This window comes from Paenibacillus pabuli NBRC 13638 (assembly GCF_001514495.1).
In the GTDB taxonomy this organism is placed as follows: domain Bacteria; phylum Bacillota; class Bacilli; order Paenibacillales; family Paenibacillaceae; genus Paenibacillus; species Paenibacillus pabuli.
The window spans coordinates 57,672-114,987 of sequence record NZ_BCNM01000021.1; the positions used below are offsets into that span (position 1 = coordinate 57,672).

Here is a 57,316-nt window from a genome sequence, read left to right on the forward strand (position 1 = left end):
CAGGAGCTGTTCCGGTTAATGCACACATCACTGCAGCACTTGCAGTCGTATTACCGATCCCCATCTCTCCGGTGACAAACAACTGTGTTCCCTTCTCTACCTCAGCCGAGACCACTTCAACTCCTGCAAGAATGGCCTGAATTGCTTCGTCACGGCTCATCGCAGCCCCCTTCGCCATGTTGGCTGTGCCTTTGCGGACTTTGCGCGAGACCAGATCCGGATGATCCAGATCGGCATTCACGCCGATATCCACACAGATTACATTCGCTTCAGCGTGGCGCGCAAGGACATTGACAGCGGCTCCTCCAGCGAGGAAATTCAGCACCATCTGCGGAGTTACCTCAGCAGGAAAAGCACTAATTCCTTCTTCAACCACCCCATGATCCGCAGCCATAACGATGACAGCTCTTCGATCAAAGCACGGCCGAGCCTTACCGGTGATCCCCGCAAGGCGAATAACCAGCTGTTCCAGCTTGCCCAGACTGCCGGGTGGCTTCGTCAAGGCGTCCACATGCGCAGAGGCTTCTGCCGCGACTTCTTGATTAGGACCCACGATCCGATCCATTAACTGCTTCAACACCTGTTCATTATTCATACAGCCAGCACTTCCTTCATCAAAATATGGGTTCGCCCCCATTTCACTCACTTCTTCTCCCGCCTCAGCAACAGCTGCGGCAGTCCATTGTCAGGATGACTCACCATGGCTGGGCTCACATGGAATATCCGGTGAATGTTCTCTTCCGTCATCAACGAATGGGGTGTACCCTTCCCTACGCATGTTCCGTCACGGAGTGCCAGAATATGATCGCAAAATTGCGCGGCCAGGTTTAGATCATGCAGCACCGCCACAATCGTGATATGATTTTTTTGCCGCCACGCTGATAATAACTCCATGAATTGCAATTGATATTTGATATCGAGAAAGGTGGTTGGCTCGTCAAGCAGCAACAATCTGGGCTCCTGAGCCATGACTTTGGCAAGAGCAACACGCTGCCGCTGCCCACCACTAAGTTCATCCAAAGGCCGTTCGGCCATGTCACTCAAGCCCAATTCTTCGAGTACCCGGTCGACCACTGCCGCTCCATCCGCCGGTTCCTTTCCGAACCAGTTCTGGTAAGGATATCGTCCCATCTCGACAACATCCCTTACAGGATAAGAGATGGCCGGCAGACCATCCTGCTGCAATACCGCTATCATACGTGACAAGTCTTTACGAGTGTATGAGGAGATGTCCCTTCCATCAATCTGAATGCTGCCTGCGTTCGGATGTTCGGTTCCGGCAAGGAGTTGAAGCAGGGTTGATTTGCCACTGCCGTTTGGACCCACAACGCCCCACCATTCACCCTCTGTGACTTGCCAGTCCACCGCGTGCAGCGCCCGATGATTGCCATACATTTTCCCTGCTCCCGTGACTTCAATGATTGGCCTGCTTTCGCTAAGGTCTGTTCTCATGCTCGTAGTCATGGCATCATCCCTTTCCGAAGCTTTTTGTTCCGGTGCAGCAGATACGCGAAGAATGGCGCTCCAACAAAGGCCGTGACCACACCCAGCGGAATTTCGGTCGGTGCCAGTAATGAGCGTGCAATTGTATCTGCCCAGACCATGAAGATGGCCCCACCAATCGCGGACAAAGGCACCAGCAAGCGATAATCGGGCCCAACGATCAACCGAAGAATATGCGGAATGACCAAACCGACGAAGCCAATTACGCCGGATACGGAGACTGCACCTGCCGTAAGCAGCGTACCCACTGCAAGCACGGACAGCTTCAATCCATCCACCTTAACCCCGATATGCGCAGCCTGACGTTCTCCCAGGGCAAGCACATTCAACGAACGCGCACGACTCCAGAGGAAAATCAGGCCCAACACAAAATACGGGAAAAGGATGGCCGTATACGACCACCCGCGCAGTGCCAGACTTCCCATCGTCCAGTATATAATTTCATTGATGGTCTGTTTAGACATGGTCGACAGGAAGGAGACTACGGCTCCCAGGAAACTTTGCATGACCACGCCAGCCAGAATCAGGCTGTGTGTCGGTATTTTACGTCCCTCCCGAGCGAGGGCTAGCACAAACCACAATGTGATAACTCCCGTCACAAACGCAACCAGCGGCAAGGTCCAGATCCCAATCAGCGCATATTGCAATCCGAAAAAAATCAGAAAAGCCGCACCCACTGATGCACCGGACGATACGCCCAAGGTAAACGGATCAGCCAGAGGGTTACGAAGAACCCCCTGGAATCCCGTTCCGGCTATCGCCAGTGATGCACCTACAAGTACGGCCAGCAGTACACGTGGGAACCTGACTTTCCATATAATCTGTTCTGCTGCTGTACTCCAATCAGGAACAATCCAGTCGCCCAGCCAGGGAATACGATGCAGCAGGATGCCTGCAATGTCCCGAACAGGCAGGGCAACCGAACCGATGCCCGTGCAGATGAGCACGGTTAACACAAGCAGCACAATTCCGGCCGTTCCGTACACTGCCAGCTTTTTACTCATTTGAACTGATCAGGATAGATCGCTTTGGCTACTTCTTTCAGACCTTGGGTTACCCGTGGTCCCGGACGGCTCAGCAGGTTGGCATCCAGGCCGATGACTGCATCGTTTTTCACAGCCGTGATTTGATCCCAGCCACTGCGGGCTTTGATGATTTGATCCAATGTTTTGGAATTTTCATCAATGACATCATTCGCATACAGAATCACATCCGGATTGGAAGCAATAACATTCTCTTCGTTAATTTCATACCAACCGTCTTTGTCGGAAGCTATGTTGGTGCCTCCGGCCAGTGTAATCAATTCATCCATGAATTCACCTTTACCTACTGTCCAGCCTGGGGAGAATTCCACATATACTTTTTTCTTTTCTTCCGGTTTAACCGCCTTCACAGCTTCAGTCACATCAGACACGTCCTGTTTCATCTGGGTGATGATCTCCTGTGCCTTTTCCTGATGATCCGTAATTTTACCAAAGGTTTCAATGTTGGTCATCACATCATCAACTGATTTGGGATTTGTTTTGAAAATGGTAATGCCCAAATCGCGCAGTTTCTTCACAGACTCTTCGCTCATCGAAATACCTGTAAATACGATGTCTGCTTCAGCTGCAATAATTGATTCTTCGTTAGGCTTCGTTATGCCGCCCATTTTTGGTTTTTTCGTTGCTGCTTCCGGATAATCGTCATAATCAGATACCCCTACGATCTGCTCGTCCAATCCCAGTGCGAACAGGGATTCCGTTTCAGCCGGAGATACGGATACGATTTTGGCTGGTGCTTTGTCAAAGGTAAACGATTCACCCGTAGCATCTGTAACCGTGATTGGATATTGTGTCTTGAGATCAGCGGTTTGCTCCTGCGCAGGCTGCTGTGGTGTAGTCCCTGTACCCTCGTTACTTGTGGTTGTGCCACATCCGGCCAAAGCCAGTGCCAGCATCGCTGCACTTAGCAGTGACGCCATGCCTTTCCATGTCTTGAAATTCATTGTGTTCATTCTCCCCTTCTCTATCCATTCTGTTGAGTAGTGCTCCTGTCCCAATATCGCTTGAATTTGTGTTCCTATATAAGTTGATCCAGTAAAACTTTACACTAGGCCACTACGATTGCAGTACCATCTTCCGATCGCTGTTATCCCCAGATTTTTTTGATCCCCTTTTTGAAAAGGGAAAATCCGGTGATAAGCGTATGCTTCCGATGCAGCTTTCTTTCAGAAAGCTTTTAGGCGAACACTTCGTTTCTTCAGATTGGTTCTGCACTCTTCGTTCTCTTGTAAATATTCGGTTCATCTTATATGAAAAAATAAAATCCCCAATCCTTAGGTCAGGATCAGGGATGACGTCTCGCATGTGGCGATCTGCGCATGGTCAGCTTGGCGCTGTATATGCACAGAGAACTGCCCGAAACGCTGTCCTTTCCTCGAAGGAACACCGGTTTATACGTCCAGGGCAGGTAACCTGACTTACAGGAATTCATCCTGATTTACAGTGGCGGGACCGTGCCGGATTTACACCGGCTTCCCTATTTCACCCGTTTGCCGTTCATGGCCTCATATAAGCCCATAAAACATTGCTGCATGCACGCGGGACCCTTGGTCGCTAATATTGTTCAACCATTCAAGTGAGCATCCTGCATCTTGGCAGGGCTTATCGCTCCTGTATCCGATGATGCATTTGCTAAGTCACACTTCTGTTGTGATTATAGGTTATATTGTACATCCTTACAACCCGATTTACGGAAAAGTCAATCTGGTTCCAACCCAGCTTTCCCCATAACCATCCAGCCGGATCTTTATCGCTTGTCCTGGTATCACCTGTGTATCCCAAAATTCTTGACCCGAAATGAGACGGGATACCAGATAACGAATGACACCGCCATGCGTAATCACGGCTATCTTCTGCACGTTCGTGTTGCGAGAGTATATCGTTGGTGAAAAGGACAACAGCCGCTCCTCCAGGAATAATTCAATTCGCGCAGAAAATGCCTTCCAGGACTCGCCCTTCAGGGGCGTCACCTCCTGCGGGGCATCAATCCAGTCTCGGTACGTTGGATTATCTTTGAGCTGTTCATAGGTCAGCCCCTCCCACTTACCAAAGTCGATCTCCCTTAGGCGGGGATCAAGCTTGGCTTGTCCCGCTTGAAACGGTGCAATGTGTGCGAGTGTCTGCTGACAACGCAGCAGATCACTGCAATACAGGGCGTCCCATGTGACGTTGCTGAGCTCTTCGCGCAGCAGAGATAGCTCCTGCCCTGCTTTGGGCAGCAGTCCAATGTCGGTATGCCCGAGATATCTTTTTTCCAAGTTCCACGCCGTTGTACCATGACGAATCAGAATAATCTCACGGCTTTGTATTGCACCCTGTCCAGCTTCTATCTCCATAGCAGTGCACCTCCAGCAGACCATATCCCTAAGGTGACCAACCAGCATAATAAAACAAAAGAACCTGCCGACCAGAACATAAGCCTTGTCGTTCGTACGATATCCTCTGCTTCCATCAGCCGTGTCTGCTCACCCATATAGGCGCGAAAAGAAGCCACACCATGGTAAACATTATGTCCGCCAAGTCTTATGCCCAGCGCTCCGGCCACCGCAGACTCGGGAAACCCGCTATTCGGGCTTGGATGCAGTCGTGCATCACGGGATACCATGCGCGCTGCACCTCTGGCATCCAGCTTCATGAACCAAGCCCCCATAATTAACAGCAAAGCGGTAAGCCGTGCAGGAATCCAGTTGGCCCAATCATCCAGACGGGCAGATGCCCAGCCGAGATGCAGATATTTTTCATTTTTATAACCCACCATGGAATCCAGTGTATTCACGGCCCGATAGGCCATGGCCAGCGGTGCACCACCAATCAGGGCATAGAACAGTGGTGAGACGATGGCATCCACGATATTCTCTGCAACCGTCTCCACCGTTCCCCGCACAATCTCCGGTTCATCCAGATGGGCCGTATCACGTCCCACAATCATACCCAGTGAACGTCTCGCCGCAGGCCAATCCTGTTGACTCAGATGGCGGTAGACTTCCATACCTGCGTCTTTCAAACCTTTGGAGGCAATGGTGGTTGCGATCAGCACGACTTCTGCCACAATCGCGACGACAGGATGAATGAGACCCAGCACATACACCAATGCCCAGGTTACCGCAAAAGCTCCCCCTGCAATCAAAACGGGAAATAACACGCCTGCCCTTCTGAGTGCCCGGTTTGAGACCACCCGCGATCTTATCGCCCGCTCCAGTGCAGAGATGGCCTTTCCCATGCCAATCACGGGATGAGGTATCCAGCGTGGATCTCCGATGCAACGATCCAGCAGATATGCCCCAATAATAATCCAGGCGCCTGCCATTCCCGTCCAGATCGGCCAGGAAGCCCATTGATGCAGCAGTGATGTCATGGCTTGTTATTCCTCTCTTTCCACTCCTGCGCGGCTTGCAGGCTTTCCGTTATCGTGTCATACACCAGCCGGCCGATGGCTGCCCCCATTGTCGTTGCTGTCCCGGCATAACGGATCAGCGGTTTGTTCTCGTCCGCCTGATTTACTGCAAGTACGATGGCATCTGTTGTTGTTCCGGTCGCGGTCAGACCATTTTCCGAATCTACCACACCGAAATCAACCAGCGCAGCGGCTTTTGCTTCTACCGCCGTCTGAATGGCATTCACCATTGCTCCAGCGGTCATATGTCCATTCATCCACAACATGATATTAATCGTACCGGGAGTGTAGCTTGAAACCGAACTCTCCCCACGTTTCTGAGACACAGCCTCATTCCCCATCTTCTTCCCCGCAGTATTAAACACGGTTCTTGCAGAACCTGCCCGCGCAGCGTTGGATACCCCTGCTGTCGTACAGCAGAGTAATCCGAACTCATCGCTTTCATATTCCTGGATGGCTGTGTGCTCCAAACGAACTGCAGTCAGAAGTCCGGCACATTGATCCTGCTGCTCTTGCCATTCACTCAACAGATCGGCAATATCTCGCGGGGGATCGTCACAGCGATAATGTCTGTCCACATAGATGTTGAATATACGGTCCAGTTCAATCATGCCACCCCCATACACGGCACTGGAAAGTGCTTTTACAACAGAGGGGCTTGACGCTTTAATATGCCGTTCATGTGCAGAGATGCTTAATCCCGGCCACACTGAGGATCTGTATTCACGTTGGTCTGCTTGATCACCGGTGTGTGGTTTATAGACGTTATAAAATGGCAGTGCCATCGCTCTTCCCCCCTTCCTCTAATTCTGTTATCTCATCAAGCCCAATTACATTTCTCAATGTTTCCAACAAACGTCCGTTAGCCTCCGCGTCCTTGACCGCAAAGCGTACATGTCGTTCCCCAAGTCTAGGATACATCGCGCAGCTTCGGATCAGTATACCGCGTTCACCGAGAGCAGCCTGCATGGATGTCGCTGTCCACGGCTCTGGCAGAGCGGCTAATATAAAGTTCGCTTCCCCTCGCGTCACATTACACCCATAGCCCTCCAGCCCTGCCGTTAATCTCTCCCGCTCGTGTGATACCAGTGTCAGTGTCTCCTGTTCAAAACTCTCCCCGCTGCGCAGACAGGCTTCACCTGCAATCAGCGCCAGCCCATTCACACTCCAGGTCACTTGTTTCTCTGTCATGGCAGTAATCAGTTCGGGTCGACCCATCGCATAACCCAGACGTAAGCCTGGAATCGCATAAAACTTGGTCATCGAGCGAATGATGATCACCTGCGGATACTCGTTCAGTCTGGGCGCAAGCGATTGCCGCTGGGATTCAGGAATAAAGTCGATGAACGCTTCATCAATCACCAGGATCGTGCCTGTGATTTCCGCTTTACGGGCAAGCTGTTGCAGGACTTCCAGCGGATACTGTACCCCATTGGGGTTGTTGGGCTGTCCAAGAAAAAGCAAGTCCACCCGTTCCATCAGATTTTCGATATCCTTCGGTTCTGCTCGCCAGTCCAGTTCTTCCCGCCCTCGAACATGATGGACTTCTGCTCCAAATTGTCTGGATAAGGCACTGTACTCCGAAAAACCGGGCTCTACCGTACCTACTCTACGCGGCGCAAGTCCAAGCAGGATTAGAGCCATGCTTTCCGCCGCCCCGTTGCCCACGGATATGTAATCTGGGGTTAAACCCAGTCGGTCACTGAGCAGCATTTTGAGCGCCCGATGGCCCGGATCGGGGTAACGAAGTACCGTATGTAATCCTTGCTCCAGAGCCTCCAGCACTTCCCGAGGTGGACCCAGCGGATTAATATTTGCGCTAAAATCGAGGAAATCAGCAGCATTCCCTCCAAAACGTGCTGCGGCAGTCTCCACATCACCGCCATGTCCGAAAACTTCAATTAAACCGGTCATCCTGTCCGTCATCCTTTCTGCATGTCTTTTTTATTATGGATGGCTTGGCGGGCAGGGGTCAATCCTGTTTTGGCTGTTCATGCCCTTTGTGGCTTCATATTCCTTTGTGTCCCATCGACAATTCGTTTACAATAGAGAAGGAATTTCGATTCCGTAACGTATTACTACATAAGGGATATGCATCCCTCACATACATTAATGGAGGAATGACCATGCTGTTTGTTGATAACCAGGGCATTACAGATCCTTCTGTAAACCTCGCCATTGAGGAATACATTCTGAAGCATCTGCCGATGGATGACAGCTATTTGCTGTTTTACATCAACCGCCCGTCCATTATTATCGGAAAACACCAGAACACCATTGAAGAAATCAACATGGAGTATGTTCAGGATAACGGTGTTCAAGTCGTACGTCGCCTTTCGGGAGGCGGAGCCGTTTATCACGATCTGGGCAACCTCAATTTCAGCTTTATTACCAAGGATGACGGGCAATCCTTCCATAACTTCCGCAAATTCACGCAGCCCGTGGTGGAGGCTCTGCAAGAGCTTGGTGTGAACGCTGAGTTGACGGGTCGCAATGATCTGCAAGTCGGAGAAAAGAAAATTTCGGGCAACGCCCAATTCTCAACACGCGGACGCATGTTCAGTCACGGTACGTTGATGTTCAACCTGAACCTGGATCATGTTCAGGCTTCGCTTAACGTGAACCCGGAGAAGTTCAAGTCCAAGAGTACCAAATCCGTGCGCAGTCGTGTTGCGAACATTCGGGATCTGATTGACAGCAATCTGACCATCGAACAATTCCGGGACGAGCTGCTGCGTCATATTTTCCGTATGGAGCCACAGGACGTTCCTCAATATGAACTCACGGAGACAGATTGGGACAAAATCAAGGAAATCTCCGCCGAGCGTTATAGCAACTGGGACTGGAACTACGGGCTTTCTCCGGAAAGCAATGTGAAGCATACCCGCAAATTCCCTGTCGGGATCATTGATCTGCGCATGAATATCAAAGATGGACACATTGAGGACATCAAGATCTTTGGTGACTTCTTCGGCGTAGGCGATGTAGCAGATATTGAAGACATGCTGCGTGGCAAGCGTTACGAGGAATCCGAGGTGCGTATTGCTCTTGAAGGTCTGGATGTAAAACATTACTTCGGCAACCTTGAGCTGGAAGACTTTATCGGCCTTGTTTTCCTGGAGGAGTAAGATTTAAATGTAAGCATAGTTTTAGAACGAAGTCTTTGTTTACACGTTAACGGAGAAGACAGAATTCATCGGGAGAAGCGAAGCGTTCGCCTTTATCAACGGATTTCTCCTTGGGGGAATGGAATCAAAAAAATCCGGGGATAACAGCGATCGAAAGATGAATCTGTATTCGGAGTGGCCTCGTGTAAAACTTATTTTTTCGTTCGTTATTATAGATACAGATAAAAAAGGAGAGAAACACAGATGACCTACAAATTAATCGCAATCGATATTGATGATACCCTGATCAACGACAACAAGGAAGTAACGCCTGCAACACAGACTGCCCTGGAACAAGCGGTAGCTCATGGTGTCGTTGTAACTTTGGCAACGGGACGTGCTTATGCTTCAGCCCAAGCGCTCGCTCGCCAAACAAAGCTGAACGTGCCAATCATTACATATCAAGGTGCTTTGGTGAAAAACTTGCTGGACGAAAAAGTACTCTACGAGCGCTACGTTCCACAGGATGCTTCCCGCAAATTGTACGACTACTGCCTGGAGCATAATTTGCACCTGCAAACGTATATTGACGACAAGCTGTATGCCCGTGAAGAAAACGACAAACTGCGTGACTACGCCAAGCTGAATGGAACGCAATATCACATCGAGCCTGACTTCATCAAAGTCATCGAGCAAAAAACACCGAAACTGCTCATCATCGATGAGCCGGATTACCTCGACGAGGTTGCGGTTGCCCTGCGTGAACTGCTCGGACCTGAAGTACACATTACCAAATCCAAGCCATACTTCCTTGAAATCATGCACCGCGAGGGAACGAAAGGCCATGCACTAACGTTCCTGGCAGATCACTTCGGTCACCAATTGAGCGAGTGCATTGCCATCGGGGATTCCTGGAATGACCATGAGATGCTGGAAGTTGCTGGTCTTGGTGTAGCGATGGGGAATGCCATCCCTGCTCTGAAAGAGCTGGCAGATTACATTACTGCGAGCAATAACGAAGACGGCGTGAAGCAGGTTATTGAGAAGTTTGTACTGAACGCGGAGTAATTGCCTCAGAAACAGAACAGCCCGGAACCACAATAGATTGTGGATTCCGGGTTGTTTTTCTATTCAGCGCTTCAGAACATGCGTTATTAAAATGTAGATCAACTACTTTTTGTTCGCCATTCGTTCCAAAGCACGAACCGCTCGTTCCCGCTGCTCTCGCTTTTCAGCTCGCCTCTGCCCACTATCCTCCATTTCCCCAGCCATGAAACCCCAAATATGACCAAAGATACTCCCGAGTATACTTGGAACAAATTGAGTCGCCAAATCGGTGTCCAAATCTAGTCTGATCCCTAGATAGAACAATCCTCCCCAAAGAAAAAACAGTACAAAAAAAGCTAAAAAACGATGATACATTGTGAAAACCAGAAAAATCAAAAAAGGTGCAATGCCCACCAAATATGAAATCATATGTATTTCTTCTTCCATAATGCCTCCAATTTAATTAAATCTCTCCTACTCTTTCTAAATGAATCTTAGAAAATCTATATTATTTCTAATCTGCTTCTATAACTACTGATAACTCTCAATAATACTCTCCTCTCCTAAGTTAAATCCATTTTACACTATAACATATCCTGGAGATCCCGATATATATTTTATTGAATACAAAGAAAATAACTCTTCGATTACGACATTATAAATGCGTAGCTGAAGAGTTTTTGACCTAAAGCATATTGGTCTGACCCAATGAAGTTGTACGTTTTCCCTTTTTAAGCCAGACCACCACCTTCTCATTCATCGCCAGCAAACCAGAAACGATCAACGCAACGCCAAACCATGTAATCCAGCTTACATGTTCATTGTAGAGTACCGCACCCAGGCCCACTGCAATCGGTGGCGAAATGTATAACCAGGTCGCCGGGAACAACGGATTAGTACGAGACATAATCCAATAAAACAAGCTGTGCCCGACCATCGAACCGATTACCGTCAGATAGATCAGGGAAGATACCGCTGGCATCCAATCCAGTCCAGTAGTGTTCCATGATTCCGTCACCCCCGAAAGACCGGATAACAGCAAACCTCCGTACATCATTTGCACTGCATTGATCGCTACAGGACTAGCCTCCTTAAACTGGTTAATGACCTTTTTGGAGTACAACGCACCTGCCGAATAACAGACTTCACCCACCAATACGGCAATACAGCCCCATAGCCACAAGGAATTACCACCAATAGATACACCTGGCAATACAACGAGGATAACCCCGGCAAAACCGATCAGGCATCCCGCAATCATGCGTGCAGACGTTTTTTGACGCAACAGCGCTGTCTGCATCACCATAATCATCAGTGGCCCTGTTGCGGACAGAATCGCACCAACACCCGAGCTCACATATTGTTCAGCCCAATATAAGGTCGCAAACGTACCAAATGTCAGTCCCGCCCCCGTCAAAAGCATCTCTTTCCGCCATAGTAAAGAAAGGTTCACTTTTCCTTTCATCCACATCCATGCAAACATTAGAGCACCTGCAATGATAAAGCGTAGTCCGGCCGATAGAAAAGGCGGCATGCCTGCCTCCACGCCAATTTTAATCGCTAGAAACGTTGTTCCAAAAATAAGACACATTACGGTAAATGCTACTGCAACCATGCTAGCCCCTCCTTCATCTGTTCTCCATCATATAGCACCGTCTACAGAACAGAATAAATAAAACAGAACAGTTAGTTCTCATTTGCTGTTACAATAGAGTTCAAAAGGAGCGTGAGCCGGGTGGGCAAAGCCGTGTTAATGACAGATAACAGCCTGAAACTATATGAGCAAGTAGTACATTATCTGGTTGTACGGATTGAGGCCGGAGAGTGGAAGGAACATGAGAAACTGCCGTCCGTACGAAGCCTGTCCGAGCTGCTCGGTGTACACCGTCTAACCGTTTTCAAAGCTTATCAGGAATTAAAGGAGCGCGGGAACGTTTACGTCAAGGACAAGTCAGGCTATTTCGTCAGTCCTGCCGACCCTTCTCCTGTAACCGATCAGGCCGATGACCCGGCTGTGTCCGCTTGGCTGCATTGGGATTCACTTGCCCGCGTGCAGTCCCTTGAAGCGGAATACCAATTTTCCAAATCATTGATCGACCCCGCCCTGCTGCCCAACCGATATTGGGGAGAACTGATGCGAGATTTACTGGATTTATATCCCCGTCTGCTGGGCACATATTCCACGATTCAGGGAGATCTGGAGCTGCGTACTGCTTTGGCAAGCCATCTGACGATGAGGGAACGCTTCTACCTCTCGGCCGATGAAGTGCTGATTACTTCCGGTGCACAGCAGGCCATTGATGTAATCTCCCGAAGCCTCGTCAGACCCGGTGACCGTGTGCTCATGGAGAGACCAACATATGGCCCTGCGATGGAAATTTTCCGTAAGCAGGGAGCAAGGCTGATTTTCACCGACATTCACCCGGAGGGTTATGATCTGGAACAGATCGAGCATCTGATGAAGACTGAGAAACCGCGTGTGTTCTACATGACACCTACCTTCCAGAATCCAACCGGGATTAATATTCCAGCAGAACAGCGCAAACACTTGCCTGAACTGGCGGAACAGTACGGATGTTTTCTGGTAGAGGATGACAGTACCTATGATATCTATTTCAAGGAAAAACCTCCTGCGCCGATCTTCACATACGACACGACAGGGCATACCCTCTACATTCGCAGTTATAGCAAATATGTCGTGCCCGGGCTGCGAATTGCAGCCATCATGTGTCGCCAGCGATTCATGCCGGGATTACAGGCCGTAAAAGCTCTGACAGATAACGGATCACCTCTGCTGAATCAGAAGCTTTTCCTCCGTTATTTCCAGTCTCCACGCATGCACCAGCACCTGTCCAAACTCCGGACAGCCATCCAACTGCGGATGGAAGTCATGGAACAGTGCCTGCAAGAAACAAACTGGATCTGGACCCGGCCTGAAGGCGGGCTCAATATTTGGGTGGAGCTTCCGGAAGGAGTAGATACGGGGCGCTTACTTCATCGATGCATGGAGCATTCTGTCGCTTTTGTGCCAGGAACGGTATTCGATCCTTCGGATGCAAACGCCAGTCGCAAGCTGCGTCTCTCCTTCTCCTATGCTCACGAGCAGCAAATCCGGGAAGGTATGAGCAGGCTGATTACGCTGGCTGAACATGGAAACTAATCCTTTTTCAAAAAATCCGTAATTGCAGATTAACGAATACCTTGTCTGGCAGGTTGCGAAGATACCACATCTTCCGTAACACAAAAAAGTCGCCACATGGCGACTTTTTTAGCTGCTGCTGTTCTCGACTGGGAGATTAGTTGATGTTTCTTATAGAACTCCTTATTCATGCCTCCTATAGGTCCTTCCTTGCAAACAGGCGAACCGTTACAAAATAGGAGGCAATGAACAACAGAAGAATGCAAACTGAAACAAAAACATAAACCGAAGCACGACCCATTCCGTTCTCTCCTGCCATACTCATGAGTGAGGCAACAGGTTGCGCTAGAATAATGAGAACGATCATAAATACCGCATTAATTATTCCGGCTCCCTTTTTACTAAGAGCGTAAAAAAGAGGCATATAGATCGAAATTAAAACCAGCACCATTCCAACCGAAATCAGGATGTCCAGTACCGAAAAGTCGGGCTTGTTCAGTTCGGGGAAAAGGAAGTTAACCAGCCAGTGAGCGCCAGACGAAGCGAAAACTCCAAAAAGCGTATAGAGAACGGCAGACAGATACTTCGCTTGCACAATATTTCTGCGGCTAAGCGGTAGCGTGACAAGAAATTTATGATTATGGTTTTTGATATCGTTCATGGTTGCAAGCATAATTGAACCGAAGGCGGTATAGATTCCTACAAAATATATCGACATTTCCACTGTCGGGATAAATGCGACACTGAATACAACAAAATAAAAAAGAATCACCCATAGCGAGCTTTTTAAAGCGATATAATCTTTGCGAAGCAAGTTAAGCATGATGCCGTTCCCCCTTGGCCGTAAAATAGATAAGGTCTTCAAGAGATGGTCTGTGTAAAAGAGCGTGACTACCGAATAAGCGCTCTGCCTCCGCCCTGTGATCTGCCAAGCCTTCAAAACCAACCACTGTCTCACGGATTCCCACAAATTGCCTTCGGGTGTCTGCATCAAGCAACTTCATGTCCCCCTTTACAATCGTATATCTCTCAAGCACATCATCTTTTGCTTCATTAAAGACAAGCTTTCCTTTATGGATAAATGCAATATAGTCTGCTATACGCTCCAAATCGGTCGTAATATGAGTGGAGAAAATAATGGATCTGGTTTCGTCCTGTATTACATCTGCAAGCAGGTCAAGCAGTTCTCTACGAAACACAGGATCAAGCCCGGATGTCGGCTCATCCATGATAAGCAGCTCAGCTTCATGAGATAAAGCAACAGCCAGTGAAAATTTTATTTTCATGCCTTTGGACAGTTCTTGAATCTTCTTTTTGGGAGACAATTCGAACTGCTCCAGGTAGCTGGTAAATTGCTGTTCGTCCCATTTCTTGTAAAAGGGGGCTATCATATTTTTCATTTCACGTATCGTAAGATGCTCATAATAGAAACATTCATCTGAAACAATGCCAATGCGTTCTTTAACGTTAACTTCCTGAGCAGGCATCTCTTTTCCCAATGTTTTGATGCTCCCGGAGTCCGGACGAATCAAACCGGTGATCAGGTTGATCAGTGTGCTTTTCCCCGCCCCATTCGGGCCGATAAGCCCGGTAATATAACCTTGTTTTACATCCAATGATATCTGATCCAGCTTGAATAAGGGGTACTTTTTCGATAGGTTGCGCAATTCAATTGCATTCATTATATGTGTTCCTCCTCCACTAACATCGTAAAATGCCGGATTACATCTTGGGCACTCATGCCCACTTCTTTGCCCTCACGAAGGATATCAAGCATTTTCTCTTCGATTCGTTTCAGTCGCTGTTCCCGAATAAACTCCTGATTAGCCCCAGAGACAAAACAACCTTTACCTATGACGGAATCAATCAGTTTTTCTTTCTCCAGCTCTTCATAAACACGTTTGGTTGTAATCACACTAACCTGCAGATCCTTCGCAAGTTGCCTTATTGAGGGAAGACTCTCTCCCGCAACCAGCTCCCCGCTTAAGATGCTCTGTCTAATCTGGGTCAGGATCTGTATGTAGATTGGATCGCTCGATGCATTGGATATTAGGATTCTAATGTTACCTCACCTCATAGTCATCATTCATCACAAATATAGTGTATATATACAATATACACACTATACATACATAAGGTCAATAATTATTTCACTCATCTCCATACGATTACACATATGCCCTAAAGAAACCTCGTTCTCCCGGCTCCCCGTTCTAAAAAGACATAAAAAAAGGTTAACCATTAATTACTGGTTAACCTGATTACACATAAGGATAGATACCATTTTTCATCCGACCGCTCCAAGCACTAACGAACCCTACGTACTGGATATAACCTTATCCACCAATCCATACTCCACAGCTTCTGCCGCAGTCAGGAAATAATCTCTGTCGGTATCCTTTTCAATTCGCTCCATCGGCTGTCCCGTATGATCGGCAAGCAGCTTGTTGAGGCGCTGACGGTGCTGGATAATCCGGTTGGCGTGAATTAACATATCCGAGGCCTGCCCCCGTGTTCCGCCAAGCGGCTGGTGAATCATGATTTCACTGTTTGGCAACGCCAGCCGTTTCCCTTTTGTTCCGCCAACCAGCAGGATCGTCCCAAAGCTGGCTGCCATACCAGTGCAGATCGTCGAAATGTCCGGTTTCACGAATTGCATCGTGTCATAGATGGAGAATCCAGCAGTCACGGAACCACCTGGACTGTTAATGTACATCTGGATATCCTTCTCCGGGTCCTCTGCGGTCAAAAATAACAACTGGGCCACAATGGCATTGGCCATCTGATCCTCAATCTCCCCGGATACCATAATAATCCGATCTTTCAGCAAACGGGAATAAATGTCATAGCTCCGCTCTCCGCGGGCTGTCTGTTCAACAACATAAGGTACTACGTTCATGCATTTTGCCTCCCCGGTTTACGCAACCATGCTGACCGTATATCCTCCCCCATACGACATGGAATTCGTACCGGAGCTTGAATAACTGTACATCACTGGCTGCATCGATTGAGACGGCAGAGTCTGCTGCAAAATCGTTCCCGCCACAGCCATCGGATCATCGGTCTGATTCAGGCATAGATCAATTAAACGGGCTGTATCCCCGCTGCGGAACGCCAGTAAATAACTGCGCAGTTCATCCCGATTTTGCTGATGTTCTTCCAATCGATTTGTCTGATCAGCATCCGTTTCGCTCAGTCTGTGCCTCAATTTGGCAAAGGTAGCACGGGCACGACTCAGGGCAGCTTTGACCGCGCCTTCCGTCGTGTCCAACAGTTCAGCAGTCTCTACCGTCGTGTATCCCATTAAATCGCGTAGTATATATATCGCTCGCTGCCACGGTGGCAGTTCATCCACAAGGATCTGTACAGCGGACTCGATTTCCTCGAATCGCCCTTCTTCCTCAAATTCTTGCATCAACGGCTTCATGCTTTCCAATTTGCTTGCCCATTTCTCACGCTTCCGTATGGCGTCAATCCAGGTGTTGCGAGCAACACGGATGAGATAGGCTTCCCAGTTCATGTCCTCTGTCATTCCCGTTCTTCGGGTAGAGGCAAAGGTTAGTGCTTTAACACATGTATCCTGAACCAGGTCCTCAGTCTCCCAGACTGAACCCGTCAATGACATGCAGTAGGCGTACAACGTACTCAGCAGGTTCGGCAGCACCGTTTCCATTGTTTGCTCTAACGTATATCCGGTTTGAACACCGAAATGGCTGTATGGTTCGACTTGTTTATCGTCATGTGGTCTGTTGATTCTGCAATCCACGGACTTCACAAAGGCCATGTTTGGGGCCCCCCTTTGTTGGTTCCTGATTGATCTTGCTTCAATTCACTTGTTATAATGGCCTTACACTATGTAAACGAAGAACCTCCGGCAAAGGATACGCTCTTCTGAATTTATTTTTAGCATTCCTGTCCTATTCTCCCAACTTCACCTTCAGACCGGTAAGTGCCAGCGTAATCTTCGGATCCAGGTCATAATTCTGGCGTACATCCACGTCGTGAGACATATGGGTAAAATAAGTCTGACCCGGCTTTAAATCCTGCAGCAGCTCCTGTGCCTCAATCATATCGTACACCGAGCGTGTGGAGAATTCCGCAAGCTCATGGACAAAGCTCGTGCCGAGTATCAGCAGATCCAGCCCGTATAGTGGCTGCTTCTCCGAAGCCTTCAGATCAATGGCATCGGAGCAATACGCCCAGCTATACTCTTCTCGTTCAAGCCGATACGCATAGGAATAACCGTTTTTGCCGTGGCAAACTTTCCAGGAGTGCACCTTCCATCCACCGAGCTCGATATCCGCATCCGTTTCCAGAAAATTCATATGATGACCGAGCCATGGAAATTGACTCTGGATGGTCGCGATCACCTCACGTGGTGCATACAACTTCCCTTTTACACCCAACCAGCGACACGCATCTGCCCATTCGGGCAAACCTCCAATATGATCAAAATGCGCATGAGTGATCAGCAGTGTCTGCACCATCCGCATCCCCTGGTCTTCCATCTGTGATCTCCAGTCTGGTCCGCAATCCATCATGAAAGGTTCATGATCGCCATCTCCATGGATCAAAACGGCAGAACGTCTGCGGCGGTTCATCCCGGTAAGCCGGGCTTCTGTGCAGACGGCGCAATCACAATACACCCGCGGGACACCCATCGCATCCCCTGTTCCCAGAAATGTTAGCTGATTCATTATGAAAGTCCCCTCTCCATCCCGGAAGCAATACACGCCAAATTCATGTTCCATCCGAATAATGATATGTAGATTGTAATCTCCCACCTCTGTTTTTGCAAAAAAAAGACCATCCCGCCGCAGCTATTCACTGCAAACGGGACAGCCTGTCATCTGACATTTCGCAGTCAGACTTCCTATATGTTGATTCGCTATGAACTAAACGAAAGCCCTCAGCTTCAATGTCAATTCCTGACCCTCAGGCACTTCCTTCGATTCGGTAATGACCCAATTCGAGGCAAGCCGTTTTGCCAGCATATCTGCCTGCTCCGGTTTTAATTTCAACCCGGTTACAATGCCTTCACCAACAGTAAAGTCTTTCTCCAGCTGTAATCCAAAGGCCTTCTCCAAATATATCCCCAGACCACCACGAGTGTTAAAGGTAATCCGGTAACCGTCTTTGACCGCACCTTCCAGATTCTCGCCATGCTCATCCGCATAGGAGAAAAAATCATCATATCTGTAGTGCTCCTCAGACACGGCATCAAAGGCAGCAACATCTTTGGCCTGTATTGCTTCTAACAAGGCTGCATCTGACATGCCTTTGCCACGGGCTTGCTCCAACCGAATAGCTGTATTTTGGGATAACTTCAACTCAGCACTCATCCAACTCACACCTTCCTGTCAACATATTCCTAATCCATTATATCCTGTCCCGATATCCGGATACAAAGTGTCCTGGCGAAACTTCCATCCACTCCGGTTCTTCATCCCGTCCCCTGGCGGAAGGATCCGTATCTCCGCTATAGATCGGCGGCGCCACGTTCCGAACGCTTGGATCAGGAACAGGAATTGCCGCAAGTAGTGCCTGGGTGTAAGGATGTACCGGATTACGGTACAGTTCTTCTGTTGGTGCAACTTCCACCAGTTTGCCGCGATACATCACACCGATCCGGTTCGAAATGTGGCGTACCATCGACAGATCATGGGCAATAAACAAATAAGTCAGCCCCATCTCTGCCTGCAAATCTTCAAGCATATTGACCACCTGTGCCTGTACAGATACATCCAGGGCGGACAAGGGCTCGTCACATAAAATAAACTCCGGGTTCACCGACAATGCACGTGCAATACTGATCCGTTGACGCTGCCCGCCACTGAATTCATGCGGATAACGCTCCGCGTGTTCTGGTTTCAGGCCAACACGGTTCATGAGGTCAAGCGCTCGTCCCTTCATTTCTGCCTTGGAAGCATAATTATGAATTTCCATCGGCTCACTAATAATCTGCAGGACATTCATTCCCGGATTCAGTGAAGAATAAGGGTCCTGGAATATCGTCTGCATTCGTTTGCGAAACGGCTTCAACTGGCGTTCATTCATCTTGGCAACATCCTGTCCGCCAAACATAATGCTTCCGTCCGTTACATCAAAGAGTCTCACAATGCTGCGTCCAGTCGTTGATTTACCACAGCCAGATTCTCCAACCAGCCCAAATGTCTCTCCCTTGTGAATATGAAAACTGACGTTATCCACGGCTTTCACGACGTCTTTGCTTTTGCCAGCACCACGGACCGGAAAGTGTTTTTTCAATCCACGCACGTCCAGCAGTACTTCACGCTGATCTATTCCTGAACTCATTTCTCCACCTCCTCTGACGCTGCATCTGCTTGTACTTGATGCTGTTCCCGACCCTGATCGTCCAGCAACCAGCATAGCGCTCTATGACCGGGCGCAGTCTCGGTGTACGCAGGCATCTGCTTGCATACCTCCATGGCGTGCGGGCAGCGTTCCATAAACGGGCACCCGGTTGGCGGATGAAGCAGATTGGGCGGTGTACCTTCAATGGTTGCCAGTCGCTGGCGTCCACCTTCCTCACCCGGTTTCGGAATGGAACGCAGCAACCCCTGCGTATACGGATGCTGCGGACGAGCGAAAATACGTTCCACAGGCCCTTCTTCCATAATGAGTCCGCCGTACATCACAATCACACGGGTACAGACCTGAGCAACGACACCAAGGTCATGCGTAATCATCAGAATGGATGTCTGCGTGGATTCTTTCAGTTCCTGCATCAGCTGCAAGATCTGTGCCTGAATGGTCACATCCAGGGCTGTCGTCGGTTCATCAGCGATCAATAACTCCGGTTTGCAGGACAAGGCCATGGCGATCATTACCCGCTGTCTCATGCCTCCGCTGAATTCATGTGGATATTGGTCAATCCGTTCTTCCGGAGATGGAATGCCCACTTGTCGCAGCAGTTCAATTGCTTCCTTGCGTGCAGCCGACTTGTCCATTTTTCGGTGGCGACGAATGACCTCTGTCATCTGTTTGCCTACGCGAACCACTGGATTAAGTGATGTCATTGGGTCCTGGAAAATCATCGAAATGCGGTTGCCCCGGATTTTGCGCAGTTCCTTGTCTGACTTGGTCAGCAAATCCTCTCCACGGAACAGAATCTGACCATCCGTAATGTGGCCCGGCGGCTGGATCAGTCGGATCAGCGAACGTGCGGTTACACTTTTGCCGCTGCCGGACTCGCCGACCAGTCCAACCACTTCGCCTTCATTTAACGTAAAACTCACACCCCGAACGGACTGTACCTCACCTTCCCGGGTTGCAAAAGACGTTTTCAGTTGTTTGACCGATAATAAATCTGTCATTGTTGTATTCACCCCGCTGTGTACATGATATGGGTTGTCATAAATCTATGTGTAAATGAAAACTCAACTTCTATATTTCAAAAACTGTTGGCAGTAAAAAATCCTCTATCGCTTGTTCGCTTTCGGCTCGAAGGCTACGCGGAACACGTCCCCGAGGAAGTTAAACGACAGCACCGTCAGCAAAATAAACAGTCCCGGGAAGATCGCCATATACGGCGCTTCACTAATAAAGCCCTGCGCATCGTTCAACATGCTGCCCCAAGAGGAGTTCGGCTGTTTGACACCCAGTCCGAGGAAGCTTAGCGACGATTCCATCAGAATCGCACTTGCGATGTTGATTGTGGCAGCCACAATAATGGTGGGCATAACGTTGGGAATGATGTGTTTCATAATAATCCGGCCCGGCTTCTGACCCGATACACGCGCATAAAGTACATATTCCCGCTGCTTGACCGACATCGCTTCTGCCCTGACAATCCGGGCAATGTTCATCCAGCTTAACACCCCGATAATGACAATAATCGTACCGATCCCCGGCTTCAGATAGGCGTTCAGGATTAACATCAGGAAGAAGGATGGAATCGACATGAGCACATCAACAATACGCATCAACGTGTTATCCACCCAGCCGCCAAAATAACCACTAACCGTACCTACAAGTGTACCTACAATAACCGCGATTGCCATCGACAGGAAACCTACGGCGAGAGACACCCGTCCCCCGTACAACGCCCGGGCCAAATAATCCCGTCCGTAATCATCCGTACCAAACCAGTGATCTGCACTCGGCTGTTGAAGCCGCTCCATGACCACAATTTCATTCGGATCATGTGGAGACAGAAATGCAAACAGGGATGCGAGCACAAAGATGCCCAATATGATGACAGCCGCAAGGCCCAGTTTCTGCTGCCGGAACTGCGTCCGTAAATTACGCCAGCGCATTGAATTCATTCTTGTCTCACCCCGTTGTCTTGATTCGTGGATCTACCACGCCATATAAAATATCAGCTACCAGGTTTCCGACAACCAGCAGCACAGAGGACATCATCGTAATGCCCATAATAATTGGGTAATCCAGGCCGTGAACGGCTGAAATCCCGAGAGATCCCATTCCCGGCCACGAGAAAACGGACTCCGTAATAAATGCTCCCGCAATCAGCTCCGGCAAAGACATGCCCAGAATGGTGATTACGGGCAGCAGTACATTTTTCAGCACATGACGAAGCAGTACCGTTCCCTTGGTTGCACCATATGCATACTGAATCTGAACATAGTCCTCTTCCAATTGACTGATCGTATTCGAACGAATATAGCGCATGTATACAGACACGTTCATGAAGGTCAACACAGTGCATGGCAGAATGCCGTGTTTGATAATATCCCATGCCGAGTCCATACCTACCGTTCGCATACCCATGCTGGGCAACCAGTGCAGTTCTACGGCAAAGAAATAGATGAGCATCATGCCGAACCAGAAGCTTGGAATCGATATCCCGATATACGAGATCAGGCTGAGTCCGCGGTCAAACAGGCTGTTCTGACGCGAACCTGCAATCATGCTGAGCGGAATGGAAATCAGTAAAGATAATAATAGCGATGCTCCCATTAATCCAAAGGTAGCGGGCAATCGTTCAATAATCATTTCGGCAACCGGGCGATGGTTCACCAGTGAATAACCCAGATCACCAGACAGTACATTTTTGAGCCATACGACATATTGCACATACATCGGCTGATCCAGCCCAAGATTTTGCCGTATACGCTCCACATCTTCTGCCCCCATATTTGGGGTAACAAAGGAAAGCACCGGATCGCCTGGCGCCAGCTTGATCAAGGTGAACGATACGATGGAGATTACAAAAAGAAGAGGGATCGCTTGTGCGATCCTTCGGACAATATAGTTGTTCACATGGGCACCTCCGAATCAACGCCGGCCTCGCGGCCGGCGTTATTGGCTTGTTATATAGAATGAACGCATGTGGATTGAACCAAGGATTCACATTGGCCACTCCGATGACAGAACAACCTTCCGATCGCTGTTACCCCCAGATTTCTTTGATTCCTTTATAAAAAGGGAAAATCCGGGGATAGCGTATGCTTCCGATGCAGCTTTCTTTCAGAAAGCTTTTAGGCGAACGCTTTGCTTCTTCAGGTTATTTCTGCCCTCTACGTTCTTTGTGAATCTCAAAGGTTCAAACAATACGTTCATTCTATATGATTATTTTTTAAAGATTTTAGACAGATCTTCAAGCATCACGACTGGTTTCGGATTTGCATCTTCAACGCCGCCGTATGTGTTATCCACAGCCACTACAGCTTTCGTGTAGGCGATTGGGTATACCGTCATTTCGTTTGCTACGGTTTGTTGGATTTGTTTGTACAAATCACCACGTTTGGTTTCGTCAATCTCAACGGCTGCTTCACTCCACAGCTTGTCGAAATCAGCATTTTTGTAATGCGAGTAGTTGTATGCCGCATCACTCAGGAAGAGAGATTTATACGCATCTGGCTCATAACCCATGATATAACCGCCAAAGGACAATTCGAAGTCTGTATTGTTCATGTCCAGTGTACGGTTACCATACGCCGTTCCATCCATCGGCAGCAATTCCACTTCAATACCAACGTCTTTCAGCTTTTGCTGAATGTACAGCGCTTGGCTTGTTTGTGGTTTGTTGGTGTTTGTGTAAGCCAGACGCAACTTCAGGTTGCTTACGCCTGCATCAGCCAGCAATTGTTTTGCTTTTTCCAGGTTGTAGTCGTACTTCTCGACATCATCCGTTTGGTACAACGTGTCCGGTGTCAGAATCGACGGAGCCGGTTCAGCAAAATCAGCTGAGGAATACGAAGCGGTAATCAGTTCATTTTTATCCAAAGCATATGCAATGGCTTGACGAACTTCTTTCTTTTGCATCGAAGGCACGTTCAGGTTGAACACCATGTATTGCAAGCGGCCTTCCGGGTAAGTCAGCATGTTGAATTTGCCTGTGTCATTCAATTTGTTGTAATCCTGTGTGTCGACCATACGCATTTGAATTTCGCCATTTTGCAAAGCCAGGTTCGCTGCATTTGGATCTTTCGCTACACGATACGTCACACTATCCAGATGAGCTTTGCCTGCAAAGTAATCATCAAAACGTTCCAGTGTTACGTATTCGCCCGGACGGTATTCCTTGAACTTGAACGGACCGGAACCGATCGGGTTGTTATTTTTATCGCTTTTCTCAATATCGGCTTCGCCTTCAAAAATGTGTTTGGGAATTGGATAGAAAGAAACCAATGCTCCTTCAAAAGCAGCTGACACTTCCGGCAATTTAAATTCCACCGTCAGGTCATCGATCTTGGTTACTTTCACCGGTTTGCCATCAAAAACATACTGACTGCGGGAAGAACTATGCTGTTTCTCATCCAGAATGCTATCCATTGTGAACACGATATCATCCGCTGTCAAAGGCTGTCCGTCATGCCATTTCAGGCCGTCTTTCAACTTCAACGTATACGTCAGATGATCATCAGAAAAGCTGTCGCTGTCTGCGAGCACATACGTTTTTTTGCCATCATTCACATTGAACAGTGGAGCATATAAGGATTGATCAATCGTCAACGTTACACGGTCACCCGCATAAATCGGATTCATCACTTTAGGGTCATCCTGAACAGCAATAATGATGCTGCCGCCGTCTTTCGGTTGACCATCATCTGTAGTTGCTGTGTTTTCTCCGGTATTAGACGAAGAATTTGTTGCGTCACCGCTGCTTCCACATGCACTCATGATCGCTACGACCAGAACCAGCATCAATGACAGCCACATTTTTTTTGATTTCATTATGATATTTCCCCTCGCTGTAATTTAACGTTCTTTTAGATAGTATAGGCAAGGATTCGACAAATTGCAACGATTTTTTCCAACTTAACCTATCGGGTTTAAATGAAATAACATCTTAGTCTATAAATGCAAAAAACCTCCAGCTCACTTTGTATCGTGAAATGAAGGTTTGGGTCATCATTTTATCGTTGAAATTCAATAACCGAGTGATCGTTGTATCGTTTATAATCCAGCCAACACCTGGTACCATACGCCTCGTTTGGAGTACAGTGTACTGCGCACTTTATCCCATCCACCGAGGTAGTTAATATCGAACAGACCTTCAGGCGTTGGGAACGAGGATTTCGTCTCTGCAAACACTTCAGGGTCTACCGAACGGAAACCGTGCTTGGCAAAAATGCGCTGTGCTTCCGGCGTACGCAGATACGCTACAAAGGCCTCCGCCAATTCACGATTGCCATGCTTATCCGCATATTGGTCTACAACAACCGCCGGATTTTCAATCAGGATCGTATTTTTGGGAACCACGATGTCATAATGTACACCCTTGGCAATCCGGGCAAGCAATTCATTCTCATACGTGACGATTACATCCCCCACACCATATTCGAAAGCCGCCATGGAGGATCGACCACTCTTATCCAGTGACTCGACGTTCTCATGTACTTTTTCCAAAAAGCCTTTAGCCACGGCGGGATCTTTCTTGCCTTGCTCCTCGGATAGCTTCAACCCTGCACCGTAGATGGCGTTAATATCCCATTGGGCTCCGCCCGACGTCTTCGGATTAGGATAGAGCACCTTAACCCCCGGCTTGGTCAAATCTTCAAAATCACGAATCCCAAGCGGGTTGCCTGTTCTTGTGCCGAGAACAACAATCGAACGAGTGATCATGCCATCATTCGGTGCCTGCTTCCAATTGGAGCTGACCAGATCGGCTTTGACCAGCTTATCGATATCACTTTCCATCGCCAAAAGCGCAACATCGGCTTCGAATCCCCCAACGATGGCTCTTGCTTGTGTGCCGGAAGCTTCATAGGATTCCTGAAAGTTAACGGTGTGCCCCGTCTTGGCTTTCCATTCCTCCTTGAATTTGGGTAGCAGCTCTCCAACAGCGTCTTTGGCTACACTGTAAGCACCGATAACCAGCGTATTGGATTGGTCGGCCGATAGCCCGCTCTGTTCGCTCGCATCCTCTTGCTTGCTGCATCCGACGGTCATGCAGACGAGCAGAAGCATGAGGACAACATATAAAGGTGTGTTTTTCTTCTTCCTCGTCTGCATGGGCAGCACCTCTCTCCAAAATTCTAGATCATGCCTTGAATGATTCACGTTCTTCTGATCAGATGATGACCGGCATTGGGTCTTCCTTCAATCGGTTCTCCACAACCCAGCTATCGGAATCATTGAACAGATATGCCCGATGCACAAGTACCCGGATCTGCTGACCGACTTGCAAGGTTGTTTTCTCCAGGGAACGATACGTAATGAGTTTATGGCCCTCAACTTCCACTTCCACCATCCATTCACTTCCGCGGAAATGAAGGTGTTTGACGATACCCTTTTCAGTAGCAGACAACATGCTGAACTCATTTTTCAAACCGATCTCGATATACTCCGGCCGGATCAGCGCACGTGTGCGCTCCCCTTCCACTGCATGTTCGAAGCCCTTAAGCTGTGAAGCATCCTCCACAACGGTAGATTCCCCGATAAATGTGGCGACAAAAGGGGTCTCCGGGTTCTTGTATATATCCCATGGCGTGCCCTTCTGCTCCAACCGTCCTTGGCTGATAATCATGATTTCATCGGCAACTTCAATCGCCTCATCCTGGTCATGGGTTACAAAAATCGAAGTGATGCCCACCCGCTCAATCAGCTCTCTGAGCCATGAACGCAGCTCCTGACGGATCTTGGCATCAATGGCGGCAAACGGTTCATCCAGCAGCAGCAGCTGCGGCTCCGGGGCCAACGCTCTGGCAAAAGCGACACGCTGACGCTGTCCTCCAGACAACTGATGCGGATAACGCTGTTCGAAACCTTTCAGCCCTGTTAATTCCACAAGCTCCATAACCCGATCACGGATCTGGGCTTTGGGTGTCTTTTTGACCTTGAGTCCAAAGGCGATATTATCAAATACCGTCATATGTTTGAACAAGGCATAGTTCTGAAATACAAATCCGATTCCCCGCTCTTGCGGAGGCAGATGGTTTACGACTTTCCCATGAAAGCGAATCTCTCCGGAACCCGGATTCTCCAGACCCGCCAGCATACGCAGAATGGATGTTTTCCCACCTCCGCTGGGTCCCAGCAATCCGATCAGATGGCCTTTGGCAATATCGAACGAGACATCTTTTACCGCATGAAAATCACCGAAATGTTTGTTCAGATCACGGACTTCCACATGCATCTCAATGCACTTCCTTTCGCTTCTTGGCCCATTCCATCATAAGCAGCAGTCCGACAGAAAAGGTAACCAGTACCAATGCCACACCATTTGCGGCAGCTACGTTAAAATTCTCAACATCCTGATATACAAGCGTTGTTGCCGTCTGCGTTTTGTTCATAATGTTACCCGATACAACCAGCACTGCACCGAACTCCCCTAGCGAGCGGGCAACCGTCAACACAAGACCGTACACAACTGCCCAGCGAATTGATGGCCAAGTAACACTCCAGAACGTTCTCCAGCCGTATGCACCAAGCGTGGACGCAGCTTCTTCCTGCTGAGATCCAAGCTCCTGCAGGACAGGCATCACCTCTCGGACCATCAGCGGAAATGTGACAAACAACGTTGCAATGACCATGCCCGGGAAGGCATACACCACATTGAATCCAATCCCTTCAAAAAAAGCACCCATAATGCTGTTGGGACCGAGCAGCAACACAATCATCAATCCGCCAATGACTGGTGATACAGCATAGGGCAGATCCACGATGCTGTTCAGCAGTCCTTTCACCCGATCACTCAGCCATCCGGCCCGAACCAGATAAATGGCCATCATAACGCCAAACAATGTATTTAGCAGCGTGACGACAAGTACAACAAGCCCTGTCATCATCAAGGCATGCAGCGCTTCAGGACGCAGCAGCCCTTTCAGGAATCCTCCTGCACCGTCTTCAAATGCACCAATAAAAATACGTCCAAGCGGGATGATCAGCAGTACAACAAACACCGCAAACGTCAGTCCGATTAATAGTCGCCTCATCGTCTTCTCCCCCGCATCTGCACCAGATTAATCAGCCAGAGGATCAGGAACGAGAGTGTTAAGAGCAGTACGGATACGGCAGCGGCCCCGGTTGGATTGTCACTTTCGATCTCGCCGTAAATAAATACGGAAGCCGTCAATGTTCTTCCCGGAATATTGCCTGCCACCAGCACAACAGCCCCAAATTCGGCCAGTGCTCTGGAGAATGCCAGCATCCCACCACTAATCATGCCCGGAGCCATGGACGGAAGAATGACCTGCCTGAACGTGCGCGCCTTCGACGCACCCATCGTGTAGGATGCTTCTTCCTCCGAAGGATCGATCTCTTCGAGTAAAGGCTGCACCGCACGAATAACAAAAGGAAACGTAACAAAGGTCATCGCGATCACAATTGCAGGCTGGTGAAATACAATTTCAAACCCCATGGATTCCGCCAGTTTCCCAATGGCACTGACCGGACCCAGGAGCAGCATGATCATCAGTCCACCAACAGCTGTTGGCAGTGCGAAAGGAAGATCTACCAGACTGTTCAGGAATGACCTTCCAAAAAATCGATAACGTGTCAGCACCCAGGCGATCATGGTTCCCAGAACGACATTAATCACGGTGGCTATAACGGCCAGCCGGATAGTTAATAACACAGCTTTCCATGCGATCGGGTCCATAATGCTCTGGATAAAGTTGCTCCATCCTTCAGAGAAGGAATTGACGTACACACCGATGATTGGAAGTACAATGAGTACGATAAAATATAACAATACGGTACTGCGGAATCCCCAAGTCCATCCCTTGTGACGAAGAACGGTATTCATTGCTGCATTCCCTCCCAGCCTCCGGTTCTATGTCCGGTCGGCAGTCTCCCTGTTTTCATACAACCTTTTTCCTAAGTTGGATTTTATTACTTTAACATTATTCCCATTAGTCTACTTGGTTTTTGCTTATCTGATACTTTACCAGTTTGCAGTGCTAATCGTCAATGCTTTTATTGAATAAATCGGGGCTTATATGAGATGGATTTCCTAAAAAACACATTCATACTACGCGGCCAGAACGACCTTCCGATCGCTGTTATCCCAAATCTCTTTGACCCTTTATCAAATTTTAAATGCGTTGATAACGGCAAAGCATATGCTTCGGAAGCAGCATTTTTAACAGAAAGCTTTTATCTCTCGCTTATTCTTGATTCCAGCTTCCATAGGTGGTTTGTTTGGAACGTAGTGGTTAAGGTACAATTTAGGGGACAAATTTGAGACAAAAGGAGTGGTGTAGCATGTTATATACAAAAAATGTATCAACATCCCGACGGGATGAAATGAAAGATATTACGCGGGAGGTAGAGCAGGTCGTCCGTGACAGTGGTATGCAGCATGGAACTGTATTGATTTATTGTCCACATACAACAGCAGGCATTGCCATTAATGAAAATGCAGACCCCGACGTCAAGCATGACGTACTTCTTCGCCTGAACGAAGTCTTTCCTTGGGAGCATCCTGAATATCGGCATGCGGAGGGGAATACGGCTTCTCACCTGAAATCAATCACAACCGGACCCTCACAGACGGTGATTATACATGAGGGCAGATTACTGCTTGGCAGATGGCAGGGGATTTATTTTTGCGAATTCGATGGCCCACGTCAGCGGGAATATTTTCTTAAACTTATGGAAGGTTAGAAACAAAAACAGGCGGTCCACCCTATTTCAGGATGTGATCCGCCTGTCTTGGTCTTCTTTACGAAAAAACTTTCGCAAGACAACGTTATAAAGAATTAATGTTATGACAAATCACCGCCCTGAAGTATAGGAGTGCGACAAAAGCGCCTTATTGGACGCCAGGCTGGTGTTGGAGATTGCGACAAAGCACTTTGACATGAGACAATGCAGCCGACTCAATCTCTGCAAAGGTCAAACGGTCCTGAATATAATACGATATGAATCCATGCATGGATAAAAAAAGCGTACGTGGTACACATTGAATATCTTCTTCCGTACAACCCTCTTCATTCATGTATTGCCGAATAATGGAGGCAAACAATTCAAAGCATCTTCCTTGTTCCGTACGACAATATGATAGTAATTCTTCATCCCGAATCATGAACATGATCTCGTACTGATACGGGTTCTCCAGACCAAACCGGATAAACTCCATCATGATATGTTCTACCTTGCTCACGCCGCCCACGACTGGCCTGACCATGGCTTGCAGCAGCAAATGCCCCAGATGATTGAAATCTTCAACCACGATGGCATAGAACAGCTCTGCCTTTTCCTTAAAATGATAATACAGCGACCCATGACTATAGCCCAGATGCTGGCCGATGCTTCGCATCGAAATGGCGCGGTATCCTTTGGTAATAAAAAGATGCCTCGCCGCCTCCAGTATCCGCTCCCTCGACAACTCCTGTTCGACTGCTCTTCTAGCCATATATTTTATTCCCCTTCAATAAAATAAAGCCGCTGTCCCTCCGTGATCCGGGATTGCCCTTGCGTCAAATCTGTGATCCAGGCTACAAATGCCTCGGTTTCACTATCCGGCGGAAGACAAGTCAACGTAACCTTATCGGTGAATCCAGTTTCACCTGTACGGACTTCCCGGCTCCTTAATTCATTTTCCACTTTGCCCAGCCATGTGTAATCCAGTTCAACAAATACTTCACGATGCAGTACTTTGGTGATGGCTTTCCCCGCCTCAATGGCTGCAACTGCTCCATCCGTATAAGCGCGAATCAACCCACCTGCTCCAAGCATGATTCCTCCAAAGTAACGTGTAACCACAATAGCCACATTTTTCAATTGCTGATTTTTGATCACTTCAAGAATCGGTTTCCCGGCAGTTCCGCTAGGTTCGCCATCATCGGATTGCTTCTGGATCTCATCCCGCTCACCAATCACATACGCGGAGCAGTTATGAGTCGCATTCCAATGTTTTTTCTTGATTTCATCAATAAAAGCGTTGGCTTCCTCTTCCGTCGTGACCGGCATAATATGACCTATAAATCGCGACTTTTTGATTACAATTTCCAGATGGCCCGGTCCTCGAACCGTACGGTAACGTTCAATCATCCCTATCCAACTTTCCAATTTGATCCATTTTACAAGAAAGCAGTTCCCCACGCGGACGTGGACGAACTGCCTTGGTTTAAACATTGGGAATCATTGCTTCACAATGACTCCCCATGTAATTACATTACTTTATTTAACTATATGAGCAGACCGAAGAGTTATTCGGAAAGTCTCGCTTCCAGTGCTGCTTTCTCTTCTTCAAAACCTGGTTTGCCCAGCAAAGCGAACATATTTTTCTTGTAAGCTTCCACACCTGGTTGGTCAAATGGATTGACGCCGAGCAGGTAACCACTAATGCCGCATGCTTTTTCAAAGAAGTATACCAGATATCCGAAAGAATATGGAGACATATCCGGAATGTTCACAATCAGGTTTGGCACTTGGCCATCTGTGTGTGCAAGCAGTGTTCCTTGGAATGCTTTTTTGTTAACAAAGTCCATCGTTTTACCTTCCAGGAAATTCAGGCCATCCAGATCATCCGGATCAGCTTCGATGGAGATATGCTCCGATACTTCAGCAACCTGAATCACGGTTTCGAAGATGTTCCGGCTGCCCTCTTGAATGAATTGACCCATGGAGTGCAAGTCAGTCGAGAAATCAACGGATGCAGGATAGATACCTTTATAGTCTTTACCTTCACTCTCTCCGTACAGCTGTTTCCACCACTCGGATACAAAGTGCAGGGATGGCTCGTAGTTCACGAGAATTTCTGTTCCTTTACCTTTACGATACAATGCGTTACGAACAGCTGCATATTGATACGCTTCGTTCTCGGCTACGTTCGGGTTGCTGTATTCTTTGGAAGCATCCGCCGCACCTTGCATCATTTCTTCGATGCTGATGCCAGCTGCTGCGATTGGCAGCAAACCTACAGCCGTCAGAACGGAGTAACGTCCACCTACATCATCCGGGATAATGAAGGATTCATAGCCTTCTTCATTCGCCAGTTTTTTCAGTGCACCGCGCTCTTTGTCTGTTGTTGCGTAGATACGTTTGCGAGCTTCTTCTTTACCGTATTTTTTCTCCAGTGCAGCACGGAAGATACGGAAAGCAATCGCTGGCTCTGTTGTTGTACCGGATTTGGAGATAACGTTAACGGAGAAGTCTTTGCCTTCAATCAGATCCAGCAAATGAGTTACATACGTGGAGCTGATGTTGTTTCCAGCAAAATAGATTTCAGGCGTTTTGCGTTTATCTTTAGGCAGATTGTTGTAGAAAGAGTGCGTCAGCATCTCAATCGCTGCACGAGCACCAAGGTATGATCCACCGATACCTATAACAATCAATACTTCAGAATCGCTTTGAATTTTGGCAGCCGCTTTTTGGATACGTGAAAACTCTTCTTTGTCATAAGCGGTAGGCAGGTCAATCCAGCCCAGATAATCCGATCCTGTTCCCGTTCCGTTGTGGAGCTGCTCGTGAGCCAAACGAATCGGTTCAGCGAAATAGTCCACTTCATGCTGATTGACGAATTGCAGGGCAGTGCTGTAGTCAAACTTCACTTTTTTTGCCATGATCTATAAAACCTCCTGATATCGGTAGCATATTTTTTTCCGTTTTCCATTCTAAACAACTTAGCCTAAGGATACTGCAAATCCTCGGGACTGACAAGCTTGCAGCCCGAACTTTGTCGTTAAAGTTCAAGAAGCAAAAAGGGTAAACCGAATCCGCATGTTGCGGTTCCGGTTACCCTTTTGTGTTATTCCGCCGGGTACGAACAGCAGTAGTCGGTAACGCTGCGTATCTCCAGTTTGAATTTGGATTCGGCAGGCACGTGGAACGTAGCTTGACCTTGAATCTCTTGCCAATCTTCTTCTCCGGGAAGCAATACGCTCAGGTCGCCGGACAGAATCTCCATAATCTCGCGGGAATCCGTACCGAACTCATAACTGCCTGGTAGCATAATGCCCAGAGTCACCTTGCTGCCATCCCCCAAAATAACTGTTCTGCTGGTTACCTGACCTCCATAATAAATGTTGGCCTCTTTTACTACACTGACTTGATCAAACTGTGACATGCGTACCCGCTCCCCCTGAAGTTAATGAAAACAAAAGGCAAAACAGATCAGGACGGTTGCCCGCCCTTCATCTGTCGGAAATCACTTGCCGCCTGGACAGGACTCGCAGCTTGAGCTCATCCCATTCATTGCAGCGCTTATGAAGCTATTACAGCAATGCATTCACGCGGCTAACCACGTTATCCACAGTGAAACCATACTCCTGGATCACACGGTCGCCAGGCGCGGATGCACCAAATGTGTTGATTCCGAGAATGTCGCCTTGATCGCCGACATATTTTTCCCAGCCCATTGGGTGAGCCATTTCAATCGCCAGACGAGCTTTAACATCCGGAAGCAGGACGGATTCTTTGTATGCTTTGTCCTGTTTCTCGAACAGATCCCAGCTCGGCATGCTGATTACACGAACTTGGATGCCTTGTTCAGCAAGTGCTGCTTGAGCTTTAACAGCCAATTGCACTTCGGAACCTGTTGCAATGATTTGAGCAACAGCTTTGCCATCTTTTGCGTCAGAGACAACATATGCACCACGTTTTACGTTCTCACGGGAACCTTCAACAGTACCTTCCAGAATCGGCAGGTTTTGACGAGTGAGTACGAGTGCAACCGGGTTGCTCTTATTCTCAAGCGCATAAGCCCATGCTGCGGAAGTTTCATTACCGTCAGCCGGACGAATAACCGTCAGGTTAGGAATGATACGCAGGGATGCCAATTGCTCGATTGGTTCGTGGGTAGGACCGTCTTCACCAACAGCGATACTGTCGTGAGTCAGGACGTACGTTACAGGCAGACCCATCAGGGCAGCCAGACGAACAGCTGGACGCAGATAGTCTGTAAATACGAAGAATGTACCTCCGAATACTTTCACACCACTGTGCAGTGCCATACCGTTCATTGCTCCAGCCATACCGAATTCACGGATACCGAAGTAGATGTTGCGACCGGAGTAATCTTCAGGCGTGAAGTTCTCCAGATTGTTCAGGTGAGTCATTGTGGAGCTTTCCAAGTCGGCAGATCCGCCTGTCAGGTTAGGTACGTTATGCGCCAGACCGTTCAGTGCATTACCGGATGCTACACGAGTGGATACAGCTTTGTCTGTTGCTGCATATTTAGGCAGATCGCGATCCCAACCTTCTGGAAGGTCGCCATTGATTGCCGTTTCAAATTGAGCTGCCAGCTCAGGGAAAGCTTTTTTGTACTCAGCAAATTTCTCGTCCCATGCTTTGTTTGCAGAGATACCACGATCTTTCACTTGTGCAAAGTGTTCGCGGACTTCAGTTGGAACGTGGAAATCTTCCTCGTAAACCCATTTGTAAAACTCTTTAGTTAGTTTGGCTTCGTCTGCACCCAGTGGAGATCCGTGAGTACCGCCGTGGCCGCCTTTACCTTGTTTGTTCGGGCTACCGTAACCAATTACAGTTTTAACTTCAATCAGTGTAGGACGAAGCGTATCTGCTTGACCTTCCTCAATTGCTTTTTGGATTGCAGGCAGATCGTTACCATCTTCAACGCGCAGCACTTGCCAGCCATAAGCTTCAAAACGCTTTGCAATGCTTTCGGAAGAAGACAGATTCAATTTACCATCCAAAGTGATGTCATTGGAGTCGAACAACATGATCAATTTGCCCAGGTGCAAACGTCCAGCCAGGGAAGCTGATTCATGGGATACGCCTTCCATCAAGTCACCGTCACCACAGATTGCATAAGTATAGTGGTCGATTACGTTGAATTTATCTTTGTTGTATGTTGCGCCCAGTTGAGCTTCAGCCATCGCCATACCTACAGCCATTGCAATCCCTTGACCCAGTGGGCCAGTCGTTGCATCAACGCCTGCAGTATGTCCGAATTCCGGGTGACCCGGAGTTTTGCTTCCCCATTGGCGGAATTGTTTCAATTCTTCCATAGGAAGATCGTAGCCGCTCAGGTGCAGCAAGCTGTACAGCAACATGGAACCATGTCCTGCAGACAGCACAAAACGGTCCCGGTTAACCCAAGTTGGGTGGTCCGGGTTATGTGTCATCGTTTTTGCAAAAAGTTGGTACCCCATTGGAGCGGAGCCCATAGGCATTCCCGGGTGACCGGAATTTGCCTTCTCGATTGCATCAATCGCCAGTGTACGTACGGTTGTGATCGACAGGTTGTCGATCGTATTGTTCTCTTCCTTTTGAATCGCTTCGTTCTTGTCAGTCATGGTTTGTCCTCCTCATGTCTTTAGATAAGTCGGGTTGCGCAAGCGAATCCCTCTCATCATACAAGTAAACCGAATTTCACAATAAGTGAATCCGCTTGAGTGTTTCATTTTGACTTATTCACTTTTGTATTGTATCACTTGGCGTGAAGCTTTTCCATAACCTTCTTTTAGAAGATCGGGAAAATTCGGCTGATTGTGACGAGGGATTTGTTTCCAGCAGGAAAGAAAACGCTCTGTACAGTGCATTTCAACTTAGGTTCCAGCTCGTTGATCCTCGCAAATCCATCGCATGAAGTATAACCTTTAACCGGAAAACCATACTCTTTTTAGATTTCAAAGTTGTTTTTGCATATAATGGTCCTTAATCCGGTCAGCATTCAGACTATGGTATACATCAGGTTGTACTTCAAAATGAAGGGGAGATTAACACATGCCACATCATTTTGCGAAGCCACCAGTCACGAAGCCAATACAATCGTTAAAGCACATATTACCCTGGAAATGCGGGATTTTAACAGGCATCTTTTCCGGATTTGTGCTTGGATTCTTTTTAAAAGCCATTGAGGCTTCCACCGATGAGAAGGTTTACACCCTGCTATTGAATATCGATTTTGTTCCATGGCTTCCGTCAACATTCCCCGAATACATCGAATTTGCCCTACATCTTGTCGTATCCATAGTCATTGGCACGTTCTACATATGGTGGGTTCAGCGTTCGGGGCATCCAATGTTCAAAGGTATTTTGATCGGCGTCCTCTCTTCCCTCCTGTATATTCCGCTATCTCAGTTGTCTAATCGCGTGCCCGATCTGTACGATGGGAAAGCGATACTATACTGGCTGGCAGGCCATCTGTTGTTTGGTACGGCAATAGGGATATGCGGACAGATCTGGCAGCATACCAAAAAAGGCGAGTTCCCTTTCAAACATGACTAGGGAATTCGCCTTTTCTTTGGACAGAAATAGAAATTATATCGTTTCGAATCAACCTTGCACAGTATTAAAGCATCAGCTTAAAATACAACCGTTTTATTCTCATGAACCAGAACACGATCTTCGACATGCCATTTGACAGCGCGAGCAAGAACTACACGCTCAATGGTACGTCCAATCCGTTTAAGTTCACTTACATCATCCCCGTGGCTGACACGCTGTACATCCTGTTCAATGATCGGTCCGCCATCCAGTTCTTCCGTAACATAGTGAGCTGTTGCACCGATAATTTTCACACCGCGGTTGTACGCTTGGGCATACGGCTTACCACCAACAAAGGCTGGCAGGAACGAATGATGAATGTTAATGATCCGGTTGCGGAAATGCTCAATGAACATTGGGGAGATAATCTGCATGTAACGTGCAAGGATAATCACATCGATATCATCGCCAATGACGTCGAGCTGACGTTGTTCCGCATCCTTCTTCGTATCTGCTGTAACCGGAATATGATGATAAGGAATGCCAAATGACTCCACATAATCCTTCATGTCCAGATGATTGCTCACGACAAGCGCGATATCTGCATCCAGGTCGCCAGCCTGCCATTGCCATAACAGCTCGACCAGACAGTGGTCTTCCTTGGATACAAAGATGGCAAGTTTCTTCTTGCGGCTAACCGCAGAAAGACTCCAATCCATTTTGAAACGACCTGCGACTTCTGCAAAATCCGCTTCCAGTTTGGGCAGGTTCAATGATAACTGCGGTAGATCGAATTCGATCCGCATGAAAAACATACCGCCAGCCGGGTCCATGGTGTACTGGTCCGACTGTACAATGTTTGCACCATGCTGGTGCAGGAAATGCGATACTGCGGCAACAATTCCGGGTCCATCCGGACAGGAAATAAGCATCCGCGCCCGATCGGCGCGGTTTTTTACATCAGGACGTACTTGTTTAGCGTGAATCTCCATCGGGTTATTCTTCCTCCTTCAACTAGGCCGTGACAAAAATTTCTTTTCCTGCTAGCCAGGCAATCAAACGATGATTCAGTTGTTCTTCACTCAAATGCGGGAAAAGTGCAGCTTCAGCCACAAGGTCATACAGACGTTCCAAAGGCTCACGCGGATCGGCTTTTTTGGCTTTGGCATCATTTTTGAGCAATGTCCAGATATCCAGAACATACGAACGGGACTCAATCTCTTTTCCTTGGAAGAAGTGATGCAATTGTTCCACTTCTGTCAGGAATTCCGGACCGAATCGACCAGCGACATCCCCGCGCAGCAGCGCGATCTCCACTTCATACATTGGACGCTGTGTTTTGGCTTCCTTCCCAATCCAAGGCGTCTCCAGAATAAACGGACGGCCCTGAAGGGCCTCGTGATGCACGATACGGTTAATCGCCTCAAAACCTATCCAGCCGGAGCCAATCGGAGTATGACGGTCCTTATGCGCACCCACAGCGTTCTTACTATCATTAATATGCATTACGGCAATGCGGTCAAGCCCTACCGTACGATCAAATTGTTCAAGAACACCATCCAGGTCGTTCACGATATCATAACCTGCGTCATGAATGTGACATGTGTCCATACATACCGTAAGACGTTCATTGTGTGTAACCTTCTCCATGATCTGAGCGATCTCTTCAAAGCTGCGGCCCATTTCAGTTCCTTTGCCAGCCATCGTTTCCAGAGCGATATTTACATCCGTCTCTTTTACACCGTCCAGCACTTCATTCAAACCTTCAGCGATACGTCCGATGCCATAGTGAGCATCCTTGTCCGTAAATGCGCCGGGATGCAGCACGATATTTTTGACACCAATCGCATGTGTACGGCGAATCTCTTCCTGAAGGAAACTTACTGCGAGCTCATACGTGTTTTCTTTGTAGGAACCGAGGTTAATAATGTATGGCGCATGGACAACGATATCTTCCATCCCGCCTTCTTGCATGGCAAGCTTGCCTTCCTCAATAAACATGGACTCAATAGGCTTGCGACGGGTATTTTGCGGTGCACCCGTATATATCATAAACGAACTGGAACCGTACGAAGCCGCTTCCTTCGTTGCACTTAATAATCCCTTGTCCGAAAAGGACACATGGGAGCCGATTTTCAGCATCATTGATCCCCCTTTTTCTGAATTATCCCTTATTCTAACGCGATTATCGAAATAAATCTAGAAATGCGCTATAATTCGGGGTACAGGCTATTTTTTACAGCTGATATTTGGAACATGGGCGGGCGGATTCCGTCTTTCCGTGGAAATCAATGAACCGAGGTGACTCCGCAATGATTTTCGGCTTCTTCGCTTTGACGTTGACCAGCAGTTCCCCCAGCAATTGGTTTATGAATACGATGGCATTCTGGACATTTGTTTTACTTGGAAGCATGTGTGTTGGCGGATTTTTTATGATGCGCAAGTTTCTGAAAGTGCTGCCAAAGGCAGACGGAAAATCCAAGCTCGATTGGCAGAATTATTGGGTGGAAGCCAGCCGCCACTTGTGGACCGATGAAGCAAAATCTTTTTTGGACCAGCTTGTGGAGCCTGTGCCTGGACCATTTCGCGATATTGCCAAGCATTCTATTGCTGCTGAGATCGGTAAAATTGCGGTTGAAGACAATGCGTCTGAAGTATCCAGAGATCATTGCATTAAAGGATACATCATCGCCACACCGAAGCGGGATAATAAATTTCTGGTGAAATTTCTGGAGAAAAACCAAATTGACTATTCGCCTTATAAACATTTGATGAATAAATAGAAGTACTACTTTCAATCAATGAAGCGTCACTATATCAGTTACATATCGGCCAACATGCCCCGTGAGGTAAGCCATTCCCAGCAGGCAGCACTTACCATCCGGGGCTGTTTGTTGATCGGAGAATACACATCACATTCCAGCAGAATTTCAAGGAGGACGTCAAAGATGAAGATTGCAATTTGTGGAGGTACTGGTTTTGTCGGAGGGGCACTCGTGGATTACTGGCTTCAGGCAGGACATCATGTGAAAGTTATTACACGTAAGCTTCCAGATTTACATAACCCTAGCCACAACCTTACATATATTTCATGGGAACAGGTAGAGGAACAGCCTCATTTGCTGGAAGGAATGGATGCCCTGGTTAACCTTGCCGGGGAAACGTTGAATCAACGGTGGACAACCAAAGCGAAGCTGGAGATCGTTCAATCCAGAGTAACCACCGTAGCCCGTGTAGCTAGATTGATAGATTCACTGGAGCACAAGCCGGAGGTGGTCGTTCAGGCATCTGCCATGGCAATCTACGGAACCTCTTCCACAGAAACATTTGATGAGAACAGTCCACAACAATCAATGAATTTCCCCTCCCGCGTCTCGGAGCAATGGGAAGTTGCTGCTGAAGCCATTAAACATGTGAGACTCGTAAAAATTCGTGTCAGCCTGGTATTGGGTCATAAAAGAGGTGCTTTTCCATTAATGAAATTACCCTATATGCTTGGCGTTGGGGGCAGGGTTGGAAGTGGTAAACAGTGGACCAGTTGGATTCATATTATGGATATTGTACGGTTGATTGATTTTACAATCCATAATAAAGAAATCTCTGGCCCGGTAAACGCCTCTTCACCCAACCCGGTTACCAACGATGAATTTGGGCGCACGGTAGGCAAAGTGTATCATCGCCCACACTGGTTTCCCGTACCAGCTGTTCTGATCAAGGCACTGGTTGGAGAACTTTCTGTGGTGCTTCTTCAAGGACAGCGGGTTATCCCGCAAAAAGCACTGGATCACGGATTCCAGTTCACGTTCCCTACATTAACCAAAGCACTTGAAGATTTGAAACACCGCGGCTTATCCGACTGATCGATACGTGTAAACAGACTCAGCCAACGTAAAGGTGTCCCCATCTTCAAGTGGGTACTCTTTGTATGGAGCAAGAACATTGCCCTGAAGAATGGTTCCATTCACAGAACCCAGGTCCTTAATCACATAGCCCGATTTGTTCCGGCTCAATTCCACATGAGCACGGGACACGCCGGTTGTTGAATCAACCCATTGAACCATATCCGCTGATCTTCCAATGACAAACGATGCTCCTCGGACATCCATCCGTTCATTTTTGTCTCCGGTTGCTGATCTGCGTTCAAGATAAAAAGAAGGAACCACTGGACCTGCTCCTGTAATGCCACCTTGGGACATGCTCTGCAAGTTTACCGTTGCATCCGCTCCCGCATTATGACGGGGTAAGTCTCCTGTCTCAGCCGCGACTTCGACAACATGCTGAACAAGTGGTATCTCCGATTCAAAAACATCATTGTTCCCCAACCGGGAATGGTGCATGTCAGCAAAACTTTCCTGATTGGTGTAACCTTGTCCTTTAACACTGCCCTCGGCCGACATATCCGAAACATTCCAACGCCAGCTTTCCTGAAACATTTCTTCTTTGCTCTCTTTCTGCTTGATACCTCCTCTGCCCAATCCAAAAAAGGCTGAGCGCTTATTGGATGACTCCTTCTGTAATCCGCCCGTTATTCTCTCTACCTGAAAACGTCCATTACGCAGCTGTTCCCATTCCTTATCTTCAGTGAAATCCGCATTTTCTGCTTCCCCCAGCTTTTTGCCTTGCAGATTGGATTTCGATTTTGCCCATTTACCCTTGGTCACCCATACCCAACCCGCAACTCCAAGCAATGCAACACTCAATGCTGCAGATAGAATCATTTGTGCCTGACCGGGCTGTTCCATATAAATAAATCTCCATATTAACGCCATGGCTACCATACAGCCCAAAATGATATAGGTCACTTTGGACCCCGACTTCTCTTCCTCTTCCAAAACCTCTCCCTGAAAAGAATCAAACGTTCGATGCTGAGAGGGATCTCTAGCACCATTGGAATGGAATGAAGAGTCTCCTGATGAATGTTTTCCGGAAGAGCCCGAAAAATGGTTGTTGCGCGAAATCTCTTCCTCCGGCACAGACTTCTGTGGTAGCTGACGTGAATTCATCTGCTTCCCAGCAGCATTATTTCGATTGGATTGACGATACTGATTTTGGCCAGTTCTACTTGAAAGCAGTTCATCTCCCCGCTCAGGCGTCACCAATGGTGAACGATCCAACTTGCTGTCTACTGATCCGGACGAAGCACGTGAGGACAGAACTGATGCATGGCCTGAACCGCTCTGCTCATCCGCATATAATTCCAGTAATAGCTCACGCAACCGTCTGATATCCCAGTGCTCGCTGTCACACATCTGGAGGACACGCTGAATGCCTTCGCCCTGAAGTTCCTGCACATGGGCCATGAGCCTGATCACGAGTTCACGGAATTGCTGAGGGGTCGGGTCTATCTCGACCGTATCCATAATCGGGATGTATACCATGCCAAGTTCTCCCTGTTCCATTGAACCATCAATGAATATGTAATCTTCCTGCATCTGTAATTTACGGGAGTCCAGCATATATTGCCTGCATTCCGTGAAGGTGTCCGCCAGTTGAAACAACAGACCATATAACACATGCAACTCTATTTTTCCGGACTTTAACATCTGGGACAACATCTTGTACCCAGAAATGTCATAATGCAGCGTTACATTTCGATCCAGTTCCCGGATATGGACAGGAAGAAGCCTTGGAATCTGATTGGAAGACAACATGCCCATCTGCACGCGGCTCAGTTCATCCATCCGCAATCCTTCCTCTTTCTCCAAAACCATGAATGCCCCGCCATTTCGAATAAAATCTCTCTTTAATCCATACATGCCAATCCTCTCTTTCCGTTACCGTTAATAAGGTATTAGCCAAACTCTACACACCTATAGACTTTTTTATGAAGTCATGTAGAAATAGGCACTGATGAATCCAGGCAAAACGGCCAGCATAAAGGGAAACTTCAACGTCTTTTCCTTGTTAACCAACTTAAGCGAGCCCAGCATGAAGAAACCCGCAAGATTCCCTGCCATACCACGAATTCGCTTCCCTGAATCCCTGCGGAACAATAGAATGACCAGGCCGATTGCCCCTGCATACAAAACGGAATAAATAATAACATGAACACCAAAGGCCAGCCCCGTCCATGCACCCATTCCACCAAACCATTTCACATCTCCCGCACCTACTGCCCCGATCATATACATCAGAAGCAACACACCGAACCCAACTGCGAATCCGACTGCTGAGAACAGAAATCCCTCCCAGCCTCCCGAAATGATATGAGCCAGAAACCCCGCCGCAGTAACTGGTATAGTTAAACGATTAGGGATTTTCATCGAACGAACGTCTGTAACAAAAGCTGCAATTACGTATAGACCACAGGCCAAATAAAACCATTCCACCTCCATCATCCCCTTCATTATTTTCTGGAAGCCACATTAAACTCAGTTACCGTCTTCGCACCATCCGCTGTCTCTACAACAAATGACCAGGTGCCCTCCGTGGTACGTGTGCCAACAAACCAGTTCCACTCAATTACACCATGTTCATCGGCAGTCGCCCATCCGATATGCTTGGCTGAACTTTCACCGGACTTGTAAAAAATCGTTAAATTTGCTGTAGCTCCGGGCTCCACTTTAACCTTAATTGTCGCATTATTGCCTATGTATGCCGGCTCCGGCTTGGATAACACGATTGCTGCTCCTGCAGAATCAGCTTCTCCCCCACTACTATTGGAGCCTTCTCCGGTATCTCCGATCCATACCCGTTCTGCTGCAGCCGCTTGAATGCGTAATGACTTTCCCAGAAAGGGAACTTTAACAGGCAATTCATAGCTCAATTCAAGCCGGAAGTAAGGATTCGTTTTATTTTTGAGATCAGGTATGGAAATCCCGTTAACATGCACACGCTCTACATCCAGCACAGAAGTATTAATAAAAGGCTTGAGCAGCGGTTTTACGGCCGGATCAAGAACGGTCTCTAGAACGGATGTTTTGATCTCCTGTAAAGGTTGTTCACCTCTTGCAGCGGCTGCACGCACCCAATCGCTTAACGGCTCCGGTAGCGAAGAGGCATACTCTTCAGCCCATTCCTTCAGGGAAAACTCAGGAACTCTCCATCCACCTTCCGAACCTCCATTGCCAGCGGAATCAGAAGGCGTGAATACTAGGGAAACCGGATATATTTGGGCAGATAATTGCTTCACTGCTTCACCTGCTGTGCTCTGCAACGCTGTCGATACCAATGTCATCTGTACAATGTAAATCAGGAACATGACAAAGAACAAAAACACAGGCAAAACCAATGAGGCTTCCAAAACGATGCTACCTTGTTCCCTTTCTGGAGAATGTACCTTATCAGGTGAACATACCTTTTCAGGTAAACGTCTCTGTTCACGCCGGGATTTCAGCTTTTCCATTTTGCGTATTTGTGTTAGTCGATTCTGTAAACATGCCAATTTTTTTTGCTGCTGATGCTGCTTATCCATAATCCCTCCACCGAAACGACCCAAATTACCTTAGTAGGAATAATCGGCCTTCCGATCAATGAAAAATCGCCCATCTTCCACCTGGTCTGCACTGCCCATAACAGCGCCTATGCTTTTGGTGACCCCTGGCAGAAACCACAGCTTGATACTGCTGCGCATATTGCCCGAAGCATATGTCTGTTTCTCATCCGGATTCACACCGGTATTCATTCGAATCAAAGCCAACATTCTGGACATTTTGCGTTCATTGTTGCTATGCATCAGCAGAAACAGCCTAAGATGGTCTCTGTAGGTAAGCTTGACTTTGATATACTTGGATAGTTCCACGCTTCCTTCTTTGGCCAATTTCACCATATCTGCTATGGCGTTTGTAATTCCGTATAAGATCGCCGCAGACAATACAAGTAGTGGATTCCCAAGCTTACTGTTCTCCATTAACCCTTCTGCTGTTCGAATAGCCAGACGCATACCAAAGATCTCCGCATAAGCAGCGGCAATGTTACCAGAAGGATTATGAAAACCATATATGATATACTCCAGTTCCTGATTTTCCAGTTTGAACACTTCACCGGCATCTCCACTACCTTCGGTCCAGCTCAACAACTGTCCAAAATCCATTGAATTGAAATACGCCAGCGCATACTCATTCTGGAACAATTCATCACCAAGGCTATCCAGCAGGTTGGACATCCCGCCGAACAGACTGTCCATCCCGGTCATCGCATCCCCACCGGAGTCATACGGGTCACCAGCAATCTCTGCCTTTTTGACTTCCTCACGGCTTGCCTCGTTAAAGGAAAGGTTGGCGTTATAGTACTCTTCCAGCTGTTTGAAAGCTTCCATTGATCCAGAGCTTCCCTTTTCAATCTGTGATAATATGCGTTTAACATCCTTCAACTTCCCTTTGGATTCCTTGTCATTTGCTTTGCGCTGGGCATCGGATCCTCGACCGCTCTCCAACTGCTGTTTGCTTTGAAAAATGACATTGGAGGATCCACTTCTCACGTAAGTGTCCATGTATCGTTCCGTGACCTGACTAGCCTGCCTAACCGCTGGTTTAATGGGAACACCGCTCATTACCGTAACAGTGCGAAGTTGGATATTAAGCTCCATACTGTCATTTCTGACATTGGTAAAATCCGAATTTTGTGAACGAACACGTGCATTCAACTGATCAAAAAGTGTGTCGGCTCTTACAAGTTCCGAAGCAAGGGAGCGTGTACTCTTGGCTTCACTTCCCGATCCGGTAGACGGAGGGCTCGTCCCAGGCAGCGATGAGTTGCCTACTTTTTCGTAACTGGCATTCTGTGAACGGTTCTCCCCTTCAGCGATTACCTGCTTCATTTCCTCATTGATTTTGCGCGCTTCTTCAATCTTGGCTTGGGCTTCCTCCAATTTTGTCTGGTGTGCCTGCAATGCTGGCTGAATGATCATGCTTATGCCTGTCGCCACATTCCCTACGCCTGTCCTATACCGGGCCAGCTCCAGAATGTACTGCTGCTGGTTGAATGGCAGTCCCTCATCCATTTGTTTCTTGTTCAAATAATCGGCATAACGCGCTGCTGCTTCGGCAGCTGTCTCTGGCGTCTCTCTTAGCATCTCATCGTACATGGCAGAGGAAGGCGGATTCATGATCAGCGTGGGCAGTTTCTTCAGCTTTTCGGCAGATTCCGTCTGATTGGCTATCGCTTCGTCCAGCAATTCCTCACGTTTGTCATAAAGCTTCTGCAATTTTTTGAGCAAATCCACGGTATGGGCAGCTTCTTTCATCTCTTCCGACATCGGCTTAAACCGATTGACCACTTCTAGGGTAAAATCAACCGGCGCTCGATATTTCATATCTTCCTGAATCTGACGATTAAAAATATCGTATCTTCCCAGTTCACGCTCCATGCTCAATGAAGTGGTATCCCATTGGATATCCAAAATTGGAAAACCATCTTTCACAGCTGAGGGCTTCACACTATCATTCAGTACCTTGGCCATGATTTCCTCACCACTGCTGTCACCATAGCCGAATAACCCATACTCCCGCAGGGACGGATCATATGCTGACATCACTGATCTCATCGCTGCATGCGTCATTCGTTCTGCCTGTACTTTGAAAGCAGCAATACGTGCATAATCAATGAAAATGGAAACAAACATAAAGATTCCAGCCAAAATCAAGATCAAGAATACGGTTACGGCTCCGGATTCACCGTCTTTTTTTCTGAACAGCGCTTCCTCCTCCCTCCTCATTTGGTTTTGCCAAAATGCTGCACAACCTGTCCTGCTTCAGCGGCAGTACTGGCTGCGGTTTCGCCCTTTCCTTTAAACCTGGCTGTATAATAACGGACCAGATCCACCGTTCGAATGAATTCCGTTGGTTCTACAACTGTAGATGATCCATGCGTGAGTACACTGTTACCTGAATCAAATAAAAAAGAAGGCAGCGGTAATGAAATCACCTGCTCCAGCTTGGTCGTTACTTTTCGCTGGACCAGTGAGTTCTGATAATCAATGGTTCCGTTCATGCCGGAAGGCATGCCTTGTGCAGCCTGGGAAAGTTTCTTTTCCGATAGACCTCCGCCTTCTCCTGCTGGCACAGAAACCATAATCTCATTATCCGCTCCCGCCCAGCCAAACAGCGCTCCAAGCAATCGATCATCGGTCAATCTCCAGTACAAATTGTCATGCTTCCCAGCCACAACTTCACCCGTCATTGCCTGTTTATAGCTGTTGTCCCAGCTGTAGGCGGCACGTTCCGAAGATGCGTACGCATGCTGGTTCAGAAATGTCTTCTGATACATGTACATGGAGAAAAAGAGAATCAGGACGAGAATAAACAACACAACAGGGAAGACCAGGGAGGCTTCAATGGTGAAGCTCCCTTCTTCCTTTTTAAAATTTTTATTCAAAAAACTCATTACTTTTATTGCTAACATTTTTCAACAATCTTTCTACTAATGCCTTAATTTGATCTTTAAAAATCAATGCAATAATGATAATTACACCAATAATCAGAATCAATTCCAGTGTACCGAGCCCGTCTTCTTCCTTCCAAAATGCAGTTGCCTTGCTTTTCATCAATTCCAGCATCCCTATTCCTCCTACATATTCATCATCATAAAAGCTGGTGCTCCGATCATCACCACGATCGAAAAAAAGATCAGTACCATCGGAAATACCAGTTTGGAAGAAGCCTGTTCTCCCTTTGCCCGACTCACGGCCTTGCGTTTCTCCCACAACACATGTGACAGATCCCGCAGCGCCAATACAAAGTCACCTCCCCCTCGCCGGAAATTCAACAGTACTGTTGTTGTAAATATCGTCACTTCCTGTACACCACAGCGGCGGCTAAACTGTTCAAAGGATTGTTGAAACGAATAACCGTTGTTCCAGTCTCCAACTGTTCTTCGCAGCTCGTTGTATAGAGGATGATCCCGTTCTTCCTGACTGGCTACACAATGTACAATGGCGCGTTGCACCGTTTCTCCTGCACCAACCAGCAGAACAATTCGGTTCAGCAGCTCCGGTAACTCCATGAGTATGTCCTGATCTCTTCGCTGCACCTTCGTGTTAAGATCTTTGTAGAGTGCAAAGGGCAGCACAACACCCAACGCCAGTCCACCGACCATACCTCCCAGCCCCATATCGCCAACGAGTGACAACAGGCATCCTACGAGTAACATCAGCCACGAATACGTCAGCATTTCAGCACTGTAAAGCATCGTTTTTTCTCCACTATGCTGTATGCCATACATTTTCTGAATAGCATGCTGCATGCGGAACATGAGTACAGGCAATCTACGGCCCACCTCAAACTTCTCCAACAAAAACAGAAAGGGACCATGCAGCTTCTTCAGACGTAATCCTTCCATATCCAGTTTGCGCAAATGCCGATAGGTCTGCCCTCGCGTTCGATCCAGCACCAGCCATCCCGCCCCGAGCATCCCTCCAAAAATAACAGGAAGCAGCATCGTGTCATCTCCTTATACTTTGATATCCATAATGCGTATAATCCACAGATAACAACAGGCAAGTAAAGCCAGTGCACCACTGGAGATCAGATAACCCATCCCGCTGTATAATGGCTCCATAAAATCCTTGGCCGTAAAGTTGAGAAAAATCAGAAAAATAAACGGAGCGGCAAACATCACTTTGGATTCAAACTTTTTCTGTGCCACTGCCACCATGATGTCCTGCTGGATATCCAGCTTCTCACCAATGACCGCTGAGGTCCGTCTCACAACTTCAACCAGATCTCCACCGGTTCGCTTACAAGTGATAAACACATCGGCAAAGTTTGTAATATCCTCAATTTTGGCACGATCCGAGAAGTCTTGCAGCGCCTCTTCGATGGGCTGACCATACTCCATCCTCGTCCTCAGAATAGTGAATTCACGGATAAGATCCGTATCCGCTTCAGGGTTCAGCATGCGCAGATCCTCCACGGATTCCTTAAAACCGTTTTCTACTGATTTTCCCGCAGCAAGCGCGGAGGACAACGCGTATAATGCCTGTTTAAAATGTAAACTTAGCGTCATTCTTCTCCGTTCCAAAAGCACCCTGGTCCAATGTTTTGGTACCCATATACACCCCACAGCCAATATCATTCCGGCCAACCAGTGGTGATAGAACAGAATACCGATACCGAAGAATAACAAACCGCTAATCAGCATGCAGACCATCCGCTGTCTCCCGGATAACGTATATACGGTGTAGTCCGTTAACGCTTGTCTGGCCTCGCCCAATTTCATCACCTTCCAATAAATCAACTAATTTACGTTGTTATCTGATTCATTTAACCCATCACTATAACGTCCTATGTACTCGTTCAGCCATTCCCCAAGTCCCGCCATCTGAATCTTGTCCACTTGTCTTAGCTTCCCTACTTGCACGAGTCCGCCAATAATTCTGCCTTCTTTTTCTTCGATCTCTTGGAAACGAAATAGTGGATTCAGCAGTACTTCTCCCTCCTGCATACCGATCACTTCGCTAATTTCGGTTACCCGACGCGAACGGTCTCGCATCCGGGATAAATGAACAAAGATATCAATGGCCGAGCTAATCTGCTGCCGAACAACTGCAATGGGAAGATCCGCTCCGCTGAGCACCATGGTCTCCAATCTGCTGATCATATCCGAGATTGTATTCGCATGTCCTGTGGACAAGCTTCCATCATGTCCAGTATTCATGGCCTGCAGCATATCCAGCGCTTCCGCTCCCCTCACCTCACCAATGACAATTCGGTTCGGACGCATCCGCAAGGACGACTTAATCAGGTCCCGAATGGATATTTGCCCCTTGCCCTCGGTATTGGCATTGCGCGTCTCCAGCGATACCAGATTCGGCACCGTGACAATCTGCAATTCAGCAGAGTCCTCAATCGTAATAATCCGTTCATCCGCCGGGATATACTGGGATAATGCGTTGAGAAAAGTTGTTTTTCCCGATCCGGTTCCACCGCCGATAAAAATATTGTATTTGCTGCGCACTAGCTGCTGCAGCAATTCTGCCGCTGCCTCATGCAGGGCACCTTTATCAATCAGATCGGACATCTTCATCGGTTCACTCGGGAACTTCCGAATCGTCATAGTGGGGCCTTTCAACGCAATCGGAGGCAGCACGATATTAACCCGCGAGCCATCTTTCAACCGCGCATCCACGATTGGAAAAGACTCATTCACAATCCGGTTCACGCCGGATACAATCATCTGAATGATGTCTTCCAGCCTTTCCTTAGACTCGAACTCCAGCGTGATCTGTCTGACTTCACCTTCCTGCTCAACAAAAATCTCCCGGTGACTGTTGATCATAATCTCTGTAATCTCGGGATGATCCACTAATGGCTGCAAAATATCCAGTCCTCGAAAGGAGTCAAATAACCGCTGTACCAGCGTATGGCGCTCCCCGGAGGTCAGATCATCCAGCTTCGGATCAGAAAGTACTTTACGCTCAATCCCCTGCCACAGTTCTTCATCTCCGGCAGAGGACGTCAAATCCAGGCCAGCCCTGACTTCTCTACGCATGATCTGAAATTGATCTTCACGATCCAACGTCATCTTGGACGAATCCATCATAATGACCACCCATCACCCTTATGGAATCGTCCCGCCTTCAGTTCTTCTTCCCCGTCCTGTACGATCATGGCGCAGAGTCTCTTCACTTCGCGTTGAAAGATCGGCGAACTAAGCATCACTTCTTCCTGACTCAGCTGCTTCCAGGAAGGGATATAGGGCAGCACTGCGTCCAGATGCAGGTCGGGTCTTGGCAAGACGTTGATGACACTATCCCGGTACTTGTTGACAATGAAGCGGGCACGATCCAGTACACTTTCATGCAGTTCCGGCCTTGTACGCTCCATATGCTGCATCCATTGACCCCAGCGGTGCATAGAAGAGATGTCATCCTCGACCAGCCAGACGAATGCATCTGCACGATCCAAAATCCCCTCACTGCGTCCATCCCAACCTGAATCCCCATCCAGAATAAGCACATCATACTGCCCGCAGTCTGCCAGATACCGGATCAGGCTTTTCGTATCCTCATGGGACATTTGCAGCAGTTCCTTCCGATTGGACAGCGGCCAGAATACATCCGACTTCAACCCTTCGTGACGAAGCACGTAGCTGTCAACGCCTTTGGACAAAGATTGTACTTGTCCCGGATTACCTGATTCCTTCCTGCCTACCTTCAAATCGTAAAGCAGACGTGACAGCCCTACTTCTGTATCAGGTGTACGCTGTCCACTTTTAGACAACCCCTTTTCCAGAAACGGCATCGAGCTATCCAGCGTCTCCAAATTGAGATATAGAACAGCATATCCTGCAATCCCCAGCTGCTTCGCCATATGCATTGCCACCGCAGTCTTCCCACTTCCTCCTGAGGCAGATACAACTGCAATGGATAGCGTCTCCTGTCCTGGATGATGGATCTTCCTCCGACGCGGCTGCCGACAAGCATTAAGAACAGCGTCTAACAGTGCAGACAAAGGTTGATATTTCATCAGCCGTTTGTCCTCATCCACCTCATCCAGTCCTTCACTGAGCGTCAACCAGGGAATACCCGATGTTTCGCCACCATTACTCAGCCAGTTGCTGAGAAACTCCGGTTCCGCAATCACCAGATCCGGCATTTCCCTGCCTTCCTGTTCGATCATGTGATCCTTGAACGGTTCCCATTGTGAAAAGGCGGTAAAGCGTATACTGGAGCCGGACTGGCTCCCTTGTACAAAATCAAGCCAGGCATTGATATATTCTTTGTCTTTGGAAGCCAGCACTGCATTTAGAACAATCAATTTTTCTTCCCTCCCTGCAAAAAAAGCACAAAAAAGCACCGCCCATTAACCGCAAATATGCAGTATATGGACGGTGCTTCCGTCACGTGCTATGAATGTATGGATAATATAGCATACAATTTCTGGGGGAGCAAGGGATTTATTTCTGTTGTTCCACGTCAAAACATCCTCAACTATTCACCCATATCGAATAATGTCTATCCGTTTTTATGAACTTGCTCTTTACAAAATTAAAAATCTCAAAACTATTATATAGTTCACATAATATTCATCCACAAACAAACCATTTTTACCAATCTTAATTTACTTTTGGATATATATTCTATATAATAGAATTGTATTCCAAATATGAGAGGATGATAACGATGAAAAAGAAACTTATTACTGGTTTATTAACTGTCGTTGCCTGCTTCACTGTTGGATCTACATCTTTTGCAGCTAGTACTACATCAGTTCCTAATACTACTCTACCAGAAACCTCCAATGTGATTACTCTAGCAGATCAAATTTCCGTCCCTATTAGTTTGAGAGTTGGCGAGAGCATTACAGTTGCTGGCTCCAACTTTTGGATTAGCGGAGATTATGGCGGTATTTATCTAAATCAACAAGGATTAATAATTGGACTGTCACCAGGAGTTTGTACAGTAGTTGGAGATTTACCTAACGGTGATACTGTACTCTACACTGTCACTGTAAGATAAACTTATACCTAACCAGAGGGGATGTAACCCATCCCCTCTTTCCTATGATATTTTTATGTAAAATATATCTTCTTGGGAGTTTCCAAAATGATTTATTTGCTTCTCTATCCCCCTTCGGTTCCTCAAAAAAAACACCATCCGGTATCCACATGAACATGCAGAAATATGGAAGGCGCTTTTCTCGAGTTCAAATTTTAATTAGATAGTGAATTGGGTCTAGTCCCCTATTTCGCCTTTCAAGAATGATAAGGCGCATCAAATTCTATAATGTTACGATCCGGATCAAGCACAAAAATCTGTGCAAACCCCGCAACACTATCCGGTCTTGCCTCATATTCGATCCCCTGTTGTTCCAGCCAGGCCAAAGTCTCCTTGTAACTCTTCACCCAAATCGCAAAATGTCCATCCGTTGTATCGATGCCAGCCTCACGAAGCGTATGTCCCTGCGGGTGCTGCAACAGATGAAGCTGCTGACTTCCAATCGAATACCATGTGCCTGTAGAATTAAAAGGCGGACGTTCAATCTCCTGCATGCGTAGTAACCCGGAATAGAACTTCTTCGCAACTTCCAGATCACGTACAGCCAGACTCACATGGTGTATGTGTACATATTCAATCATTTCTTCAACCTCCACCTCAAATAGATTCCCTTCAACTTCCCATCAACGCTAAATTCAATCGCTTACATGACTATACTATAACATCTTAAATACTGACCAGAATGAAAGCAAAAAAAGAAAGCACCCCCGATTCATTCGCAGAACCACCCGGTTCACACAAATGATCAAAGGTGCCTTTCAAACGATATATCATCACATCACTGGTCAGGAATACACTTTCATCAGAGAATATAAATCCGCTTCACAGCTGATGGATTCTTATTTGGCACTATCCAATGCTTCTTGTGGGATCTTGATCTCTTTCACGCCGTTATGGTTGGAGAACGTGCTGGTCATTTTCATGTCCATCGAAATTTTCTGTCCTTCCTGCTCCATCTCCATGACCATGTTGACATCTGTACTTGCAGGTAGGTAAGTTTCTTTGTTAATCATATATTTCATTTTCATGCTGGTAATATTCATTTGATCAAGCATCGCTTGAGTTTGAGCATCCGATCCATTTTGCTCCATGACTGCTTTGGCCAGTTCCTTTACGTTATCACCGGATACGTCAGCGTTAATGACGTAGTTGTCGCCTTCTTCCGTAATTTTGGTGTCTTCGGCAATCTTTTTGAATTGCTCCAGTTCACCTTCCGGATTCATGCTTGCCTGCATCTGCTCAATCAGTGGTTTTGTTTGTTCGTCGGGAATTTTGACCCATTGGCCCCCCACCTGGGAATAGATGTTATCCGAAGTGATGTACTGCTTCACGTTCTGCGCTTCCTGTCCGGACATTTCCATTTTCATCTCCTGATAGATCATCATTGGATCTTTGATGATATCCATCTTCAGCGATGTTTTCACCTGCTGATCCTGGGACTGTTCCCCAGCTGCCAGTTTCATATTTTGATCAATATTGGCTTCCGTAGTGAAGCTTTTCATGTCTTTGGTCGCAGTATTCGTTTTCTCAATCAACTCGTCCAATGTAGGGATCTTTGTCTCCTGCTCCGCAGTTTTATTGCCCTCGTTGGACGTTTCGTTGCCAGCTGGCGGTGTTGCTGTACTGTTATCCGCATCGCTACCACAAGCTGTCATGCTTACCGCTAATAATGCCCCAATAAATAATGTAGTCCACTTCTTCAAATGATTTGCCTCCCAGTATAAAGTTTATCCGTAGTCATTACCCAATAATTTCCGTTATCAATCAATAACTAATGATACAATATGTCTCATGTAAGCTTTTTCAAAGAAATCGATCCTTTATTTCAGGCGTAGGCAGCATGCACGCTTCATCTTTACCAAACCAGCGATATCGGTTACGAGCTACCATGTTATATATGGCGTTCCGAATAAACTTCGGTACAATAATTAACCCGTACAATAGAGGATAAGGGAATTTTAGCCCTTTCGCCAGCCGCAGCGCTGCGGTTGAACGTGTATAATATTTTCCGTCCTCAATAAGTACAAACGTATCCATGCTGTCTGTGGACAGATTGCCTTTCTCCAGCAGCGCTTTCGCTACATCCGATTGGAGTGATGCAAAATGATATTTCCCCTCAGGGTCACGCTTGATAATCCATTTGGTTAATCCTTGGCAGAAATGACAGACTCCGTCGACAAGCACAATCGGGTGTCCCTGTTGCTGATCCGTTTGATTTGATGTCATAGTCATGACCTCCTCATTATTGTGCTATTAGAGTAACTTACCCGTTTTGGGACATTCCTGACGTTTATTTTACATTTTATTTCTTTTTAACCGAAAATAGAAAAAGAGCGCAGGCTCTACGCCCACGCTCGTATCTGTCTTGGCAATTACTCAGCAATTGCCTTTTCCATCCATTGGTCGTCAATCATTTGTTGATGCAGATCGGCCGAATATTGTTCCATGCATTTGCAAATGAAATCTTTGCGGCATACTGGACAAGGCGTTTTCTGCAGACGGCTGATCGCAGTCATTTTCCAATCCGGAGATTTGGAGTAGAATACACGGCACTGTGTGCCATCTACCAATTTCATGGTAAATTCATACAATCCGTCTTTTTCGTTTTTGCTGGCTACTTGCAATTTCGCAATACTTGGTCTATAAGACATGGATATCACCTGTTAATTCAAATTTGGTTCATGCAATGACACTGACACTTCTCAGTACTAAGTCATATTAAAGAAATTTTAGTTCGATGTCAACTCACGCACCTTTATCCACCAAACAGAATATCAAGAATGGTACCCACCTGCCCCTGTTTTTTGCCCTTTAGCACATCTGGATCGAACACTTCAACATACCCACAGGAAGAACAAGCGACAAAGAGATAATGATTATGCTGAATATCAAACATCTTGCTGAGACCTGCCCCTGACATGGATACTTCCTTAATGTTACAATCCGTCCCCCTGCATTTTGTACATACAAATCGCCGCTCAATCATCTCTTCAATACTCATTGTCCTTCCCCCTTATTCGAATGTATGACATCAAGCAAGAGTAGATTATGTAAAATAGTACGCTGTTCAACAGGCAATCTCCTGCATCAAAACTGTATTTTAAAATACAAAACCCTGCCGTAAACCAGCAGGGTCTTGTACTTGAACATCAGGTATCCAAGGATACTCTGCTCTATATGTTCCCTGATATCCTTCGAATCAGGGCTTAAACTACATTAAGTACCACGTCAATATTACCGCGTGTTGCTTTGGAGTAAGGACAGAAATCATGGGCCTTGCGCGCCAGATCCTCGGCTTGACTGTGATCCACGCCAGGCATGCTTACGTCCAGACGTACCGACAGTTGGAAGCCGTCATCCGCAGGGTCTTTGCCGATAGATACGTTACTTGTAACGACTACATTCTCCAGCTTCACACCTGCTTTACGAGCAACATTGGCTAGAGCACTTTCATAACATGCGCCATATCCAGCAGCGAAGAGCTGCTCAGGGTTAGTCCCTTCACCACCGGAACCACCCAGCTCTTTAGGCATTTTCAGATCATGCTTGAGCACACCATCCGAAGAAGCCACCGAACCTGTACGTCCACCTTGAACTGTCGCTGTTGCTGTATATAAAGCTTCCATTAAGAATCTCTCCTTCACCTTCAATTTTTTTACTGCCTACTATTCCATTTAAACCTCTGGCTTATTTTGAAACGTTTTTGAATCCTTATTCAGCTTTTACATCTTTATCATTTTCATGCATTCTCGATACCATAGGTAATTTATCCAAGCTTGGGTAATATACTAAGGCACTATTCACTCCTTACCAAATCTTGTCCCCATACACAAAAGTTGCACTAGACAAAAATATTTGAAGGAGTACAATGTATGTATCGACATAAACGTTTGGACATATCGAAAGACGTTTAATTACGTTTTTGATTTTAGAATCCATCTTCCAAATTTAATCAAAGGAATGACACCGTTCCTCTTTCATATAGAATATCAATACTTCAAAGTCGGGTGATTATATTATGAGTAAAAAAAATCCGTTCAACACTCCTTCAAATGAGCCATTGGCTGCAGGTATGGCCCCTTCTCTCGGGGAAGCCCATAGCTCCATGAAGGTTCCTCAGAATGTCGCATGGTGGAAAAAGTTTCTTGCTTTTGTTGGCCCAGGGTATCTGGTTGCCGTAGGTTATATGGACCCCGGAAACTGGGCAACAGATATTGCAGGTGGTTCACAGTTTGGGTATACCCTATTGTCGGTTATATTGATCTCAAACCTGATGGCAGTTGTGCTGCAGTCACTTGCCGGCAAACTCGGAATCGTTACGGGCAGAGATCTGGCTCAAGCCTGTCGTGAACGGTTCAGTATGCCTGTCGTCATGATGTTATGGATTTTGTGCGAGCTTGCGATTGCAGCCACCGATCTTGCCGAGGTCATTGGTTCGGCCATCGCGCTCAAGCTGCTCTTTAACATTCCCATGTTATATGGCGTCATTATTACCGCCGTCGATGTACTGGTCATTCTTTTGCTGCAAAATAAAGGCTTCCGCGCATTGGAATCCCTCGTCATTGTGCTAATGGCTACCATCGCGCTCTGCTTCGGTATTGACCTGTTTCTCGCTAAACCGGATATGGGCGGCGTCATGCATGGTTTTGTACCCAGTGCCGAGATTTTGCAAAATCCAGCCATGCTTTATATCGCTATCGGAATTATCGGTGCAACGGTCATGCCCCATAATCTGTATCTGCATTCATCCATCGTGCAGACCCGTCAGATTGAACAGACACCACAGGGGAAAAAAGAAGCGATCCGTTATTCCACCATGGATTCAACTATCGCTTTAACGCTGGCCCTGTTCATCAATGCAGCCATCCTGATTGTATCCGCTGCGGTGTTCCATAGTGCAGGCATGACCCAGGTTGCGGAAATTACAGACGCTTACCATCTGTTGACACCTCTGCTGGGTACCACCATTGCAAGCATCCTGTTCGGTGTAGCCCTGCTGGCTTCAGGTCAGAACTCAACGCTCACCGGTACACTGTCTGGACAGATTGTAATGGAAGGATTCCTGAACATTCGTATCCCGGCTTGGCTTCGTCGTCTGGTGACACGTCTAATCGCCATCATCCCGGCTGTCATCGTGACGGCCATTGCCGGGGAGCATGGAACAGAGGAGCTGCTCATTCTGAGTCAGGTTATACTGTCGCTGCAGCTGCCCTTTGCCGTCATCCCGCTGGTAATGTTTACGAGTGACAAAAAAAGCATGGGGGCATTTGCCAATAAGTTGTGGCTCAAAATCATCTCCTGGATCATTGCCGGAGTGATCGTTGTCCTGAATGTATATCTGATCATCCAGACCATTCTGTTGTTCTAGGCACGCGGCAGCTTGCAATATGTTTCATAACTCAAAAAGGCTGATCGTCTCAAGTCATATCTCTCTTGAGTCGATCAGCCTTTGGTATGGTGTTGGAGCAGCTTGATCCTAATGCATAACCATATCGATTAGATCTCATATAACGCTATAATTTAATTGTCTGATGATTGAGTTATCAACAACGGAAGAAGTTCATCCAGTGATTCAATAGTCCAGTCAGGCCCCTCCGCATCTGGAAGCTCCGGTTGAAACCTGCCATAACCCTGTAAAATTCGGATCGTATGCATGCCCAGCTTCTTGGCCGGAATAATATCATTATCCATCCGATCTCCAATCATAACTGCCTCTTCGGGTTTACAACCTGCCTGTTTCAGCGCCACAGCATACAATTCAGGGTCAGGCTTGGACACCCCTTCTTCAGCCGAACAGGCCAGCACATCCACATACCTGCGCAAACCGTAGCTATCCAGCCGATTCTCCGTTCCCGGGCTTTGATTGGCAATAATGCCAATCTTATAATGTTGCGACAACGTCTGGAGAACAGAGCTGGCTGACGCGAAGGGGCGCTCAAGCTCTTTGCGGAACTTCAGCTTCTCCTGTATCTGTTTGCGGTGCTCCTCATCGCTAATCAGGGTTCGAATCGCCAATTTCATAGGCCACTGCTCGTAATTTCGGTAAGAGGCGGCAAATATATCTCGCACCGTCTGCATCTCCACCTGATAACCAAGCGC

General features: G+C 47.4%; 60 protein-coding genes and 1 riboswitch (2 of these 61 only partly in view). Of the genes, 9 read left to right on the top strand and 51 right to left on the bottom strand.

What is annotated here, in order from left to right; all coding sequences use genetic code 11:
- The 8 genes from cobT to cobD all read right to left on the bottom strand — a co-directional run.
- Positions 1-595, bottom strand: the 5' portion of a protein-coding gene (cobT, locus tag PPA03S_RS24675; protein WP_062326987.1) for a nicotinate-nucleotide--dimethylbenzimidazole phosphoribosyltransferase. Its footprint begins 542 nt before the window's first position; 595 of the gene's 1,137 nt are visible here — the first part of the coding sequence; it begins with the start codon at positions 593-595; its stop codon lies off the left edge, out of view.
- A gap of 47 nt (positions 596-642) precedes the next feature.
- Complete coding sequence (locus PPA03S_RS24680) at positions 643-1,464, bottom strand: ABC transporter ATP-binding protein (RefSeq protein ID WP_082704307.1); 822 nt, start codon at positions 1,462-1,464, stop codon at positions 643-645.
- Entirely contained in the window at positions 1,461-2,507 is a 1,047-nt protein-coding gene (locus PPA03S_RS24685; protein ID WP_062326847.1) for a FecCD family ABC transporter permease, read from the bottom strand. Before PPA03S_RS24685 ends, PPA03S_RS24680 begins: the two co-directional genes overlap by 4 nt.
- The gene (locus PPA03S_RS24690; RefSeq protein WP_174532159.1) at positions 2,504-3,490 is read right to left on the bottom strand and encodes an ABC transporter substrate-binding protein; all 987 of its coding nucleotides are present in this window, start codon (positions 3,488-3,490) and stop codon (positions 2,504-2,506) included. The genes PPA03S_RS24685 and PPA03S_RS24690 overlap by 4 nt, the downstream gene beginning before the upstream one ends.
- Positions 3,491-3,932: 442 nt before the next feature.
- Positions 3,933-4,069: riboswitch (cobalamin riboswitch) on the bottom strand.
- 165 nt (positions 4,070-4,234) lie between these two features.
- Positions 4,235-4,882, bottom strand: coding sequence for a histidine phosphatase family protein (locus PPA03S_RS24695; RefSeq protein WP_062326851.1), 648 nt, complete (start codon positions 4,880-4,882; stop codon positions 4,235-4,237).
- Entirely contained in the window at positions 4,873-5,853 is a 981-nt protein-coding gene (gene cbiB / locus PPA03S_RS24700) for an adenosylcobinamide-phosphate synthase CbiB (protein WP_062326990.1), read from the bottom strand. Before cbiB ends, PPA03S_RS24695 begins: the two co-directional genes overlap by 10 nt.
- Before the next feature lie 44 nt (positions 5,854-5,897).
- Positions 5,898-6,725 (bottom strand): adenosylcobinamide amidohydrolase, encoded by an 828-nt coding sequence (locus PPA03S_RS24705; RefSeq protein ID WP_062326853.1) that lies wholly within the window; start codon positions 6,723-6,725, stop codon positions 5,898-5,900.
- Positions 6,706-7,854, bottom strand: coding sequence for a threonine-phosphate decarboxylase CobD (gene cobD, locus PPA03S_RS24710; RefSeq protein WP_157284356.1), 1,149 nt, complete (start codon positions 7,852-7,854; stop codon positions 6,706-6,708). Before cobD ends, PPA03S_RS24705 begins: the two co-directional genes overlap by 20 nt.
- 212 nt (positions 7,855-8,066) lie before the next feature.
- Here cobD and lplA point away from each other — a divergent pair, with 212 nt between their 5' ends.
- Positions 8,067-9,068, top strand: a complete 1,002-nt coding sequence (gene lplA, locus PPA03S_RS24715) for a lipoate--protein ligase (protein WP_062326855.1) — start codon at positions 8,067-8,069, stop codon at positions 9,066-9,068.
- A gap of 243 nt (positions 9,069-9,311) precedes the next feature.
- Positions 9,312-10,115 (top strand): Cof-type HAD-IIB family hydrolase, encoded by an 804-nt coding sequence (locus PPA03S_RS24720; protein WP_062326857.1) that lies wholly within the window; start codon positions 9,312-9,314, stop codon positions 10,113-10,115.
- A 102-nt stretch (positions 10,116-10,217) separates the two neighbouring features.
- Here PPA03S_RS24720 and PPA03S_RS24725 read toward each other — a convergent pair whose 3' ends face one another.
- Together PPA03S_RS24725 and PPA03S_RS24730 are read right to left on the bottom strand one after the other, a co-directional pair.
- Complete coding sequence (locus tag PPA03S_RS24725) at positions 10,218-10,541, bottom strand: hypothetical protein (protein WP_062326860.1); 324 nt, start codon at positions 10,539-10,541, stop codon at positions 10,218-10,220.
- Between the two features lie 238 nt (positions 10,542-10,779).
- Entirely contained in the window at positions 10,780-11,709 is a 930-nt protein-coding gene (locus tag PPA03S_RS24730; RefSeq protein ID WP_062326862.1) for a DMT family transporter, read from the bottom strand.
- Between the two features lie 138 nt (positions 11,710-11,847).
- On the opposite strand from PPA03S_RS24730, the gene PPA03S_RS24735 reads away from it, so the two are divergent.
- On the top strand, positions 11,848-13,254 hold the full coding sequence (locus tag PPA03S_RS24735; RefSeq protein ID WP_062326991.1) for an aminotransferase-like domain-containing protein: 1,407 nt from the start codon (positions 11,848-11,850) through the stop codon (positions 13,252-13,254).
- A gap of 29 nt (positions 13,255-13,283) precedes the next feature.
- On the opposite strand, the gene PPA03S_RS33040 is transcribed toward PPA03S_RS24735, so the two are convergent.
- The 17 genes from PPA03S_RS33040 to cysT all read right to left on the bottom strand — a co-directional run bounded on the left by PPA03S_RS33040 (position 13,284) and on the right by cysT (position 28,411).
- The gene (locus tag PPA03S_RS33040) at positions 13,284-13,424 is read right to left on the bottom strand and encodes a hypothetical protein (RefSeq protein ID WP_157284358.1); all 141 of its coding nucleotides are present in this window, start codon (positions 13,422-13,424) and stop codon (positions 13,284-13,286) included.
- A gap of 5 nt (positions 13,425-13,429) precedes the next feature.
- Positions 13,430-14,056, bottom strand: coding sequence for an ABC-2 transporter permease (locus tag PPA03S_RS24740; RefSeq protein ID WP_062326863.1), 627 nt, complete (start codon positions 14,054-14,056; stop codon positions 13,430-13,432).
- Positions 14,049-14,915 (bottom strand): ABC transporter ATP-binding protein, encoded by an 867-nt coding sequence (locus PPA03S_RS24745; protein WP_062326865.1) that lies wholly within the window; start codon positions 14,913-14,915, stop codon positions 14,049-14,051. The genes PPA03S_RS24740 and PPA03S_RS24745 overlap by 8 nt, the downstream gene beginning before the upstream one ends.
- On the bottom strand, positions 14,915-15,295 hold the full coding sequence (locus PPA03S_RS24750; RefSeq protein ID WP_062326867.1) for a GntR family transcriptional regulator: 381 nt from the start codon (positions 15,293-15,295) through the stop codon (positions 14,915-14,917). The genes PPA03S_RS24745 and PPA03S_RS24750 overlap by 1 nt, the downstream gene beginning before the upstream one ends.
- Positions 15,296-15,550: 255 nt before the next feature.
- Complete coding sequence (gene clpP, locus PPA03S_RS24755; protein ID WP_062326868.1) at positions 15,551-16,132, bottom strand: ATP-dependent Clp endopeptidase proteolytic subunit ClpP; 582 nt, start codon at positions 16,130-16,132, stop codon at positions 15,551-15,553.
- A gap of 18 nt (positions 16,133-16,150) precedes the next feature.
- On the bottom strand, positions 16,151-17,017 hold the full coding sequence (locus PPA03S_RS24760) for an RNA polymerase sigma factor (protein WP_062326870.1): 867 nt from the start codon (positions 17,015-17,017) through the stop codon (positions 16,151-16,153).
- A gap of 133 nt (positions 17,018-17,150) precedes the next feature.
- Positions 17,151-17,930, bottom strand: coding sequence for an MBL fold metallo-hydrolase (locus PPA03S_RS24765; protein WP_062326872.1), 780 nt, complete (start codon positions 17,928-17,930; stop codon positions 17,151-17,153).
- Between the two features lie 198 nt (positions 17,931-18,128).
- The gene (locus PPA03S_RS24770; protein ID WP_062326874.1) at positions 18,129-18,575 is read right to left on the bottom strand and encodes a hypothetical protein; all 447 of its coding nucleotides are present in this window, start codon (positions 18,573-18,575) and stop codon (positions 18,129-18,131) included.
- Between the two features lie 37 nt (positions 18,576-18,612).
- The gene (locus PPA03S_RS24775) at positions 18,613-19,548 is read right to left on the bottom strand and encodes an ABC transporter ATP-binding protein (RefSeq protein WP_062326876.1); all 936 of its coding nucleotides are present in this window, start codon (positions 19,546-19,548) and stop codon (positions 18,613-18,615) included.
- A complete protein-coding gene (locus PPA03S_RS24780) occupies positions 19,545-20,570 on the bottom strand; it encodes an ABC transporter ATP-binding protein (RefSeq protein WP_062326878.1) in 1,026 nt (341 codons plus the stop codon). The genes PPA03S_RS24775 and PPA03S_RS24780 overlap by 4 nt, the downstream gene beginning before the upstream one ends.
- A gap of 105 nt (positions 20,571-20,675) precedes the next feature.
- Positions 20,676-21,521, bottom strand: a complete 846-nt coding sequence (locus PPA03S_RS24785; RefSeq protein WP_062326880.1) for an ABC transporter permease — start codon at positions 21,519-21,521, stop codon at positions 20,676-20,678.
- Between the two features lie 7 nt (positions 21,522-21,528).
- The gene (locus PPA03S_RS24790; RefSeq protein ID WP_062326882.1) at positions 21,529-22,479 is read right to left on the bottom strand and encodes an ABC transporter permease; all 951 of its coding nucleotides are present in this window, start codon (positions 22,477-22,479) and stop codon (positions 21,529-21,531) included.
- Between the two features lie 309 nt (positions 22,480-22,788).
- The gene (locus tag PPA03S_RS24795; RefSeq protein ID WP_062326884.1) at positions 22,789-24,396 is read right to left on the bottom strand and encodes an ABC transporter substrate-binding protein; all 1,608 of its coding nucleotides are present in this window, start codon (positions 24,394-24,396) and stop codon (positions 22,789-22,791) included.
- 222 nt (positions 24,397-24,618) lie between these two features.
- Positions 24,619-25,677 carry a sulfate ABC transporter substrate-binding protein gene (locus PPA03S_RS24800; protein WP_062326886.1) on the bottom strand — a complete coding sequence of 353 codons (1,059 nt, stop codon included), beginning with the start codon at positions 25,675-25,677 and terminating at the stop codon, positions 24,619-24,621.
- Between the two features lie 58 nt (positions 25,678-25,735).
- Positions 25,736-26,800: a sulfate/molybdate ABC transporter ATP-binding protein gene (locus PPA03S_RS24805; protein WP_062326888.1), complete on the bottom strand. Its 1,065-nt coding sequence runs from the start codon at positions 26,798-26,800 to the stop codon at positions 25,736-25,738.
- A 1-nt stretch (position 26,801) separates the two neighbouring features.
- On the bottom strand, positions 26,802-27,599 hold the full coding sequence (locus tag PPA03S_RS24810; RefSeq protein ID WP_062326890.1) for a sulfate ABC transporter permease subunit: 798 nt from the start codon (positions 27,597-27,599) through the stop codon (positions 26,802-26,804).
- Positions 27,596-28,411, bottom strand: coding sequence for a sulfate ABC transporter permease subunit CysT (cysT, locus tag PPA03S_RS24815; RefSeq protein WP_062326892.1), 816 nt, complete (start codon positions 28,409-28,411; stop codon positions 27,596-27,598). Before cysT ends, PPA03S_RS24810 begins: the two co-directional genes overlap by 4 nt.
- Before the next feature lie 458 nt (positions 28,412-28,869).
- Between cysT and PPA03S_RS24825 the strand changes: the two genes are divergently transcribed.
- On the top strand, positions 28,870-29,271 hold the full coding sequence (locus PPA03S_RS24825) for a secondary thiamine-phosphate synthase enzyme YjbQ (RefSeq protein ID WP_062326897.1): 402 nt from the start codon (positions 28,870-28,872) through the stop codon (positions 29,269-29,271).
- A 148-nt stretch (positions 29,272-29,419) separates the two neighbouring features.
- Here the strand turns inward: PPA03S_RS24825 and PPA03S_RS24830 are convergent, their stop codons facing one another.
- The 5 genes from PPA03S_RS24830 to tkt form a co-directional block, all read right to left on the bottom strand.
- A complete protein-coding gene (locus tag PPA03S_RS24830; RefSeq protein WP_062326899.1) occupies positions 29,420-30,022 on the bottom strand; it encodes a TetR/AcrR family transcriptional regulator in 603 nt (200 codons plus the stop codon).
- A gap of 5 nt (positions 30,023-30,027) precedes the next feature.
- Entirely contained in the window at positions 30,028-30,660 is a 633-nt protein-coding gene (locus PPA03S_RS24835) for a YigZ family protein (RefSeq protein WP_062326901.1), read from the bottom strand.
- Between the two features lie 158 nt (positions 30,661-30,818).
- On the bottom strand, positions 30,819-32,174 hold the full coding sequence (locus PPA03S_RS24840) for a glucose-6-phosphate isomerase (RefSeq protein ID WP_062326903.1): 1,356 nt from the start codon (positions 32,172-32,174) through the stop codon (positions 30,819-30,821).
- Positions 32,175-32,359: 185 nt separating this feature from the next.
- Positions 32,360-32,677: a pyrimidine/purine nucleoside phosphorylase gene (gene ppnP / locus PPA03S_RS24845; RefSeq protein ID WP_062326904.1), complete on the bottom strand. Its 318-nt coding sequence runs from the start codon at positions 32,675-32,677 to the stop codon at positions 32,360-32,362.
- 148 nt (positions 32,678-32,825) lie between these two features.
- Positions 32,826-34,868 (bottom strand): transketolase, encoded by a 2,043-nt coding sequence (gene tkt, locus PPA03S_RS24850; protein ID WP_062326906.1) that lies wholly within the window; start codon positions 34,866-34,868, stop codon positions 32,826-32,828.
- 430 nt (positions 34,869-35,298) lie between these two features.
- Between tkt and PPA03S_RS24855 the strand changes: the two genes are divergently transcribed.
- Positions 35,299-35,802 carry a hypothetical protein gene (locus PPA03S_RS24855; RefSeq protein WP_062326908.1) on the top strand — a complete coding sequence of 168 codons (504 nt, stop codon included), beginning with the start codon at positions 35,299-35,301 and terminating at the stop codon, positions 35,800-35,802.
- A 77-nt stretch (positions 35,803-35,879) separates the two neighbouring features.
- Here the strand turns inward: PPA03S_RS24855 and purU are convergent, their stop codons facing one another.
- Positions 35,880-36,773, bottom strand: a complete 894-nt coding sequence (gene purU / locus PPA03S_RS24860) for a formyltetrahydrofolate deformylase (RefSeq protein WP_062326910.1) — start codon at positions 36,771-36,773, stop codon at positions 35,880-35,882.
- A 22-nt stretch (positions 36,774-36,795) separates the two neighbouring features.
- Positions 36,796-37,923: a deoxyribonuclease IV gene (locus tag PPA03S_RS24865; RefSeq protein ID WP_062326912.1), complete on the bottom strand. Its 1,128-nt coding sequence runs from the start codon at positions 37,921-37,923 to the stop codon at positions 36,796-36,798.
- A gap of 170 nt (positions 37,924-38,093) precedes the next feature.
- Between PPA03S_RS24865 and PPA03S_RS24870 the strand changes: the two genes are divergently transcribed.
- On the top strand, positions 38,094-38,564 hold the full coding sequence (locus tag PPA03S_RS24870; RefSeq protein WP_062326914.1) for a DUF2621 domain-containing protein: 471 nt from the start codon (positions 38,094-38,096) through the stop codon (positions 38,562-38,564).
- 165 nt (positions 38,565-38,729) lie between these two features.
- Entirely contained in the window at positions 38,730-39,641 is a 912-nt protein-coding gene (locus PPA03S_RS24875; RefSeq protein WP_062326916.1) for a TIGR01777 family oxidoreductase, read from the top strand.
- Here PPA03S_RS24875 and PPA03S_RS24880 read toward each other — a convergent pair.
- The 10 genes from PPA03S_RS24880 to PPA03S_RS24925 form a co-directional block, all read right to left on the bottom strand.
- The gene (locus PPA03S_RS24880) at positions 39,630-41,537 is read right to left on the bottom strand and encodes a DUF6382 and FHA domain-containing protein (RefSeq protein WP_062326918.1); all 1,908 of its coding nucleotides are present in this window, start codon (positions 41,535-41,537) and stop codon (positions 39,630-39,632) included. The two genes, PPA03S_RS24875 and PPA03S_RS24880, sit on opposite strands and share 12 nt — an antisense overlap.
- Positions 41,538-41,603: 66 nt before the next feature.
- Complete coding sequence (locus PPA03S_RS24885) at positions 41,604-42,116, bottom strand: A24 family peptidase (protein WP_062326994.1); 513 nt, start codon at positions 42,114-42,116, stop codon at positions 41,604-41,606.
- 11 nt (positions 42,117-42,127) lie between these two features.
- Positions 42,128-43,195 (bottom strand): TadE/TadG family type IV pilus assembly protein, encoded by a 1,068-nt coding sequence (locus PPA03S_RS24890; protein ID WP_062326919.1) that lies wholly within the window; start codon positions 43,193-43,195, stop codon positions 42,128-42,130.
- Positions 43,196-43,225: 30 nt separating this feature from the next.
- Positions 43,226-45,436: a hypothetical protein gene (locus PPA03S_RS24895; protein ID WP_062326921.1), complete on the bottom strand. Its 2,211-nt coding sequence runs from the start codon at positions 45,434-45,436 to the stop codon at positions 43,226-43,228.
- Positions 45,433-46,104, bottom strand: coding sequence for a TadE family protein (locus tag PPA03S_RS24900; protein ID WP_062326924.1), 672 nt, complete (start codon positions 46,102-46,104; stop codon positions 45,433-45,435). Before PPA03S_RS24900 ends, PPA03S_RS24895 begins: the two co-directional genes overlap by 4 nt.
- On the bottom strand, positions 46,088-46,276 hold the full coding sequence (locus PPA03S_RS24905; protein ID WP_062326926.1) for a Flp1 family type IVb pilin: 189 nt from the start codon (positions 46,274-46,276) through the stop codon (positions 46,088-46,090). The genes PPA03S_RS24900 and PPA03S_RS24905 overlap by 17 nt, the downstream gene beginning before the upstream one ends.
- 11 nt (positions 46,277-46,287) lie before the next feature.
- Positions 46,288-47,157: a type II secretion system F family protein gene (locus PPA03S_RS24910; protein WP_062326928.1), complete on the bottom strand. Its 870-nt coding sequence runs from the start codon at positions 47,155-47,157 to the stop codon at positions 46,288-46,290.
- 12 nt (positions 47,158-47,169) lie between these two features.
- The gene (locus tag PPA03S_RS24915) at positions 47,170-47,937 is read right to left on the bottom strand and encodes a type II secretion system F family protein (RefSeq protein WP_062326930.1); all 768 of its coding nucleotides are present in this window, start codon (positions 47,935-47,937) and stop codon (positions 47,170-47,172) included.
- A gap of 18 nt (positions 47,938-47,955) precedes the next feature.
- Entirely contained in the window at positions 47,956-49,257 is a 1,302-nt protein-coding gene (locus tag PPA03S_RS24920) for a TadA family conjugal transfer-associated ATPase (RefSeq protein ID WP_411835398.1), read from the bottom strand.
- Entirely contained in the window at positions 49,257-50,477 is a 1,221-nt protein-coding gene (locus tag PPA03S_RS24925; protein WP_062326934.1) for a nucleotide-binding protein, read from the bottom strand. Before PPA03S_RS24925 ends, PPA03S_RS24920 begins: the two co-directional genes overlap by 1 nt.
- A gap of 365 nt (positions 50,478-50,842) precedes the next feature.
- On the opposite strand from PPA03S_RS24925, the gene PPA03S_RS24930 reads away from it, so the two are divergent.
- Complete coding sequence (locus PPA03S_RS24930; protein ID WP_062326935.1) at positions 50,843-51,178, top strand: hypothetical protein; 336 nt, start codon at positions 50,843-50,845, stop codon at positions 51,176-51,178.
- Positions 51,179-51,414: 236 nt separating this feature from the next.
- On the opposite strand, the gene PPA03S_RS24935 is transcribed toward PPA03S_RS24930, so the two are convergent.
- From PPA03S_RS24935 to PPA03S_RS24960, 6 genes are all read right to left on the bottom strand, one after another.
- Positions 51,415-51,798: a VOC family protein gene (locus PPA03S_RS24935; RefSeq protein ID WP_062326937.1), complete on the bottom strand. Its 384-nt coding sequence runs from the start codon at positions 51,796-51,798 to the stop codon at positions 51,415-51,417.
- A gap of 258 nt (positions 51,799-52,056) precedes the next feature.
- On the bottom strand, positions 52,057-52,920 hold the full coding sequence (locus PPA03S_RS24940) for a DUF6612 family protein (RefSeq protein WP_062326939.1): 864 nt from the start codon (positions 52,918-52,920) through the stop codon (positions 52,057-52,059).
- A gap of 100 nt (positions 52,921-53,020) precedes the next feature.
- Complete coding sequence (locus tag PPA03S_RS24945) at positions 53,021-53,443, bottom strand: thiol-disulfide oxidoreductase DCC family protein (RefSeq protein WP_062326941.1); 423 nt, start codon at positions 53,441-53,443, stop codon at positions 53,021-53,023.
- A 146-nt stretch (positions 53,444-53,589) separates the two neighbouring features.
- Positions 53,590-53,868 carry a hypothetical protein gene (locus PPA03S_RS24950; protein WP_062326943.1) on the bottom strand — a complete coding sequence of 93 codons (279 nt, stop codon included), beginning with the start codon at positions 53,866-53,868 and terminating at the stop codon, positions 53,590-53,592.
- Positions 53,869-53,972: 104 nt separating this feature from the next.
- Positions 53,973-54,218, bottom strand: coding sequence for a zinc ribbon domain-containing protein (locus PPA03S_RS24955; protein WP_024629326.1), 246 nt, complete (start codon positions 54,216-54,218; stop codon positions 53,973-53,975).
- 205 nt (positions 54,219-54,423) lie between these two features.
- Positions 54,424-54,843 (bottom strand): organic hydroperoxide resistance protein, encoded by a 420-nt coding sequence (locus PPA03S_RS24960; RefSeq protein WP_062326945.1) that lies wholly within the window; start codon positions 54,841-54,843, stop codon positions 54,424-54,426.
- Between the two features lie 446 nt (positions 54,844-55,289).
- On the opposite strand from PPA03S_RS24960, the gene PPA03S_RS24965 reads away from it, so the two are divergent.
- Entirely contained in the window at positions 55,290-56,585 is a 1,296-nt protein-coding gene (locus PPA03S_RS24965; protein ID WP_062326996.1) for an Nramp family divalent metal transporter, read from the top strand.
- 152 nt (positions 56,586-56,737) lie between these two features.
- Here PPA03S_RS24965 and PPA03S_RS24970 read toward each other — a convergent pair whose 3' ends face one another.
- A protein-coding gene (locus PPA03S_RS24970; RefSeq protein WP_062326948.1) for an HAD family hydrolase crosses the window boundary here: on the bottom strand, positions 56,738-57,316 show its 3' portion. It continues 111 nt past the right edge of the window; the window shows 579 of its 690 coding nt (coding positions 112-690); its start codon lies off the right edge, out of view — the gene reads right to left on this strand; it ends in the stop codon at positions 56,738-56,740.

Bases quoted from the DNA above. Each gene is read 5' to 3' on its own strand.
- PPA03S_RS24735 (WP_062326991.1), top strand. From the start codon at position 11,848: ATGACAGATAACAGCCTGAAACTATATGAGCAAGTAGTACATTATCTG.
- PPA03S_RS24910 (WP_062326928.1), bottom strand. From the start codon at position 47,157: ATGCTGCTTCCTGTTATTTTTGGAGGGATGCTCGGGGCGGGATGGCTG.
- PPA03S_RS24680 (WP_082704307.1), bottom strand. From the start codon at position 1,464: ATGACTACGAGCATGAGAACAGACCTTAGCGAAAGCAGGCCAATCATT.
- PPA03S_RS24770 (WP_062326874.1), bottom strand. From the start codon at position 18,575: ATGAGTGCTGAGTTGAAGTTATCCCAAAATACAGCTATTCGGTTGGAG.
- PPA03S_RS24760 (WP_062326870.1), bottom strand. From the start codon at position 17,017: ATGGCCTTTGTGAAGTCCGTGGATTGCAGAATCAACAGACCACATGAC.
- PPA03S_RS24720 (WP_062326857.1), top strand. From the start codon at position 9,312: ATGACCTACAAATTAATCGCAATCGATATTGATGATACCCTGATCAAC.
- PPA03S_RS24880 (WP_062326918.1), bottom strand. From the start codon at position 41,537: ATGTATGGATTAAAGAGAGATTTTATTCGAAATGGCGGGGCATTCATG.
- PPA03S_RS24695 (WP_062326851.1), bottom strand. From the start codon at position 4,882: ATGGAGATAGAAGCTGGACAGGGTGCAATACAAAGCCGTGAGATTATT.
- PPA03S_RS24935 (WP_062326937.1), bottom strand. From the start codon at position 51,798: ATGATTGAATATGTACACATACACCATGTGAGTCTGGCTGTACGTGAT.
- cysT (WP_062326892.1), bottom strand. From the start codon at position 28,411: ATGAATACCGTTCTTCGTCACAAGGGATGGACTTGGGGATTCCGCAGT.
- PPA03S_RS24825 (WP_062326897.1), top strand. From the start codon at position 28,870: ATGTTATATACAAAAAATGTATCAACATCCCGACGGGATGAAATGAAA.
- PPA03S_RS24800 (WP_062326886.1), bottom strand. From the start codon at position 25,677: ATGCAGACGAGGAAGAAGAAAAACACACCTTTATATGTTGTCCTCATG.
- PPA03S_RS24965 (WP_062326996.1), top strand. From the start codon at position 55,290: ATGGCCCCTTCTCTCGGGGAAGCCCATAGCTCCATGAAGGTTCCTCAG.
- cbiB (WP_062326990.1), bottom strand. From the start codon at position 5,853: ATGGCAGGCGCCTGGATTATTATTGGGGCATATCTGCTGGATCGTTGC.
- PPA03S_RS24950 (WP_062326943.1), bottom strand. From the start codon at position 53,868: ATGTCTTATAGACCAAGTATTGCGAAATTGCAAGTAGCCAGCAAAAAC.
- PPA03S_RS24685 (WP_062326847.1), bottom strand. From the start codon at position 2,507: ATGAGTAAAAAGCTGGCAGTGTACGGAACGGCCGGAATTGTGCTGCTT.
- PPA03S_RS24725 (WP_062326860.1), bottom strand. From the start codon at position 10,541: ATGGAAGAAGAAATACATATGATTTCATATTTGGTGGGCATTGCACCT.
- PPA03S_RS24705 (WP_062326853.1), bottom strand. From the start codon at position 6,725: ATGGCACTGCCATTTTATAACGTCTATAAACCACACACCGGTGATCAA.
- tkt (WP_062326906.1), bottom strand. From the start codon at position 34,868: ATGACTGACAAGAACGAAGCGATTCAAAAGGAAGAGAACAATACGATC.
- PPA03S_RS24840 (WP_062326903.1), bottom strand. From the start codon at position 32,174: ATGGCAAAAAAAGTGAAGTTTGACTACAGCACTGCCCTGCAATTCGTC.
- PPA03S_RS24730 (WP_062326862.1), bottom strand. From the start codon at position 11,709: ATGGTTGCAGTAGCATTTACCGTAATGTGTCTTATTTTTGGAACAACG.
- PPA03S_RS24765 (WP_062326872.1), bottom strand. From the start codon at position 17,930: ATGAATCAGCTAACATTTCTGGGAACAGGGGATGCGATGGGTGTCCCG.
- PPA03S_RS24900 (WP_062326924.1), bottom strand. From the start codon at position 46,104: ATGAGTTTTTTGAATAAAAATTTTAAAAAGGAAGAAGGGAGCTTCACC.
- PPA03S_RS24885 (WP_062326994.1), bottom strand. From the start codon at position 42,116: ATGGAGGTGGAATGGTTTTATTTGGCCTGTGGTCTATACGTAATTGCA.
- PPA03S_RS24775 (WP_062326876.1), bottom strand. From the start codon at position 19,548: ATGAGTTCAGGAATAGATCAGCGTGAAGTACTGCTGGACGTGCGTGGA.
- PPA03S_RS24690 (WP_174532159.1), bottom strand. From the start codon at position 3,490: ATGAATTTCAAGACATGGAAAGGCATGGCGTCACTGCTAAGTGCAGCG.
- PPA03S_RS33040 (WP_157284358.1), bottom strand. From the start codon at position 13,424: ATGAATAAGGAGTTCTATAAGAAACATCAACTAATCTCCCAGTCGAGA.
- PPA03S_RS24890 (WP_062326919.1), bottom strand. From the start codon at position 43,195: ATGGATAAGCAGCATCAGCAGCAAAAAAAATTGGCATGTTTACAGAAT.
- PPA03S_RS24945 (WP_062326941.1), bottom strand. From the start codon at position 53,443: ATGACATCAAATCAAACGGATCAGCAACAGGGACACCCGATTGTGCTT.
- PPA03S_RS24870 (WP_062326914.1), top strand. From the start codon at position 38,094: ATGATTTTCGGCTTCTTCGCTTTGACGTTGACCAGCAGTTCCCCCAGC.
- lplA (WP_062326855.1), top strand. From the start codon at position 8,067: ATGCTGTTTGTTGATAACCAGGGCATTACAGATCCTTCTGTAAACCTC.
- PPA03S_RS24745 (WP_062326865.1), bottom strand. From the start codon at position 14,915: ATGAATGCAATTGAATTGCGCAACCTATCGAAAAAGTACCCCTTATTC.
- PPA03S_RS24785 (WP_062326880.1), bottom strand. From the start codon at position 21,521: ATGAATTCAATGCGCTGGCGTAATTTACGGACGCAGTTCCGGCAGCAG.
- PPA03S_RS24895 (WP_062326921.1), bottom strand. From the start codon at position 45,436: ATGAGGAGGGAGGAGGAAGCGCTGTTCAGAAAAAAAGACGGTGAATCC.
- clpP (WP_062326868.1), bottom strand. From the start codon at position 16,132: ATGAACGTAGTACCTTATGTTGTTGAACAGACAGCCCGCGGAGAGCGG.
- PPA03S_RS24835 (WP_062326901.1), bottom strand. From the start codon at position 30,660: ATGATTGAACGTTACCGTACGGTTCGAGGACCGGGCCATCTGGAAATT.
- purU (WP_062326910.1), bottom strand. From the start codon at position 36,773: ATGGAGATTCACGCTAAACAAGTACGTCCTGATGTAAAAAACCGCGCC.
- PPA03S_RS24955 (WP_024629326.1), bottom strand. From the start codon at position 54,218: ATGAGTATTGAAGAGATGATTGAGCGGCGATTTGTATGTACAAAATGC.
- PPA03S_RS24855 (WP_062326908.1), top strand. From the start codon at position 35,299: ATGCCACATCATTTTGCGAAGCCACCAGTCACGAAGCCAATACAATCG.
- PPA03S_RS24740 (WP_062326863.1), bottom strand. From the start codon at position 14,056: ATGCTTAACTTGCTTCGCAAAGATTATATCGCTTTAAAAAGCTCGCTA.
- PPA03S_RS24875 (WP_062326916.1), top strand. From the start codon at position 38,730: ATGAAGATTGCAATTTGTGGAGGTACTGGTTTTGTCGGAGGGGCACTC.
- cobD (WP_157284356.1), bottom strand. From the start codon at position 7,854: ATGACCGGTTTAATTGAAGTTTTCGGACATGGCGGTGATGTGGAGACT.
- PPA03S_RS24920 (WP_411835398.1), bottom strand. From the start codon at position 49,257: ATGGATTCGTCCAAGATGACGTTGGATCGTGAAGATCAATTTCAGATC.
- PPA03S_RS24960 (WP_062326945.1), bottom strand. From the start codon at position 54,843: ATGGAAGCTTTATATACAGCAACAGCGACAGTTCAAGGTGGACGTACA.
- PPA03S_RS24795 (WP_062326884.1), bottom strand. From the start codon at position 24,396: ATGAAATCAAAAAAAATGTGGCTGTCATTGATGCTGGTTCTGGTCGTA.
- PPA03S_RS24780 (WP_062326878.1), bottom strand. From the start codon at position 20,570: ATGACAGATTTATTATCGGTCAAACAACTGAAAACGTCTTTTGCAACC.
- PPA03S_RS24905 (WP_062326926.1), bottom strand. From the start codon at position 46,276: ATGCTGGAATTGATGAAAAGCAAGGCAACTGCATTTTGGAAGGAAGAA.
- PPA03S_RS24830 (WP_062326899.1), bottom strand. From the start codon at position 30,022: ATGGCTAGAAGAGCAGTCGAACAGGAGTTGTCGAGGGAGCGGATACTG.
- PPA03S_RS24805 (WP_062326888.1), bottom strand. From the start codon at position 26,800: ATGCATGTGGAAGTCCGTGATCTGAACAAACATTTCGGTGATTTTCAT.
- ppnP (WP_062326904.1), bottom strand. From the start codon at position 32,677: ATGTCACAGTTTGATCAAGTCAGTGTAGTAAAAGAGGCCAACATTTAT.
- PPA03S_RS24915 (WP_062326930.1), bottom strand. From the start codon at position 47,937: ATGAAATTGGGCGAGGCCAGACAAGCGTTAACGGACTACACCGTATAT.
- PPA03S_RS24810 (WP_062326890.1), bottom strand. From the start codon at position 27,599: ATGAGGCGACTATTAATCGGACTGACGTTTGCGGTGTTTGTTGTACTG.
- PPA03S_RS24930 (WP_062326935.1), top strand. From the start codon at position 50,843: ATGAAAAAGAAACTTATTACTGGTTTATTAACTGTCGTTGCCTGCTTC.
- PPA03S_RS24865 (WP_062326912.1), bottom strand. From the start codon at position 37,923: ATGCTGAAAATCGGCTCCCATGTGTCCTTTTCGGACAAGGGATTATTA.